This window comes from Archangium sp., from assembly GCF_036389735.1.
GTDB lineage: Bacteria > Myxococcota > Myxococcia > Myxococcales > Myxococcaceae > Archangium.
On record NZ_DASVWK010000806.1, the window covers coordinates 1 to 57,671 of the forward strand.

Consider the following 57,671-nt stretch of genomic DNA (forward strand, 5'->3'; position numbering starts at 1 on the left):
GACTCAGTCGTCATTGGAGCTGGCCTTGTCGAGGTCCAGGATCTGCTGCGACCCCATGTAGGCTTTGGTCTCGAAGCGGGTGATGCGGCCTATCTTGCGGACGATCTCCGCCATGCGCTCCGCCTCGCGATAGATGATGTCCACCGGCTTGTAGGAGGTGTCCTCCTCCTTGAGCCTGCGCTTGAGCAGCTCCGCGTACCCCATGACCGAGGTGAGCGGCTGGTTGAGCTCGTGGGCCGCGGTGCCGGCGAGCGCGACGATGACGGCGTTCTTCTCGCTCTCCTCCAGCCGCGTCTCCACGTCCGACAGCTTGCGCTCCAGCTCCATCCGGTCGCGCAGGTCCGTGAAGATGCCCACGCTGGCCACCTCGCGGCCGCCCTCGTAGATGATGGAGGCCGTCATGTTCACCGGGACGACCTGCCCGGAGCGGTGGACGACGTCCTGCCGGCTCAACGCCAGCCGGCCCCGCCCCCCCTGCTCCGGGGAGCGCAGCTGCCGCATGATGCGGGCGGCCACCCCGGGCGGGTAGAGCTGTTTGACGTGCATGCCACTCAACGCCTCCTGGGCGGTGTAGCCACTGAGCGCCTCGGCCCCCTTGTTGAAGAGGACGATGCGGCCCTGCATGTCCGCGGCGACGATGGCATCCACCGAGGAGTCGATGAGCCGCTCGAGGAAGTCCTTGGTGTGGCGAAGCTCGTCCGCCAGCACGCGCGCCAACGTCACGTCGCGGAAGGAGAGGATGATGGCCCGGCGGCCGTCCTCCAGCGGGGCCGCGGAGAAGCTCAGCGTGAGGCGCCGGCCCCCGGGCGTGCGTATCATCAGGTCCACGTCCGAGCGGGACTCGCCCCGCCGGGCCGCCGTCACCAGCTCCATCAGCACCGACTCGTCCAGCGGCTGCGACACCTCCATCAGGTGGCGCCCATAGGCCAGCTCGGAGGACGTCTCCAGGAGGCTCTCGCCCGCCGGGTTGAGGCTGAGCACGCACGCCCGGTCGTCGAGGATGGCCACGCCCTCGCGCACGTTGGCGAAGAAGAGGTGGTACGTCTCCAGGGACGCGGCCTTGGCCTCGGCGGCGATGCGCGCCGACATCTCGCGCTCGGTCTGCCCGCGCACCGTCTGCAGCAGCGAGGCGTTGCGCAGCGCCACCGCCGTCGCGTGCGCCACCGTGGTCAGGAACTCGATCTCATGCGGCGCGAAGGTGCGCCGGTCCGCCCCCGAGGCGCGCAGCAGCAGCACCCCGCGCACCTCGCCCCGGATGGGCAGCGGCAAGGCCGCGATGGTGTGGATGCCCCGCGAGGCCACCTCGTTCTGCACGCCCTCCAGCAGCGGGTGGTGGGAGGCGTCCTCCACGATGACGGGCTTGCCCGTGCGCACCGCCTCGCGGATCTCCGGGTAGCGCTCCAGGTCGATGCGCACGTCCTCGAGCGCGGGCTCGTCGCTCGCGGCCACCACGCGGGCCCCATTCCCGGTGCCCGGATCCACCATCACCAGCGCCGCCCGGCCGATGCCAAGCCGCTCCGCCAGCCGGCGGGTGACGTCGTGGAGCAGCGCCTCCACGTTGAGGCTCTCGGCGTAGTCCGCGGTGAGCTCGAGCAGCAGCGCCAGATCCTCCTGCCGCCGCACGTGCTCCGTGTGCTCGCGGTGGCGCTCGGCCACGCGCTTCAGCCGCCAGGCGAGCTCATGGGGATGCCCCCCGGCGCACATCACCTCCGCGGGCTGGAGCGACTCCAGGGTGGCGAAGGCCGTGTTCCCTGGCTCCAACAGGGCGACCAGGGAGAGCCGGGCCCCCGCGGTCGTGGCGCGCATGGCCGTCAGGGCGGCGCCCCCCTCCGGCGCGGTGAGGTCCACCAGCCCGATGGTGGCCTGCTCCGGCTGCTCCACCACCCGCAGTCCGGCCTCGGCCGCGGCACGCGCCAGCAACTCGCGAGCGGCCGAGGCCGCGGGCACCAGGAGGACACCGAGGGTGGACGGGATGGGAGACACGCCAGGCCAGTCTACCCCGACTCCCGCCTCATGGGCAGTTCAGGGCCGGTTTCGAGGGGCGACTACCAGCGGCCGTGGCCGCGACGCACGGAGACCCAGACCCACTCCTGCACCGGCTGGTAATAGCCCTCCACCCAGCGCTGCTCGTAGTAGCCGCCCTGGCACTTCGTCACGTGGCGGCGCGGCTTGTACTTGCAGGTCTGCTCGACCCAGACCTGCTCATAGTGGCCCGGCACGAACTTCTGCACCGTCTGGAGCTCGTAGTGGCCCGACTGGCGCGGCCACCGCGAGCGCGGCGGCTGGGCCGGAGGAGGCGTCGGCGCCGGGTGGTAGCACCCGCCCGTGTGGATGTGGTGCTCGGCGCGGAAGTCTTCGCCCACCGGGGCAGCCTCGTGTCCACTGCCCCAGCCCAGGTCCTCGGCCCGCGCCGCGGGAGCCAGGAGCAGAGCGGAAAGAGCCAGGGTGAACAGTCCGTGCTGAAGTTGGAGCGCCATCGTCATGTCCTCCGTCGTTCTTGCCCCTTCAGACGGAGGACCCGCGAATTGATTCAAACCCGCGTCTAGGGGACGGCGCACGTCCCGCCCGTGTTGTCGTACACGGGACTGATGACGCTGTCCGTCGGAATGGCGGGGCAGCTCGTCACGCCGCGCAGGAGGATGCGACCCGCGGCACCACCGCCACCGCCTCCAGCGGCCTGGTTGCCTCCCGTACTCACTCCCTTGGAACCGTTGCCAGGAGTGGCGGTGCCCGCCGCTCCAGGGCCACCGTCACCGCCTCCATTCGAGCCCCCCGTCCCACCCGAAGCCGGTCCGCTCCCGGTCTCGCTCCCATCGAGCCCATCGTTTCCCGAGACGCGGTTTCCTCCCGCATCGCTGCCGCCTTCGCCGCCCGCGCCACCATTCGCGGTGAGCTTGGCACTGGACTCGATGATGAGCGCGTCGGCCTCGAGCACCAGGAGTCCGCCACTCCCACCGCCGCCACCACCGGCCGTCTTCCCGGCCACAGCCGCGCCTCCCTCGCCCGCCGCGCCACTGACGGACACCACGCTCCTCACCGTCAGCGTCCCCGCAACGGAGAGCTGAACGCTGCCACCGCCAGAGCCTTGCTTCCCGGCCGTCACGCCTCCCGTGGAACCGCCCGCGCCGCCCGCGCAGCCGCCCGCCAGCGGTGAGAAGCCGGCCGCCAGCGCATTGCCGCCGCCACCTCCCGCCCTGGAGTTGTCGTCGTTGGCGCCACCCGCGGCCCCCGTCGTCGCCAGGCCGCCACCACCACCGCCACTGCCATCTCCTCCGTTCTCATCGCCAATGGCACCCACCCGCCCGGTGCATCCCGCCCCACTGCCAGCCCCCGTCCGGGCCTCCAGATGGACCGAGTTGGCGCGAAGCTCGTCGTTCAACGTGGCATTGCCGTACACCGCGAAGATGACGGGGCGCGAGCCCACCAGCCGCAACGGGAAGTCCACGGTGAGGTTGCGCACCGGAACCACCACGACACTGCCCAACACCACGGGCGTGGGCTTGGAGAAGCCACATCCCGAATCGCTCCACGTCGGAGCCCCCGAGGTGTCCAGGGTGGCGGCACACGAAACGGTCAGGTCATTGATGGTCTGACCCGCCGCGATGTTCTCCGGATTGAAGTTGGGCGTGACGGCGTACTTGAACGTGTGGCACGTCCCCTCCGCCGAGCACGTTCCCTTCTTCCCGCCCTCGTTGCAGACCTTGCCCACCTGCGCGGTGTTCACGTCGAACACGCACGAGCCCGTCTCGTAGCAGGCCGTGGTGGAGGCCACCTTGCACTCGTTGGGCGGGGTGCAGCTCATCGTGCTGGCGCACGACCCCAGCCCGTCGCACTTGTCCGGCGTGGTGCAGGCCTTGCCGTCATTACAGCTCGTCGTGTTGGACAGCGCCGTGTAGTCGCACGCGCCCGTCGAACCATTGCAGGTGCCGTTGCTCGCGTAGCACTGACCCGGCGAGCTGTTGCACACCCTGGCCGTACCCGCGCACGCGCCGCTGCCGTTGCACTTGTCCGCGTCGGTGCACTTGTTGCCGTCGTTGCAGGTCGTCGTGTCGGGCAGGGCGGCGTACTCGCACGCGCCCGACCCGGCGTTGCAGGTGCCGCTGCTCTCGTAGCACTGGCCAGGCGGCCCGTTGCACACCTTGGCCACCCCCGTGCACGTCCCGCTGCCGTTGCACTTGTCCGAGTTGGTGCACTTGTTGCCGTCGTCGCAGAGCGTCGTGGGGGGCTGGGGCACGTACTCGCACGCGCCCGTCGACGCGTTGCAGGTACCGGTGCTCGTGTAGCAGGTGTTCGGCGCGCTGTTGCACACCTTGGCCGTGCCCCCGCACACCCCGCTGTTGTCGCACTTGTCGTTGAGGGTGCAGGTGTTCCCGTCGTTGCAGAGAACGTTGGGGGTGACCGGGTAGGTACAGGTGCCCGTGCCGCACACCCCCGTGCCCCGGCACGTCGGCGGCGAGTTGCAGGCGTTGTTGCAGCAGACGCCATCCACGCAGAAGCCCGAGCCGCACTGTGCATCGCTCGCGCACGTGGAGCCGTTGCAGTCCGCCTTGCCGTCGCAGTTGAAGTCGGTGTTGAGGCTGGCCGACCCATCGCACACGGCCACGGCGCCTGGATTCACCTTGAGGTCGCCGTCGTTGCAGTCATTGGCCTGCTGGATGGCGCTGTCGGTCGAGCGGGCGAGGTAGCCGTCCTGGTCCGCGTCCTCGGCCAGGAGCTTGAGCGTCCGGGGCTCGGTGCCCTTGGCGGGCAGCGTCACCGGCTCCAGCTTGCGCGTCTCGACGAGCGTGCCGTCACAGGCATCCTTGAAGGAGGCCACCTCGACCTGGAGCTGCTGGCTCCACTTCTCCTCGCGGTAGACGGCGATGCGCACCGTCCGGTCCGAGTCCGAGGCCAGCATGTCCCTGGCGAGGGTCTCGGAGCTGGTGTGCTCCTTCGGTGCCGCCGCGTCCGAGACGGTGACCCGGACGCATTGGGGGACATACCCCTTGTACTCCACGGACAGATCCACCGCGCTGTCCGTCACCTTCTTGGAACAGGCAGCGAGGAGGAGAACACACCCGAAAATCCATGCGCGACGCATGGGCCGGGAGACTACCCCAGCCGCGCGCACACGTCGCCCCCACGCCCTTCCGGCGCTCAGCCCTGGGGCGACGGCGTCCCGCGCTCGCCTGCCGGCTGCCGGGCGGGCTCGGACGCCGACTACCTCACCCACTGCAGGGAGTAGCCCGACGTGCCCTTGGGGAGGACCACCTCCACCAGCGGGTTCTCGGCGAGCAGCTCCGGCGACACCGGCAGGTGGAGGAGGCCGGTCGCGTCACTCACCACGTTGACGCGCCCGCGGCCCGACGAGAGCAGCACCCGCACGCCCGGAATGGGTTTACCCGACTCTGGCTCCACCACGCGCAGCATCACATCCTGCACGTCCGATCCCCTGCTGCTGTTGACGACGTCGGGCGGCAGCACCTCCCGGTAGTACGGGCGCAGCGCGCAGGCCGTCAGCAGACAGAGGGAGGACAGCAGGGCAAGGCGCATCAGGGAACGCATCGGGGACATGGGGGCTCCGTCCAGGCGGACAAGGGCACGAGGGACGCGCAGCATACCGGGCAACCTCAAGTCGCCAAGCACCGTCACGCCCGCCCGGGTGCCCGGCCTGCGGTGGAGCCACCCGCCCTGTCTCCCATGCGGGGATGTCGCATCTTCAACGCATCAGAGTCATCGGCGGAGCCTTCCGCCTCCACCCATCGGGAGAGCACGCATGTCCGAGATCATCAATGACCAGGGCCCCAAGCCGCGGACCCGCCGTGAAGTCCTCGAGGACCAGAACTGCGAGCGCGGAATCCTGGGGCGCCGGGAGATCCACACCACCGCCAGCGAGCCCCTCCCCGACTTCGAGGACACGGGCTACCACGACGTCACGGTCCGCGTGGAGACCAGCAACGGCATCCCCATCTTCAACCGGGGCCTTTTCATCGGCACGGCCACGATGATCGCCGTGAGCGCCATCCTCTTCTGGGTGCCGTTCCTCAACAGCCTGATGGCCGGCGCCTTCGGAGGCTTCTTCGCCAAGCGCTGGGGCCGCGCGTTCAAGGCGGCGGCCCTGGCCTCGGTGGCGGTGCCGGCGTTCTTCGCCTTCCTCTATGGCTGGGACACGCCGGACTTCTATTACATGTTCTACGGACTCGGCTTCTGGGGCTGGACCGCGCTCCACGTCGTCGGCCTGTTCCTCGGGGCGGCCTCCGGCGTCTACGCGCGCCCCGTGGCGGAGCGGCGCCGGTTCCGGCGCGCGGTCACGGATCGCTAGAACCCGCCATCCGGGGGCCCTCGAAGCGCCGGGGCTCGAAGCGCAGCTCCACGGAGCCGCCCTCCGGTGTCGCGCTCTGGAAGAGCCCCGTGGCCAGATTCTGGGCGGGGACGTACGCCGACAGCACCGGGTCGGCCGCGTCCCCGTCGTCCGCGTCCCAGACGCGCACCACGAGTTGCTCCGCCTGCTCCACGTGGAGGTTCACGCTCGTCGGTGACCAGGTCGAATCGGTGACGTTCGACACCACCGGGCCGCGGTAGACGACGCGGCCTCCCTGCTCGAGTTCCACATAGAGGTCCGGCGCGCCGTCCTGGGCGGCCTCGTCATTGTAGGACCCGGGGATCGCCACGGCCCGCACTCCCTTCAGGCGGAAGCCTCGCGTGCCCTCCCTCGGCACCGAGTAGTCCTGCGCCAGGTTGGTGCCGTCGCCCACCGGCCGCAGCCCGGTGAACATGCCATCCACCCGGCCCGCCACCAGCCCGGTGGCCAGCTCCAGCGACGCGATGGACTGCCTGGTGAGCTCCGACTCGCCACGCCGCACCAGCTCGCCCAGCGCGACGCTCACCGCTCCCACCTCTTCCTGGGAGGTGCCCTCGCCCTGAACCACCTGGAAGACGAGGTTGCGCTCGTCGAAGTGGTTCGTCGCGATGACGAGCTCCGGATCGTCATACACCGCGTAGAGGCTGGTGCGGCCGGGCGTCATCAGCCGCTCGCCGTCCGGCCGCGTCACGATGACCGAGAGCGTCGGGCGGTTCCGCACCGGCACCCGCTCGGCCGCGCGGATGAGGACGCGCCACGCCGCCGCGTTGTTCCCTCCGGCCACCACGTCCATGCCGCGTCCCAGCAGCCGCGCGAGCACGGGGCTGGCGGGGCCCACCCACGGGCGCCCATCCAGGCGCGTGGGCATCACCAGCACCGAGCGCAGGCGGATGGTGTACGGGCGGATCTCCACCGCCGCCAGCCGCGCCTCCGCGGACCCGTCCCGGTCCAGGCCCGAGGCCACCGCCTCCCGGTAGCCCTCCGCCGAGTCCGCGAAGTCCCGCCTGGCCAGGGCGGACTCGCCCCGCGCCATGCCCCCCGCGTAGCGCGCCAGGGGCTCCGCACGGCCACCCGACTTCATCCGCAGGGCCTCCTCGTACTTCTCCTGGGCCTCGGCCCAGCGCCGCTGCGCGAGCACCGCGTCACCCTCGGCCGTCAGGCGCTCGTACTCGGCCGACTGGAAGCGCTCGTACTCGGCCTCCACCGCCTGGAGCTTCGGCTGCCGGCTCGCGTCCACGGACACCAGCAGGCGCAGCAGCGTGAGCGAGCGCGGGTACGCCTTGAGCTGGCGCAGCCGCTCGGCCTCCGCGTCCGCGAGCCCCACCACCTCGGCCTTCGCCCGCGTCGCCTCCTGGAGTACCTGGGGGTCGTTCGACACCGTCGTGGCCCGCTTGAGCAGCCCGAGGGCCTCGGGGAACTGCTGGGTGCCCGCCACCGTCCGGGCCCGCTGAACCACGTCCAGCGCCAGCGAGCGCGCCGCGTCCGCGCGGAAGGCGGCCAGCTCCGTGTCGGAGCCATCGAGGCTCAGCGCGAAGTCCGCCTCCTCCACGGCGCACTGCCACTCCCGAGCGTTCGCGCAGGTGTGTGCCCGTTGCGAGGCGGCGACCCGTGCCTCCTGCCGGGCCCGCTCGAACTTCTCCTTGAGGGCCGGGGACTCGGGCTCCTTCAGCAGCGCCTCGCGGTAGGCCGCCAGCGCCGTCCTCCAGTCGCCCGCCGCCGCCGCCTTGTCGCCATTCTTCTCGTGAGCCACGCACGCCGTCAGACACAGCAACAGCACCACCACGGCCCGGTTCAACATTCGCATCGCACCCCTCCGGTCCATGCTGTGTACCACTGTCGGCGCGAGCCGCGTGACCCGCCCCTGGCCGCACAGGGAACGGGTCACGCGGCCCGACGGCCTACAAAAGGTCCGCCCCCCCGACGGTCCACCTCGAAGCCTCCCGCCATTCGCCTTCTGGATTCCATTCGGGAAACCCCGTACCCGCTCCCGTGACGAGTCCTGCCCCTCCACGTCACACGGCGGACTTCGTTGGCCTTCCCAGTAAATGTCCGCCTAGAATCCGAAGAGCTTGGAAAAAAAGAATTCGCAGGATCAACGGCTTCTGGGGGACCTGCGCACCCTGCTGGAGACGGTGGAGCCCGGGTCGGACGTCATCCCGAGCTTCGTGGGAGCGCTGCGGGAGGCCCTGCACGCGGAGCGCGGCCTCATGTACGGGGTGGACGTGGGCCCCGAGCGCTACCAGACGAGCTTCGCCCACAACGCGGGCTTCCCCTTGAGCACGCCACCCGCCCAGCCGGTCCTGGACCAGGTCCTCGGCTCGCTGAAGGATCCGTGGGGGTACTTCAACCCCGCCTGTCCCCAGCCCGCCCAGCGCAACCGGGTGATCCAGTTCCGCCCCGCGGGGACGGCGGAGACCCCGCCAACGCCCGCCCCACGGGACGAGCGGCTGGAGCCCTGGAGGAAGCTCGGGATGAGCGCCGAGGAGCAGGAGCAGTTGCACTCGCGGGTGCGCTCCAACCTCGGGACCTTCATGCGGCGGTATGGGGTGGACCAGATGGTGCACCTGCGCGTGCTCGTCTGCGAGGACGCCTCCCTGCTGGGATGGGTGGGCGTGATGCGCATGGAGCCCTTCGGCGCGCGGGAGCTGAACCTGCTGCACGAGCTCACCCCGGTGCTCCAGCGCCGGCTGCGGCTGGACACGCGCCTGCGCGAGGCGGGCGTGCTGCACGCCGCCCTGGAGGGAGCGCTGGAGGCCATCGGCCAACCGGCGTACGTGGTGACGGCCACCGGTCGCGTGGCGCACACCAACACCTCGGGGCGGACCCGGCTCGAAAGGGAGGGCGCGCGACCCGTGGCGGAAGCCCTCCAGCGGCACCAGCGGGGTGAGCCCCTCGGCGAGTCGCTCTCCATCACTCCCTTGCGGCTCGCGGGTCTCCCCACCCATTACCTGGCCATCCACCGGGACGACTCCGCTCGGACCGTCGCCCGCGTCCACGAGCTGGGCACGAGCTGGAAGCTGACGGCGCGCGAGACGGAGGTGCTCGACCACCTCATCCGCGGGGAGTCCAACAAGACCATCGCCGGGAAGCTGGGGTGCGCCGAGCGCACCGTGGAGGTCCATGTCACCCGCATCCTCGCCAAGGCCCGGGTGGAGAGTCGCTCGGCGCTCATCTCGAGGGTCTTCCTCCACGCCTGAGGGGGCATGCGGGCGGTGCGCCTCGGGGCCGGCGGGACTAGGATGCCCGCGTGAGCACACCCCGCATCGAGGCCGCCCTCGCCCGCGCCGCCGAGGCCGTCGCCCGTGGACCCCACTCCACGCCTCCCGACGGCCACCCCCGCTCCCGCCACCTCGCCATCGGCGATCCCCAGGCGGACTTCACCCGCTTCCTCGCCCTGCTCGACCGGCACGGGCTGCTCGGCCCGGATGGCCGGCTGCGCCCGGAGGTGCTGCTCGTCTCGGTGGGGGACCACTTCGACTGGGGCAAGGCCCCCGAGCGCGAGGAGGTCGCCACGAGCGCGTTGCGGCTGCTGGCCTGGATGGCCTCGCACCCGGCGGATCAGGCGGTGCTGCTGCTGGGCAACCACGACCTGGGCCGGGTGGGTGAGCTGGCCGACTTCACCGACGCGCGCTTCGCCGCCGCCCAGGTGGAGGCGGACGGCATCTACCAGGGCGACGACACCGACGAGGCCCGGGAGCGAGACTTCCTCACGCGCTACCCGGAGGTGCCCAACGTGGAGCTGGTGGCGCGCGACTTCGGCACCTTCCGCGAGGTGCAGCGCGACTGGGTGGCGCACCTGCTGCGGGCCCGGCGCTTCCGGGTGGCCCATGCCGCGGCGGAGGATCTGCTCGTGCTGCACGCGGGCGTCACGCGGGAGGATCTGCGCACGGTGGGACTGCCCGAGACGCATTGGACCCACGCGCCGACGGTCGCGGACGCACTCAACCGGGCGCTCGACACGGCGGTGGCGGCCTGGAAGCAGGGCGCCTTGTCCTTGCCCGGGCTGCACCAACCCGGCAGCGCCACGTACGGCGAGGGCCGCGGCATCTTCTACCAGCGCCCCAGCCTGCGCCCCGAGGACGCCGCCCACCGCGCCGCCACGCCGCGCCGCCGCTTCGACCCGCACCAACTTCCTTCCGGCCTTACCCAGGTGGTGGGCCATACGCGCGACAAGCGCAACCGCGAGCTGCTCGCCCTGCCCCACGCGCCGCCTCGGGACGGCGTGCTGCGCCACCTCGTCACCGACGGCACCACCCTCCATTATAGCGCCGGCACCCCGCCCCCGACCGGCCCCGGCGAGGCGGTGCTCGTCTTCACCGACGGCGGGATGCGCGAGTCGCCCCTGGAGCTGTTCGAGCTGCTCGACCTCGACACCCGCGCGCCCGCACGGCCGCTCGGCGTCGAGTCCCAGGCAGGGCGGTCATGACGAGGAGGACGCGAGGCCTCGTGGGGCTCGCGCTCGCGGGAGCCCTGGGGCTGAGCGGATGTGCCGGACACTCGCGCACGGCAGCCGGTGCCACTCCCGCGGAGGCGCGCGAGGCCGAGGCCCGAATCTCGGAGCACCCGGAGGAGCGGGAGCGACCCGGGGACGAGCAGGCGGAGCGGGACGCCTTCGCCCGGCGAGCCATCGCGGCCCTGCGCGCGGCCGGCGAGAAGCGGGACATCCAGTACGACGCCGAGGGCTTCCTGCTGCGCGTGGGGTCCAAGGACGAGAACCCGGGCGAGACGCTGTTCCTGGGCAACTTCTTCGACGAATACCTCGCCCTGGCGCCGGAGGAGCGCAACGAGGTCTTCACCCAGCTCGTCCGCATGCGGGACAGGCCGATGCTGCCGAAGACGTTCGCCGAGGCCCGGCCGAACCTGCTGCCGGTGGTTCGCGGGCGCACCTTCTTCGAGCAGCTCCGCATGGTGATGAAGGGAGGCGCCGACAAGCCGGTGCCCATCTCCTGGAAGCCCGTGGGCCCCTTCCTCGGCGCGGGCCTGGCCTTCGACGGGCCGGACACCCTTCAGTACCTCGGGCCCGAGGAGCTGGGGCGCTGGGGCATCTCCTTCGACGAGGCCTTCACCGTGGCCCTGGAGAACCTGCGCCAGCGCAGCACGGAGGGCCTGGAGCAGCTCGCCCCGGGCACCTGTGAGGCCCCCTGGGAGGACAACTACGCGACCTCCCGCCTGCTGCTCGACGAGGTGGTACGCCGCTGCCGGGTGCGGGGAGAGCCCGTGGTGGTGGCGCCCCACCGCGACGTGCTCCTCATCACCGGCTCCGAGGACGAGGACGGACAGCGCCGGGTGGCCGAGAAATCCCTGCGCGCGGTGATGGCCCCGCGTGCGCTGGATGGTCGCGCCCTGCGCCTCACCGCCAAGGGCTGGGTGCCCTTCATGCCCGAGCGGCTCAGCAATGCCTGGGGGGACTTCCGCAAGCTGGAGCTCTTCACCCGGGCGCGCGACTACGACGAGCAGACGCAGCGGCTGGAGAAGCTCCACGAGGAGCGGGGCGAGGACGTCTTCGTGGCCACCTACACCCCGTACCAGGACGAGCACGGACGAAGCATCAGCTACGCCGTCTGGTTGAAGGGCGTGGACACCCTCCTGCCCAAGACCGAGGTCATCTTCTTCATGGACCCGGCGCGCGGCGAGGAGGCCCCACCGGTGGGCATCGCCCGGTGGGACGAGGTGGCGAAGGTGTTGGGAGATCTGCTCGTACCGGTGGAGGGGCTCTACCCGGAGCGCTACCGGGTGAAGGGCTTCCCCACCGGGGAACAGCTCTCCGGGTGGCAGAACGACCCCGGCGAGCTGTTCGACGAGGACGGGCCCTGACTCGGGCCCGTCCCCCGCTCACTGCCTGCCCTTCACGTCCGCCAGCTTCTTCTCGAGGGCCGCCACCTGGCGCTGCGAGGCCTGCGCCTCGGAGAGCGTCTTCGCGTAGGCGAGCGCCTCCTCCAGGGTACGTACCGCCGCGTCCCGCTCGCCCCGGGCGAGGTGGATGTCCGCCCGGTCCGAGAGGACGCGCAGCCGCCGGCCTCCCCGCACCTTCGCCAGGGCCCGGGTGCTCGCCGCCAGCGCATCGTCCAGCCGGCCCAGTCGCCGGTAGAGGTTGGCCAGCCGCGCGGGCGGGTTGTAGTCGTTCAGCAGGTCCCGCTCGCTCTGCTCGATGGCCGGCACCACCCGCATCAGGTCGCCCAGCACCAGCGCGGCGCTGATGCGGTGCGAGTCGAACACCGTGCGCGCCTCCGGCGTCGGGGCCCGAGCGGCCTCGCCTTCGAGGAAGGTGAGCCACTGCTCGGCGAGTGCCTTCGTGCCGGGCTCGTCCTTCGCGGCCAGCCGGGCCTGGACGAGCACGTCGTACACGCCCGAGCGGTCATCCCCGGGCATGGCGATACCGGCGGAGAGCGCCTCGCGGGCCCTCGCCTCCAGTGACGTCCTCAGCGCCTTCACCTCCGAGGGGTCGGCATCGTCCGGCACCTCCAGCGCGCAGGACAGCCCGAGGGCCGCCGCATTGGCCCACGAGGCCGAGTGCGGCACCTTGGACAGCTCCGCCAACGCCGTGCGGGCACAGTCCTCGTACCGATGGGCCCCGTACTGCGCGACGAGGAGGGACTCCAGCGTGCGGCCACGGCGGGACCACTCCGCCGGAGCCTCGGCCAGCGCCTGGGCGAGCACGTCCGCCGCCTCGGCTGACTTGCCCTCACCATAGAGGGCGTCGCCGCGCGCCAGCAGCCCCTCGGGGCCCTGGGTCACGCCGCGCCAGGCGCGCTCCCCGTCCTCGAAGAGCTTCTCGAGCTGGGAAACGGTGGCGCTGCCCGCGAAGCGCACGAGGGCCTTCTCCTCCCTCGCATCGATGATGAAGAGGGTGGGCCAGTTTTCGACCGGGTACTTCTCCAGGAACTCCGCGTTACCAGGAACGTCCGTGTTGAGCTCGAGCCAGACGAACCGTCCGGCGTGCCGCGCGAGCGCCTCGTCCGTGAAGACGAAGGCGCGCATCGAGCGGCAGGTGTGTCACCACGGGGCCCAGGTATCAACGAAGAGGGGCAATCCCCTCGACTTCGCCTCCGACAGGGCACGCGAGTAGTCATCCTCGATGAATGGCAGGGCGGCCCGGGCATGCGCCGCCGGCGGCTCGGACACGGCCGAGGTCCGCGAGGCGGTGCAGGCCAGCAGGCCCACCACGAGCAGGCTGGAGATGGGGAGTCGCATCAGCCCGGCACCCTACTCCGCGAGCAGGCAGGGGTGAAGGCATGTCGCGTCTGAACCCACAACCGTCCCCGAGGTTCTGTATGGTATCGGCACACCCCATTCACCTCGTGCAGTGAGCCCCATGAGCGGCCGAGTCCTTCTCATCGACGATGACCCGAGCATGGTGGAGCTGCTGCAAGCGCGCCTCACGCGGCGCGGCTTCACCGTCTCCACCCTCACCGATTCCCAGGCGGCCCTGCCCCTGCTGATGGAGCAGCCCTTCGACGTGGTCCTCACGGACCTGAACATGCAGGGGCTGAGCGGCACGGAGCTGTGCGAGCGCGTGGTGGCCAACCTGCCGGACCTCCCGGTGGTGGTGGTGACGGCCTTTGGCAGCATGGAGACGGCCGTGGCGGCCATCCGCGCGGGCGCCTACGACTTCATCACCAAGCCGGTGGAGATGGACGCGCTGGTGCACACGCTCACCCGCGCCGTGCAGCACCGCCACCTCAAGGGCGAGGTGGTGCGCCTGACGAAGGTCGTCACCGAGTCGCAGCGCCTGGGAGGACTGCTCGGCTCCAGCCCGCCGATGCGCAAGGTGTACGACCTGCTCACGCGCATCGCGGACTCGGAAGCCACGGTGCTCATCAACGGCGAGAGCGGCACGGGCAAGGAGTTGGTGGCGCGGGCGCTGCACGAGAAGAGCCGGCGTGCCTCGGGGCCCTTCGTGGCCGTCAACTGCGCGGCCATGCCCGAGTCCCTGCTGGAGAGCGAGCTGTTCGGCCACGCCAAGGGCGCCTTCACGGACGCCAAGTCGGCACGCTCGGGCCTCTTCGTGCAGTCTCATGGCGGCACGCTCTTCCTCGACGAGGTGGGGGAGATGCCCCTGGGCCTCCAGCCCAAGCTGCTGCGTGCCCTCCAGGAGCGCGTGGTGCGTCCGGTGGGCGGGGACCACGAGGTGTCCTTCGACGTGCGCGTGGTGGCCGCCACCAACCGCGACCTGGAGGGCATGGTGGAGGAGAACCGCTTCCGCGAGGACCTCTACTACCGCCTCAACGTGGTGCAGATGGAGCTGCCGCCGCTGCGCGCGCGCGGTGGGGACATCCTGCTGCTGGCCCAGCACTTCATCGAGCACTTCGCCGCCCGCGCCAACAAGCGGGTGACGGGCCTCAACGAGACCGTGGCAGAACGGTTGATGAGCTACAGCTGGCCCGGCAACGTACGCGAGCTGCGCAACTGCATCGAGCGCGCGGTGGCCGTCACCGTCACCGAGCGCCTCACGGTGGAGGACCTGCCGGAGAAGATTCGCGCCTACCGCCCCTCACAGCAGGTGGTGGTAGCCAGTGGAGACCACTCGGAGCTCACCACCCTGGAGGAGGTCGAGCGCCGCTACATCCTCCGCGTCATGGAGGAGGTGAAGGGCAACAAGTCGCTGGCCGCGCAGATTCTCGGGCTGGACCGCAAGACGCTCTACCGCAAGCTGGACCGCATCAAGGGCTCGGCGGAGTAGCGCATGGCGGGGACGGCGGAGCCCTGGCTGGGGCGGGTGGTGGCCGGGCGCTACCGGGTGACGGGGAAGCTCGGCCGTGGCGGCATGGGGACGGAGTACGAGGCCGAGCACTGTCGCGGCGAGGTGCTCGACGGACGCGCGGACCTGTACGCCGTGGGGGCCTGCTGCACGAGCTGCTCGTGGGCCGGGCTCCCTTCGGGGACTCGCCCGCCGTGGAGGTGATGAGCAGCCACCTCTACCGCCCGCCTCCGCCCGTGCGCCAGCTCCTGCCGGAGCGACACCTCCCCGAGGCGCTGGAGACGCTGGTACTCGCGTGTCTCGCCAAGGCGAAGGCCCAGCGTCCGGCGAACGCCCGGGAGTTGGCCGCCCGGTTGCGAGAATCACTGGCGCCCCCGGCTCCCGCTCGCGGTGAGGGCAAGAGGCAGGAGCGCGCCCGGGTTCCGTCCGCCGCCGCACCCGCCGCGCCCTCGGCGGACGTGCTCGCTGTCGCGCGTCGTCGCCAGCGGCGTGTACGACTACGTGCCCCTCCCCGTGGACCCCACGGACCTGGGCCGGAAGGTGGCTCGCGCGCTGCGCTCGCGCCGCTGAGCCCACGGCATGTAGGACTGCGGCGGATCGCCTCAGTCCCCAAATGCCGCACCGACGCGACCGAGGCGGAACGCCACATCCGCGCCCCGCGCGCCCTGTCCCGCTCCGAGGGAGGCACGTTGGCACGTCCGTCGCAACGTGAGTCCGTCATGAATGACATCGTTGGCTACGTCTCGAACCATTCCGGTCTGAGCCCCGAGGTCGCGCGACTCGCCGTCTCCCTGATGATGGACTACGCGCGCCGCCTGTCCCCCCGAGATGGGCGAAGTGCTCGACATCGGGCTCGGCACTTCGAACCTCAAGCCGGACCAGGTGACCCGCCTCTTGAGTGGCTTCACGGGAATGCTCGGCACGTCCCCCTCGCCGGGCAGGAGTGAAGCCAGTGGGAGCCGGCCTGGGGGAGCCTCCCCCTGCCCCCAGGCCGACGTCCCGCGCATCCGTCCAGGGCCGACACACCTGACACGTCTCCCGTGGGCATCCGGCCCGGCACGTGCTGTCCTCCGGGCCACCGGATGAACGACCTCGCCCACCTGCACACCACCCTCGAATCCGCCCGCGACGCCCTCCCGCTCCCCGAGCGCTTTCCGGAGGCCGCCGACGCGGACACCGCCCGCCGACTCCTGGAGCGGCTGCGGCGCGACCTGATACCCCGACTCGGCGGCGCGGACGCCCCCCTGCTGCTGGTGGCCATCGCCGGGCCGAACAACGTGGGCAAGTCCACCCTCTTCAACGCCCTGGTGGGCACGCCCCTCTCCCCGGCCCGTCCCGAGGGAGGCCTCACCAAGCAGTGCCTCGCCGCCGCGCACCCCGACTCGTGGACGGGCTCGCTCAAGGACTTCCTCACCAGCCGCTACGACATCGTCACCGTGGCCTCGGGCGAGGCCGCGCCGGTGGACCAACCGGGCCCGTCCGGGCGCCTCTACCTCGTGCTCGCGGAGGCGGTGCCCCGGGGACTGGTGGTGATGGACACACCGGACTTCGACAGCGTCTACCGTGACAACCGCGAGCGCGCCGAGGCCCTGCTCGTCACCGTGGACGTGCTCGCCTTCGTCGTCAGCCGGCAGACGTACCAGAACGCCGCGCTGGTGGACTTCCTGCGCGCCGCCGTGGGCCACGGGCGCCCCTACCTCCTCGTCTACAACGAGTCCACCCGCGAGGAGGTGGCGCGCGGCCACCTGGAGAAGCTGGCCTCGGACGTGGGCCACCCGCCCCTGGCGCGCTACCTCGCCCCGCACCAGCCGGAGGTGGAGGCCGGGGAGAAGCCCCTCGCTACGCACCCGTTGGATGCCGCGCCCCGGCTCGCCACGCTGCTGGGTGAGGCCGAGCATGCCCGCGCCCTCAAGGCCCAGGCGCTGGCCGCCTCGCTGCGGGACGCGCGCGCGGAGATGGAGCAATTGGCCCGGGCCGCCACCAGCGCGGCCCACGGGCCCGAGCGGCTGCGCCAGCGCGTGCGGCACGAGCTGCTCACGGTGGGGGCGCACGCGGCCCTCAAGGCGGTGCCCGCGGACGTGCTCATCGAGGCCTTCCGCGATGAATTGGACGCGCGCAGCGCCTTCCACCGCTACGTGCGCCTGCCCTTCCGGGGAGTGGCCACCGCCCTCACCTTCCTCTCGCGCCAGGTGCGCCGCTCCTTCACGGGCCCCGAGCCCACCGCCGCCCCGGTGCTCCAGGTGACGGACGACACCCTCCGAGACGGGGTACGCCGGTTGGTGGAGGTGTTCGCCCCGGAGGTGGCCGCATGGCATGGGGACGCGCGGACGCGCGAGCTGCTCGCGGAGAGCTTCGGGCCCGCCAATCTTGCGCGTCTGGACGAGCCCCTGGGCTTCGACGCCCTGCACGCCCACGCGGCGGACCGGGCCAGCCTCTACGGCTTCTGCCGGGGGATGGTGGCCACCGAGCTCGAGGGCGGCATGCGCGAGGAGCTGCTCCAGGCCCTCACCACGCTCGTCTACTCCGTGCCCTCGGGGGCCGCCGCGGCGGTGACGGTGGCCACGGGCGGCTTCGGCCATGACGCCGTCATCTGGGCCGGCACGCTCCTGTCCACGCCCTTGATGGAGCGCTTCGTGGACATGCTGGGCGCGGACGTGCGCGAGCGCGTCACCCGCAGGTGGGCCGAGGCCCACGGCGCCACCCTCGCCCAGGCCCTGGAGCAGCGCTTCTTCACGGCCCTGCTCGGCCACCTCGACACGCAGGTGGCGCAGTGGGAACGCACCGCTTCCGCCCTCTCCGAGACGACCCGACGGCTCTCCCACTGAGCACCCACCGTGTCAGACCCTCCCTTCATAGTGTGTCTACCCGCAACTCGAGGGACACAGGCGGCGGGTGGGAGTGCTTCGCACATGGTTGTTGTGAGGGACGGGACGAGGTCGGCGTGGGGTGGTATGGCGTCGGGTCCGGACCCTCGCGAAGGCGGGTAGGGAACAGGGTGACTTTAGAAATAGGGTCGAAGAAGTGACCTTTACAGTCCTGTTCCGACAACCTGATGCGTCGTATTCCGGCTTGCCTACATCGTAGGGTGGGTCGAGGAATGGACAAGAAACTGGCGAAGACGATTGGGGAAGCCGCTCGGACGGCGCGTCTGCGTGCGCAGCTCACCCAGGCGGATGTGGCGGAAATGGTGGACCTGGTCACGGAGGTGTACGGACGAATCGAGCGCGGCGGCATGGTCCCGAGCGTGCCGACGCTGCTGCGGCTGTGCCGGGCACTGAGGATTTCCGCGGACGAACTGCTGGGGCTGGCGGGACCGGATGGAGCCTTGCGGCTCGCCGAGCCGGCGGGCGAGCAGGGAGAGAAGCCCGAGGTGCGCGCGGTGCTGCGAGTGCTTCGCCAGCTCGACTCCGGGCAGATCAAGCTGCTGGGTCGGGTGGCCGTGGCGTTGAAGAAGGAGTAGGCGTCGCCCGCTTGCTAGTGGCCGAGGCGGAAGCCGGGTACACTTCCGTCCTACCCCCCACAGTGTTCCCGGCGTTAACTTGACCTCCGAAGTTGGCCGGGGAATCCTCCAGGCCAGTGTCCGTGTACCTCTTCCGAAGAATGGCCGCCCTCGCGGCGGTGCTGCTGGCAGGGCTGGCCGGGATGCCCGCAGCCGGCGAGCCGTTGCCGCCTGTCGTCGTTGAGGGAGAGCCTATAGCGCCCTCGCCCGGGAACCCGGGCACCGGACTGTGCATGTCGTCCAGGGTGTCGACGAGCCCCGCGACGGATTTCCCCCAGAGCGTCGCGACCTTCAGCGGCGGCATCGACACCTTCCTGGAAACCGCTCCCAGCGCGAGCAATCCCAACGTCCGTTTCACCCAGGTACTGCGGACGCCGCTCGACCTGTCGAACAACAACAGTTCCGGCCTGCAGTCGAGCTACGGCGACTTCGTGGACGCCATGACGGCTTGGGGCTGCCAGAAGGGCGGTTGCGACCTCTTCCGCAACGACACGAGTACTTCCTTCGCCTCGCGAATGCGCGGCTACCTGAACGTGACCCCCGAGATGGTGGGGCGCCTGCTGCACTTCGGTCTCTACACCGATGACGCGGCGAGCCTCGTCATCTTCGACCGGAACGCCAGATTCTACGAGGTCGTGGTCCGGCCGCCGCAGCTTGGTGCCCCAACGTGGCGCACGACCAATAGCGTCACATTCAGGAAGTCTGGTCTCTACCCGGTCGAGTTTCTCTACGCGGAGATCACCGAGCATGCCGCGCTGGAAGTATCCGTCCTCATCGGCGACTTCGTTGACTTCGAGCGGACGGCAAACGACAGCCCCGTGAACTTGCGGTCTAGTGGCTTCACGGTGCTGGAGCCCGCGCGCTTCTTCCAGACGGAGAGCGGGCGCCAGTCGTATCCAGACCCGAGTCAGTGCCAGCAGTGCAAGCGCCAGTTCACAAACAGCGCCGGCAACAACGGGTGCGACCCGAGCTACTACTGCAACGGCGCCGCGCTGTGTGCCCCCTGTGACTCCGCCGCATTCTGCGGCCCGAGCTGCTCGCCCTGCGGTGCCTCCACGCCGCTGTGTCTCAACCGCAACGGCACGTTCACCTGTGTCCAGTGCTCGGAAGACTCGCAGTGCCCCAACGGCCGCTGCGACCTGAACACCAATGAGTGCCGCGGTTGCAGGACCGACGCGAACTGCCCCAAGGGCGAGTACTGCGGCGCCGACAACGAGTGTCACGAGTGCACCACGAACGACCATTGTCCCCGTGGTCAGGTCTGCGCCGACAACTCCTGCCAGCCTTGCTCCACCAACGACAGCTGCGCGGGCTCCTCCTGCAACTGCTGCCCCGGCGGCCTCAAGTGCGGCTCGCCCGCTCCCGGCGCCTCGCCCTCCTGCGTCGAGTGCACTAACGACACCGAGTGCTCCGACGGCAAGCGCTGCGACATCGCCAACGGTCGCTGCGTGGAGAAGGTCGCCGAGTGCAACACCTCCGAGCGCTGCGGCTCCCAATGCGCCAAGTGCCCCTCGGACCGCCCCTTCTGCCTCGACGGCCAGGTGTGCGTCGAGTGCCGCTCCGACCTCGAGTGCGGTGACGGCAAGTTCTGCCTCAGTGGCGAGTGCGCCTCCTGCACCACCGACAAGCGCTGCGGCGAGCGCTGCGAGGCCTGCCCCGGAGAGACGCCCTTCTGCCTCACCGATGGCACCACCGCGGGCAGCTCCTGCGTGGGCTGCCGCCAGAACGAGGACTGCGGCCCGGGTGGCGCCTGCGACCCCACCACGCGCACGTGCAGTGCCTCCACCTGCTCGGTGACCTGCACCGAGGGCACCGTGTGCCACGGCGACGCCTGCGTGCAGTGCTTCGCCGATGCCCACTGCCCCTGCGGCGGCACCTGCGACACCGCCACCAACATCTGCTCCACCTCCTGCGACGCCAGCGACGACTGCCTCGGCGTCCAGCACTGCTCCGCCTCCACCCAGCAGTGTGAGCGCGGCCGCCGCAAGCCCGGCACCGAGCCCCAGGGTGGCTCCTTCTGCTGTGGCACCACCTCGGGCAGCACTCCCGGCGGCCTCACCCTGCTGCTCCTCGTCGCCGCCTTCCTCGCCCTCCGCCCCCGACGCGCCGCATGAAGCGCTCCGCCTCCATCGCCCTCGGCCTCGCGCTGGGGCTCTTCACCACTGGGCTCGCCTCCGCCCAGGACGCCCGTTTCGACGTCCAGGCCTTCCGTCCCCTCGGAGCGCCCCAGGACCTCGTCGTCGTCGGCCAGTCGCGCCCCGTTGGAAACCTGGCCGTCACTGGCGGTGCCTTCCTCAACTTCGCCCTGGACCCGCTCGTGCTCGTCGCCGCGGGCACCCACTCCAAGGCCCTCAGCGTGGTGGGCAACCGCCTTCAGCTCGACATCATGGCTTCCGTGGGGCTGCTCGATTGGGTGGAGCTCGGCGTGGACATGCCCCTGGTGCTCGCCCAGGGTTCGGACAACCTGGAGGCCATTGGCACCGAGGGCTTCGTCCAGTCCTTCGTCCCGGGTGACCTGCGTCTCACCGCCAAGGTCGCCCTCCCCGGCCTTCGCCGCACCGCCGGGGGCTCTGGCCTGGGCGCCTCCCTTACCTTCGGCCTTGGCCTGCCCACCGGCATCCAGGAGGCCTTCACCAGCGATGGAGAGGTCACCTACACGCCCGGCCTCGTGGTGGACTACCGCTTCGGCTCGGGCATGCTCCTGGCCCTCAACACCGGCTTCTGGCTACGCCCGGAGCGCCAGTTCGCTGGCGTCCAGTGGGGCAACTCCGCCACCTTCGGACTCGGCGCCGAGGTGCCCATCCTGCGCAGTCGCGGCATCTTCGCCGTGGGCATGCTCTCTGGCAGCACCCCGCTCGACAAGCTCCCCACCAGCACCCAGCAGATTCCCGCCGAGCTCCTCCTCGGCTTGCGCTGGTACAACACCGCCACCGGCCTTACCTTCACCGTCGGAGGCGGCGGGGGTTGTGGCTGCTCGCTGACAGCTCCCACCCTGCGCCTCTTCAGCTCCGTCATCTGGGGAGATCGTTCCAAGCTCAAGGACTTCGAGCGCCCTCCGGAGCCTCCCGTGGACCCGGATTTCGACTCCGTCATCGGCAAGGGCGACCGCTGCCCGTCCGTGGCCGGCCTCGTGGAGAACGGCGGCTGCCCCGACACGGACTCGGATGGGGATACCGTGGTGGACCGTCTCGACCAATGCCCTGTCCAGGCCGGTTCGGCGCAATTCGGCGGCTGTCCGGACCCGGACGAGGACGGCGATGCCCTGGTGGACCGGCTCGATCGCTGCCCCACCGTCGCTCAAGGCCCGCGGGGCCAGGACGGCTGCCCGTTCGCGCACATCAAGGGCAACAAGATCCTCATCCTGGACCAGGTCCACTTCGCTACCGACCAGGACATCATCCTCCCCGAGTCCTTCCCCATCCTCGAGGAGGTGGCCGAGGTGATGCTGGATCACTCGGAGATCCAGCGCGTGCTCGTCGAGGCCCACACGGACGCGCGGGCCAGCGATGCGTACAACTACGACCTGTCGCGCCGCCGCGCCGCCAGCGTGATGAACTTCCTCCTCGATAGCGGCATCGCCGTGGAGCGCCTGTGTTCCGCCGGCTTCGGTCGCAGCCGCCCCGTGGCGGGCAACGAGAACCGGAACGAGAGTGAGATGGCGGCGAACCGGCGCATCGAGTTCACCATCCAGCCGCCCGTCAAGGGACCGCCGCCGCCCTGCCCGCCGGACCCGGCCGCCGGGTTTGTCCCGCCCGTGGGGAGCAAGGCCAAGCGCTCGCTGCCCTCGGAGCGCAAGGCCACCGTGACGCCTCCCTAGAGGAGAGCGCCTCGGCGGCCAGGGGTGAAGCGAAGCGCGGGCCTTAGCGGCCCGCCGTCTTGACCTCGAAGACGACCTCGGCGGCCGCCTTGCGCCGACCCGCGGTGGCCGTCACCACCGTGCGACCCGGCCCCACCGCCGTCACCTGCCCGGTGGGGGACACCGTCGCCACCGTCCAGTCCGAGCTGAACCAGGACACGGGCACGTCGCTCAAGGCAATGCCCCGGCCGTTGAACGTCTTGGCGCGCAGCTGAAGCTGCTGCCCCGGCTTGGCGAAGACGAGGTGCGTGGGCTCCACCTCCACCCGCGCGAAGTCCGAGCGCACCACCTGTACCTGGAGGTTGCGGCTCAGCGGCGGCACGGTCGCGGTGACGGTGGCCCGCCCGGGCGCCACGCCCACCAGCCGCCCGTTCTCCACCTTCGCCACGGACTCGTCGCTGGACTTCCACGCCGGCGGCACGTCCACCAGCGGCTTGCCCAGCTCGTTCTTCACCACCGCGGAGATGGGGATGGAGTTGCCCGCCAACAGGAAGTCCGCCCCGTCCACCCGGATGTCCACCACGCTCGGGATGGACACCTGCACCTCCAGCTGCGCCCGGGCCTTGCCCGCCGCCGCGGCGATGGTCGCCTTGCCGGACCGGCGCGCCACCACCACGCCGTCCTCCACCGACGCGACATCCGGCGCCGAGCTCACCCAGCGCAGCTTCGGGTTCTCCACCGGCTGGCCCTTCGCATCGAGCGCCACGGCCCGCACCACCACCGACTCACCGGAGGCGTGCAGGGGCCGCGTCTCCGGAATGGAGAGCGTGAGCGAGTCCGGAGCCGAGCGGCAGGCGCCCAGCACCAGGGCGGACGCGAGGAGCAACGAGCGGGAGGAAGGGAAGCGAGTCACGGCGGTAGGGGGACCAGACGGGCAAACGAGGGTGCCTGCCCAACAGAGGCGCGAGAAACTCTATTTCGTTACGGCCCACGCGCCACCATTCGCCCGCCCGCCGCTCCCACCCGAGCCTGGAGGGCGGGCGGGCGGCCCTCGGACAAGTCCCTCCGGGCGAGGCTGGACGCGGGGCCCGGGCCTGCTCACGGTGAGAGGCAGGACCCGACCTTGATTCACAACGCCTTCACACTCCTGTCCCTCCTGCCGCCGCGCCCCCGCCGGGCCGCCGTGCGCAAGCTGATGGACACCGTCTGGGACTTCCGCACCACCCAGGAGGTCCTCGGCAAGGAGCACCTCCCGGACGAGCCCTGCCTCTTCATCTGCAACCACCTCTCCAACGCGGATGGCTTCACGCTCGCCCGGGCCCTGCGGCCCCGGCGGGTGTTCTTCCTCGCCGGCATCAAGCTCCAGGACACCGTGATGACCCGGCTCGGCACCGAGGCGGTGGACACCATCTTCATCCGCCCCAACTCGGCGGACACCGAGCCCCTCAAGCGCGCGGTGGAAATGCTCAAGTCGGGCCAGTCCGTCCTCATCTTCCCCGAGGGTGGCCGCAGCCGAACGGGCGCGCTCATCCAGGCCAAGAAGGGCGCCTCGCTCATCGCCCGGCGGGCGGGCGTCCCCATCGTCCCCGTCGCCCTCACCGGTACCGAGCGCTTCATGCCCATCGATGACCGGAACATGGGCCGGGAGAAGGTACGTCGGGCCCACCTCACCGTCCGCTTCGGCCGGCCCTTTCGCATCGAGGAGCTCGAGGCGGAGATCTCCGGCGCCGAGGACCCGCGCCAGGCCCTCACCGATGCGATGATGCGGCGCGTGGCGGAGCTGCTGCCCCCGGAGTACCGCGGCGCCTACGCCAGCCCCGACGAGCCCGCCTCCCACGAGGACTCTCCGGCGTTTTCGGGGGCGGAGCTTCCCTCCGAGCCCGCCCGCTGAGCCCTCACTCCCCGGCGTGCCACTGGAGGAGGCTGCGCGAGCCACTCGGCGCGAAGCTCAACGGCGGGAGGTAGAGCCCCAACCGCTCGCGCTTCCACCAGGCCCCCGTGCGCCGGTACGTCTCCAGGTCCGTCATCCGGTAGTCATGGAGGACGGCGCGCATGTAGCGCGGCGGGTGCTCCGGGAAGGGATTGCGCGCGAAGAGCTTCAGCACTTCCGGCGAGCCCTCCAACAGCCGCACCACCAGCGCCAGCATCCAGCTCGGCGGCGAGCCCAGCGCGGCGAACCACATCTGCCAGTCCAATCGGGGCTGGTGCGGCGCCACCTGCCTCGGCGCCCGGTGGGGATCGCTCACCTTGTAGCGGAAGGTGTACTCCCGCCACGTCTCGCCATCGTCGGAGCCCTCGAGGGAGATTTCCGGCCGGCGCACCGTCATCACCGCGAAGAGGCCATAGGGATTCACGATGCGCAGCGGGCGGACCCGCATCTCCAGCCAGCTCAGCCAGCGTGGCGTGAGGGAGCGGTCCAAGCGGGAGACAAGCTCGTTCACCCCGAGGGCCAGGAGCGGCGCGGCGGGCAACCACGCCCCCACCGTGCGCCACACGGGCCGGGGCTCGGTGGGCGGCGGGCGCGAGCGCGGCAGGACGCGCCCGAGGGCCTCGTCATCCAGCAGCCACAGGCCCAGCACCAGTGACTGCACATTGAAGAAGCCGTAGTTGCCCGTGGCGATGATGAGCCCCTGGAGCCCGGAGAAGAACCCGAAGGCCGCGAGCCGCAGCCGTCTCGGGGCGAAGGCGAGGAAGGGGCCCACCGTCTCCAGCACCAGCACCGAGAGCGTGGAGAGCTTCTGAAGCCGCTGGGGCAGGTGGTGCGCGTACCAGCCCCCGCGCGTGGGGAGCGGTGCCGTCTCGTAGTAGTGGGTGCAGGCAGTGAGCTGGCGCCACGTCTTGTCGCCGGACTTCAGCTTGGCCACGCCAGCGCCGAAATAGAGGCGGAAGACGAGCGCGCGCCACAGCGCCACCTGGGCCGCGGAGGGCTCGTGCCGCCCCGCCCCCGGCCGCAGTCCCGCCGGCGCGGTGAGGATGCCGAGCAGCCCCATCTCCGTCAGCAGCACGTCCCACTGGAAGGAGAGGAACTCGCGCCCCGCCGCCGTATAGGAGAGGTAGAGGGCCCACAGCGCCGTCAGCGAGGCCTGGGGCGCGATGCCCGACATCACCGCCACGGACAGCACCTGGCCCGCGCGGATGCCACGCACCAGCGTCTCGTCCGACGCGTCCACCCAGAAGAGCGAGGGCACCAACTGGAAGCGCTCGCGCCCCAGCGCGGCCAGCCGCTTCGAGGAGAAGAGCTCGTTCATCGGCAGCACGCCGCGCGAGCCGTAGAGCCCCTTCACCTGCTTTCCCAGCGAGGTGAAGGCGATGAGATAGACGCCACCCAGCGCGCGGAGGAACACCTGGCGCACGAGCCGGTGGTGCGGAGGCTCCACCGAGCGCTCCCGGAGGAACCGGGCCACGTTCCGCACCCGCGTCCGCCTCGGGGCGAGGACGAGGGACGCCACCCGCGCCGCCTGCAGCAGGGCCCGGACCCGGAATCGCCTCCGCCGCACCAGCCGTCGGGGAACTCGAGCAGACAAGTAACCGAGCACCCGGATGGCCGCCTGGGCTCCCTTCGAGCGGATACCGCGCATGAGGCTCCTCCTGACCCTGGAAACTGGGCGCACCCGGAGCGGGGTGCCGTTGAGGGCCCGTCCCTCGGCCTGGAAGCGCCCGAGCAACCGGGCCCCCACACCTCCTCACAACCGGTGCCTAATTTTCCTCCATGAGCGAGCCCAAGGAACGAGCCGACCGTACGGTGCAGGTGCTTCCCGGCATCCACCGATGGAGCGTCCGGGATGACCGCATCGGCGGCGTGGACAGCGAGGCCTATGCCGTGGTGGCCGAGGACGGCGCCGTCACCCTCATCGACCCCCTCCCCATTGACGAGAAAGCGCTGCGGAAGCTGGGCCGGGTGGAGGCCATCGTGCTCACCTCCGGCAACCACCAACGAGCGGCCTGGCACTTCCGCAAGCTGTTCGGCGCTCCCGTCTGGGTCCCGCAGCAGGCGTACGGCCTGGAGGACAACCCCGACGCCACCTACGGCGCCGGTGACAACCTCCCCGGCGGCCTCGTGGCCTACCACACGCCCGGCCCCGCCATCGCCATGTACGCCCTCTGGCTGGAGCGGCCCCGGAGGGTCATCTTCCTCTCCGACCTCCTCACCCACCTCGACGAGGGCACCCCGCGCTTCGTGGACAGCCAATACCAGGACGACCCCGCGCGCACCCGGATGAGCATCCAGCGCATCCTCGACCACCTGCCCCTCGAGGTGCTCTGCTTCGCGCACGGCAGCCCCATCCTCAGCGATGGCGCCACCGCGCTCCGGCGCGCCCTGGACGAGGACACCGAGGCCCCCGCCCCCGCCGAGCCCATCTAACCGCCCGACTTCATCCCCGCGTCCAGGCGGCAGCTCACGGACAGGGACAGCACCACCTCGTCCACCGACACCGCCTGCTGCGTCACCGGGCCGGGCGGCTCGCAGTTGACGACTTGAAGCGGAGCGCGCTCGGACTGGGCCAGGGACATGAACGACCGGGCGCGCTCCACCCAGCGCTTCGAGGTGGGCCTCACGCTCAACGTGCTCTGCCGCCTCGATGTGGTGCGAGCCCCCTGACCCTCTCCCGGCCCGTCAGTCCACCCGGAGCACGGCGACGTCGGGCTCGACCTTCCTCGCCGGCCCCGGCACCACGGCCAGCTCCCCCTGCTTCACCGCGCACGTGGCCTCCTGGGGGTGCACCACGCGCACGGAGTTGAGCGTCTCGGGCCGGCCGAACTTCACCAGACTGGTGGCGAGCATCAGCTCCTGCTTCTTGCCGCTGTCACTATCGCTGTAGACGACGCTGATGCCCTTGAAGGGCATGGGCAGCTTCACCTTCACCTGGTAGCCCTTCTTGCCGGGCAGCTCGGCGCGCTCGACACCCAGCGGCTGCTTCGGCGAGCCGAAGGCGGGGAACACCTTCCCGTCCACGAGGCGGATGCCCCACTGCACCGGCAACTGCTCCTTCGCGGGCTTGCCGCAGCCGGTGAGATCCTCGGGCGCATGCGGGGCCAGCCACAGCTCCAGGTGGTCATCGTTGAGCCACTTCGCGCTCGGGCCCGTCCACTTGTCGTCGCGGACCTCGACGAGCAGCGTGTCCGATGCCACCAGCAGCGCCTTCAGCGCCGCGTCCTTCGGATCATCCTGGTTGCCCAGCAGGAAGTGGCCCGACTCGAGGGCACACGTGCCGAGCCCGGCCTGCTTCCACCCCTCCTGGAGGAAGCCCCTCTCCACCTGCACCTGGGGCAGGTACGGCAGGGTCCGCTCGCCAGGCGAGGACTCCCCCGACTCGCAGTCGGGAGCGGCGCGGATCACCTCGCCGCGCAGCCCGTCGAAGTCCCAGAAGTCACCGTCCTCCTTCACCTCGCCGCTCGCGGAGGCGGAGGAGGTGCGCTGGCTTTCGTTCATCAACTGGAGGGGCGAGAGCCGCAGCGTGCGCGTGGTGCTCCACTTCTCGCGGCTGCCGCCCGTCCGCTCGTGGGTGAACTGGTTGTCGCTCACCGTCACCGTGTCCTCGCCCACGCCCGCGGCGCCATAGCCGTCGTTGCACACGGACAGCAGGAGCTGGGCGGGCCGCGGCGGGGCCACCAGCCACCACTCGGAGGCCTCGCACTCGCCCTCCGCCCGCGAGCCCGTCGCCTTGCGGCCTCCCGGGCCGAACTTGCGTCCCAGCGACTGGCCCGCTGTGTCAATGCCCACCCAGCCGAGGTTCAGGTGCTTCACTTGAAGCGCCTGACCCCGCGCGTCCTTGCCCGCATCGAGCGTTTCCACGACGCGACAGGGCTCGCGCTTCGCGCAGAGCGGATCCGAGGAAGAGGCGGGCGGAGCACCCAGGAGGCAGAGCAGCAACACGGCGGGGGTCACGTTCATGGCGCGACAGCTTGCACCAGCCGGTAGGCCGGATTGAATCTTCTGTCGTGCCCGCCCCTCTGGGTAATTGACGGGCGAGCGGCCGCTCTCGAAGAAACTGGCTCTTGTAGGGAGTTGAAACAGACGCCATCCCCCCGACGTCAGGAGAAGTCATTGATGGAGACAGCCCTCCCGCTGGACCAATACCGGCTCCTGGTCGAGCACTCGCCGACGATGGTCTGGCGCTCGGGGTTGGACACGCTGTGCAACTACTTCAACCCCACCTGGCTGCGCTTCACGGGACGCCCCCTGGAGCAAGAGGTGGGTGAGGGGTGGGTAGAGGGCGTCCACCCGGATGACATGCGCCGCTGCGTGGACACCTACCTCTCGCACTTCGAGCGGCGCGAGTCCTTCGAGATGGAGTACCGGCTGCGGCGCCATGACGGCGTCCACCGCTACCTCTTCGACCGGGGCGTGCCCTACACCGACGAGCAGGGGCGCTTCGCCGGCTTCATCGGCAGCTGCGTGGACGTCCACGAGCGCCGCGAGGCGGACCGGGCCAAGGCGACGTTCCTCGCGCTCGCCGCTCACGAGCTGCGCACGCCGCTCACCTCGGTGACGATGTACCTGGAGGCGCTGCGCCGCCAGCTCGCGCGTGGGGACGCGTCCTCGGGAGGCACGGCGTTGGACCGGATGAGCGCGCAGCTCGACCGGGTCACCCTGCTGGTGCGGGACCTGGAGGACACCGGGCGCATGAACGCGGACATGCCGCTCGTCTTGAGCAAGGAGGAGCTGGATCTGGCCGAGCTGGTCCAGGTCGTCGTGGCCCACCACCGCGACGCCGAGACGCACCGCGCCCGGGGGCCGCGGTCCCATGCTTTCGAGCTGTCCATCGCCCCGGGCTCCTACCGCCTCCTGGCGGACCGCCAGCGCCTGGAGCAGGTGGTGAACAACCTGCTCGGCAACGCGGTGAAGTTCTCGCCCAGGGGAGGTCCCATCCGGATCGCCCTGGCGCCCGAGGGGAGCGACTTCACGCTGTCCATCTCCGACCGGGGCATTGGCATTCCCGCCGCCGACCTCCCCTCGCTGACCCGGCGCTACTTCCGCGCGAGCAACGTGTCCGCCGAGAACTTCCCGGGGCTCGGGCTCGGACTGTCGCTCGTGCAGGAACTCCTGGCGGTGCACGGCGGACGGCTCCACTTCCAGAGCGAGCTGGACCAGGGAACGACCGTCACCTTCGTCCTCCCCTTGGCCCCGGCCGAGGTGCGGACATGAAGCGCGTGCTCCTGGTGGATGACGATCCGGACATCCGGGACTCGCTCACCCTGCTGCTGGACCTGAACTACGTGGTCACCCCCGCGGAGGATGGCGCCGTCGCGCTGGAGTTGATGAAGGCCCAGCGGTTCGACGCCGTGGTGCTCGACCTGATGATGCCCGTGCTCGACGGCACCCGCTTCCTGGAGGAGCTCCACCAGCTCGGCATCCAGGTGCCCGTCATCCTCATCTCCGCGCACCGCGACCTCGAGGAGCGGCACCGCCGGCTGGGCGTCTTCTCCTACCTGCGCAAGCCCTTCAACATCGTGGAGCTGGAGAAGCGGCTCGCGCAGGCCCTCCGCCCTGGAGGCACGGGCGGGCCCCTGGGCTCCGGAGGGACGGGGGACACCGCCCTCCGGGGCTCACGAGAACCGGATCAGGGCACCAGCGCCGGCGGCTGGCCATCCAGCACGCACAGGTTGGTGGTCTCCTCGCAGGCGATGGCGTAGGCGGGATCCAACGACAGGCCCGGGCGTGGCAGCTTGCACACGCTCGGATCGCGCACCGTCACCGTCTTGGTGGGATCATTGGGATCCTGGGCCTGCTTCTCGCACTTGATGGCGGGGAAGACGCCCACCGCCTCGTAGGTGGCCGTGCAGTCCCCCTCCGTGTAGGCCAGCTCCGCCGTCCACTGTGTGCCCGGAATCGCCGCCGTGCCCTGCATGCGCACGCTGCTCCACCGGTAGCTCAAGTCCTTGTTTTCCGATTGAACGACCTGCCGGGCCTCGGACAGCTCGGCGACCGCGCACACGCTGTCCGCATCCGGGTACTCGGTGGCGAACGCCCCCGAGGCCGTAACGGAGTGCGCCGGATCCTTCCCCTCCAGCGCGGCCAGCGGCGCTGGCTTCAGCATCAGGGTGGGCGGCACGTCCGAGCCGGGCACCCGGAAGGCCTGGGCCCCGACGATCTCCGCCTTCTTCTGCGCGCATGCGCCCGTGCCCGTCTTCAACGTGTAGCGCACGGCATGGTTGCCGCGCCCCACCGTGCACTGCGGCGCGGGCTGCTCCGCGCCAGCGCACGCGCCCAACCAGGCCGCGCACCCCAGCGACCCCACCCATGCGAGAACTCGAGATGTCTTCATGATGTCTGGCTCCGTTGGCTCTAGAAGGCCAGACGCGCGCCGATGCGGATGCTGCGGGGCGCCTGGTAGGAGGTGGGCTTCTCGAAGTTGGGATTGAGAGCCGGCGAGGCACCGGCCCGGTTCTTCACGTTCGCGAGGTCGGCCTGCGTGCCGCCCACCACCGCGTCGATGTTGTCGAAGGTGTAGTTCTGGTCCACCGACGTGACGGCCTGGAAGTTGAACAGGTTGAAGGTGTCCATCGTCACCGAGCCCAGCAGGCCCCGGCCCAGCTTGTAGTTGACGCCCACGTGGGCATCCACGTTGTGCACCCAGGGCAGCTCACCGCCGCTACCACGCGGCAGGATGAAGGTGTTGCCCGCGCCGTAGAGGTAGTGCGAGCCCATCACGTTGATGGGCGCGCCCGAGGTGCCCCGGTACGACAGGCCCACGTTGAAGCTCGCCGAGGAGGAGAGCACGAACTCGCGAGCGCCGAACACCTTGAGGGCGTGCGTGTGGTTGAGGGGCAGCGGCCCTTCCTTGTTCTGCATCATCTCGATGAGATCGAAGTCCGAGGTGACGTTGGGGGCGAGCTGGTTGGTGTCCGGACGGTAGAGGCCGGAGTAGTTGCCGCGCAGGTAGGACCACGTGTAGCTGGCCTGGGCGAGCCACAGGTCCGAGAACGTCTTGTTGAAGTAGACGCTGACGGCATCGTAGTCACGCACGGGCTTGGGGAACGCGGCGCCGATGCCCCGGCCCGGGTTGCCGATGAAGTAGTTGGTGGTCTCGTTGACCGACATGTCCTCGATGATGTCGTTCATCTTGCGGTGGGTGTACGTGGTGCCCACGTTGGCGCGCGGGAGCACCTCGTACTCACCGCCCACGAGGAACTCGTCCGAGGACTGCGGCTTGAGCTCCGGGTCCACCGGGCTGTTGATGGCGAACGTCTGGGTGAAGCGGCGGCTGATGTCGGTGCTGGGGCCACCAGGCACCGGCACGTTGCGCGCGTCCTGGCACTCCGCGTAGGGCTCGGCCTGGTGGAGCGGGTCACACCCCGGGCCGCCAGCGGAGGTGGGGGTGCTGCTGCGCGTGGCCCGGATGCGGGTGATGTTGGAGAACTGCGAGTTCACCATGGCCAGCACGGCGTTCTGATAGTAGCGCGCGTAGCTGGCGAAGAGCTTGGAGCGGCCCTGCTGGGTGAAGTCGTAGACGAGCCCCACGCGCGGCGAGAGCTGATCCGGCAGCGCGAAGGCCAGGTCGCCTCCGGTACCGTAGATGGCCTGGGTGTCGTAGCGCACGCCCGCGTTGAGGATGACGCGGTCCAGGATGCTCCAGCTGTCCTGCACGAAGACGCCCACGGCGTCGGCGCGGGTGGAGGTATTCACCTGGCGCTGGAGCTGCACCTGGTCCGGGCCGGTGAGGTAGCCGAACGCGCGGAAGTCCGTGAAGCTCGCCCCGTTGACCGCCTCGGTGTAGAGGACCTGGCCCGAGTAGGCGCGCGCGTCGCGGTTGGTCATCACCTCCACGTCGGCGCCAGCCTTGATGACGTGGTGGCCGAGCGCGTTGAGCAGCAGGGTGCCCACGACGTTGGCCTGATAGCGGTCCACCGTGCGGTCCAGCAGGAAGCCGGGGCCGCCCAGGAAGTAGCTGGACACCGGGCAGAGCGAGGCACCGGCCGTCCCGGCGGGGTCGCACACCGAGGGGTCCTCGAGCTGCTCGAGGTCATTGAGGGAGCGGAAGGGATTGCGGCGCAGCTCGAACTGCGGCACGCCGGAGTAGCCCGAGCCATTGCCGATGCCGCTGCCATCCACTGGCAGGGTGGTGTCCGTCTGGTGGTGCCAGCCCGCGTTGACGTCCAGCAGCACGCGCTTGTCGAGGAAGGCCGAGGACAGCTTGAGGGAGAGGTCGCGCGCATCCGACGTATAGAGGTGGGCGAGCGCCTCGTAGCGGCCATTCAGGTTCTCCACCTCGACGGCGCCGCTGTCCAGGTTGTAGCCGAAGCGGTTCTCGCCACCGGAGCTGGACGGAGTGCCGTACACCGACAGGGTGAGGCTGTGGTCCGGGTGCGCCTGCCAGGTGAGCTTGCCGAGGTACTGCACGGAGCGCTGGTCGGCGAAGAAGTTCCGGGTGGTGTTGGGGATGCGCTCGGTGCGGGTGAAGCCGTTCGCGTCCTTGTCGCCCGCCACGAGGGTGTTGAAGTTGCGCTCGAGCTGCCGGCGCGTGAAGGAGGGCGCCACGCCCGCGTAGAACCAGACCTTGTCCTTGACGATGGGGCCACCGAGGGCGGCGCCGAAGTCACCCAGGTTCCACAGCCGCTGGTCCGTGCTGATGACGGTGCCCTCGCGCGCCACGCGGGTGGCCGGGCCCTCGAAGAGGCCCGGGGTGAGGTTGCCGAAGACGGCGCCGTGGAACTCGTTGGAGCCGGACTTGGTGACGGCCGTCATCACCCCGCCCGTGGAGCGGCCGAACTCGGGCATGAAGCCACCGGTGATGACGTTCACCTCCTGGATGAACTCCACCGACAGCGGCGTGCCGAGGATGCCCAGCGCCGGGTTGCCCGTGGACAGGCCGTCCACCAGGAAGCCGTTCTCCGGCGAGGTGGTGCCGTTGAGCGACACGCCGTAGGCATCCGAGCTGGCACCGGGGGCGAGCTCGGCGAGGCTCTCGAAGGAGCGGCCGGCGGAGCCCTTCGAGCCAGGGCGCACCACGGCGAGCCTGCTCACCATCTCGTTGTCCACGCTCACGCCCGTGCGAGTGGAGCCCACGTCCACGGCGGGCGGAGCGGCCACCACGTTCATCGTCGTCTCGAAGCCCTCCGGGAGGAGCTCGGCGTTGAGGCGGATGGTGCGGTTGAGGCGCAGGGTGATCTCCCCGCGCGCGTAGGGCTGGAAGGCCTCCTTCTCGAAGCGCAGGGTGTACACCCCCGGAGGAAGCTGCGGCAGCCGGTAGAGACCCGTGGCGTCGGTGACGGCCACCTGCTCTCCCTGGAGGCTGGGAGAGGTGGCGGTCACCACCACGTCCGGAACGGGTTTCTTGCTGTTGGCGTCCAGCACCGTGCCGGTCAGCACGGAGGTATTCTGCTGCGCCAGCGCGGCTGGCATCCACATGCACACGCCGAGCGCCAGCGCGGCCGCGAGGACGCGCGCTTGCTGATTCTGAAGACGTCGATCCAAAGGAAGGCCCTCTGTCGGGCGCCCGCCCGCTCCATGCCGGCCGGCGCCATTGAGCCCCCTGCTACACTGTAATTCCCTGGAAAAACAAGGGAGCCCCCGCTCTACCAGCGCCGGACGAAGAGAAGACTCGCGGCCACCTTCAACGCGGGGCCCGTCACCTGCCCGCGCAGCTCGCTCGCGCCCTCGGCGAAACGCAGCTCCATGCCGCTCAAGGTGAGTCGCGAGTCCGTGCCCAGACTCCAGCGTCTACCGCCCACGGCCTCCGCGGCCCGCGCGAGGGCGGTGTCGAAATCGGTACCCGAGGGCAGGAAGCGGAGCTGCTCGACGATCCACGGCACCTCGACGCGCCCGGGGATGAGAGGGGATTCCGGGCCAGCCAGGGCGCGCAGGATGCCCGGGCCCGTCGCCTCGGGCAGGAAGACGAGGGAGCCAGGACGGAGGACCGCGTGCCCCATCTGCTCGGCGCCACTCGGCTCTCGGAACGCCGCCATGAAACAGGCCACCGGGGACAGGCGCGCGTGGTCGGCTCCGCTGACGAGTCCGGGCAGCCGGCGGCGAAGCTCCAGCGCCCCGGTGAGGTGCGCGGCGCGCTCCGCCTCCACCCGCTCCATCTCCTCGCCGAGTTCGTGGCTCCACTTGCTCCACTCGTGGCGCCTGGCTCCCAACAGCAGGGGCAGCAAGCCGCCCACCTTCTGGAGTTCATGGGGCCCAGGCACCGGCCTCGGGCCCAGCTCGACGAGCCCCTGTGCGAGCAGCGCGAGTCGCTCCAGGTCCTCCACGAGCGACGGAGCCCCGGAGGTCCGGACGTACCAGCCGAGCCGCTCGTGGACGAGCGCCTCCAGCCGGGCCCGACGGGCTCGCACGTCCCGGAGGAAGGCGGGGCCCGGTGCGCTCTCCGGCCAGCCCTCGGACTCCGCGCGCCGCAGGACGCGCTCCAGGGCCTCCGTATACGTGGACTCGCAGTCCAGGACGGACCGGACGAGCTCGGGCTCTCGCCGCAGGCGGCACTCCCAGCCCCACCACCAGGAGAGGGCCCGCTGGAGCCGGACATGGTGCCCGCTGGCGGCCTCCAACACCTCGAGGCGCCCCTCGAGCTGGCGCCTTACGTCCTCGACCGAGGGGCCTCGCATGCGCTCATCTAATCACGGACTCCGGGCCCGGCGCCGCAGGGCGTCACCCATCTCCCCAAGGGGCAGGACTTCACCCACCGCGCCCCGCTCGATGGCCGCTCGGGGCATGCCGAATACCACGCAGCTCGCCTCGTCCTGCGCCAGCGTCGCGGCTCCCGCCCGCTTCATCGCCAGCAGCCCGTCCGCGCCGTCGTCCCCCATCCCCGTCAGCAGCACCCCCACCGCGTTCGGCCCCGCTGCCCTCGCCACCGAGTGGAACAGCACGTCCACGCTCGGCTTGTGCCCCGACACCCGCGCCCCATCCAGCACATCCACCTCGTAGTGCCCGCCGCTGCGCCGCACCCGCAGGTGCCGGTTGCCTGGGGCGATCAACGCCCTGCCCCGCATCACCCGGTCCCCCTGCGCCGCCTCCTTCACCTCGATGCGGCAGACCTGCTGCAACCGTCTGGCGAAGGCCGCGGTGAACAGCTCCGGCATGTGCTGCACGATGACCAGGCCCAGGCAGTCCGGCGGCATCGACACCAGCAGTTGCCGCAGCGCCTCCGTGCCCCCCGTGGAGGCCCCCACCGCCACCACCTTGTCCGTCGTCACCGTCAGCAGCGAGGGCGAGGACGGCCGCTCCAGCACCGCCACGGAGGTCCGCCTCACCAGCCGGGGACGCGACCGCGCCGCGTTGCGGAGGGACTCCACGAAGCGCGCCCGCGACTCACGCAGGAAGTCTCCCACCCCCAACATGGGCTTGGAGATGATCTCCACCGCGCCCTCCTGGAGCAGACGCACCGCCGTCTCCGAGCCCGGTCCCGCCAGCCCGGTGCACACCACCACCGGCACCGGAGCCTCCTCGCGCATGAGCTGGCGCAGGAACGTCAGCCCGTCCATGCGCGGCATCTCCAGGTCCAGGAGGACCACGTCCGGCCGTTGGCTCTTCATCTTCTGCTGGGCGATGAGCGGATCCGACGCCACCTCCACCACCATGTCCGGCACGTGCTCCAGCAGCAGCAGCACGCCCTGGCGCACCACCGCCGAGTCATCCACCACCAGCACCCGCAGCACCGGAGCCATGCCCTACCCGCGAGGAGCGGGTCCTCCCACCGGGGAGCGCAACGCATAGACGGTGGGCATCAACGTGCGCACGCGCCCCCCGAGCCCCGCCATGCTCTCGGAGTGGCCGAGGAAGAGGAGCCCGTGGGGCGACAGGTGGCTCAGCAGCCGCTCCACCGCCCGGGCCTTCGAGGCCGCGTCGAAGTAGATGAGGACGTTGCGGCAGAAGACGAGGTCGAAGCGCCCCATCAGCCCCTGGCCATCGTTCAGGTTCACCCGCTGGAAGCGCACCAGCGAGCGCAGCTCGGGGCCCGCCTTCATCTTCCCCTCCTGGCTGCCCGTGCCCTTGAGCATGTACGCCCGGAGGTAGTGCCTTGGAATCTCCCCGGCCTTGTCCACCGGCCAGAGCGCCTGACGCGCCCGCTCCAGCACGCGCGTGGACAGGTCCGTCGCCAGGATGTCGATGTCCCAGCCCTCCTCCGCCGGCAGGTGGTGGCGCAGCACCATGGCCAGGGTGAAGGGCTCCTCGCCCGAGGAGCACCCCGCGCTCCACACCCGCACCCGTCGCCCCTCGCCGCTCCCGGTGTCCCCGTGAGCACGCCAGCGCGGCAACACCTCGCGCTCCAGGAACTCGAAATGCTTCGGCTCGCGGAAGAAGCGTGTCTCGTGCGTGCAGATGGCGTCCAGCATCCGCACCCGCTCGGCCGCGTCGTCCCCCACCCGCGACAGGTAGGCGCCGAACGAGAGGCCCCCCAGCTCGCGCAGCCGGCGCGAGAGCCGGCCCACCAGCAGCGCCTTCTTGGCGGGCGACAGCCAGATGCCCGCCTCCTGGTAGACGAGCCGCTGGTAGCCGGTGAACTCCCGATCGCTGACCGCGAAGGCCTCGTGGTGCCCGTCACCCTTCCGCGGCTCGCCCCTCGCCTCGATCATGGCGCTCACGAACCGGTGGAGGTGGCGGGCGGGGACTCGAGCGTACTGGCCGTCAGCACCTCCTGGCTGCTGAGCACCTTGTCGATGTCCAGCAGCAGGACGAACTTCCGGCCCGCGCCCGTCCGACCCATGCCCACCAGGTAGTCCACGGGCACCGGCGTGCCAAAGGAGGGCGGCGGCAGCACGTCTCCGGGCTCCAGGTCCATGACCTGGCCGATCGAGTCCGCCAGCAGCCCCAGCACGAGGCGCTCGCCGCCCAGCTTCACCTCCACCACCACGATGCAGCTCCACCGGGTAAGGGTGGCCGGGGGCATGCCCAGCTTCACCGGCAGGTCCACCACCGGCACCACGCTGCCTCGCAGGTTGAACACCCCTCGCACCCACACGGGCGCGCCGGGGATGCGCGTCACCGTGTCGTACTCGATGATCTCCTTCACCTGGAGGATGCCGAGCGCGTACTCCTCTCCGGCGAGGATGAAGCTGAGGTACTGCATGGACGTGGCGGAGGTCTGTTCGCTCATGGCCGACACCTAGAAACGCTTGAACTCGCGGTCCTCATCCTGGAGCACCACGGGGACGGAGGCCCGGGGGGCCACCGGAGTCACGGCGGCGAGCCCCTTGGCCGCGGCCTTCAGCCCCTGCGCGGCGGAGGGCGCCTGTACCCCCGGCGACCCACCCGGAGCGGACCGGGACACCGGGCGTGAGAAGAAGCGCTCGGCGCCACCTTCCACGTGGAAGAAGGACACGAGCTGACTGAGCGCCTCGGCCTGGGCCGACATCTCCTCGGCGGTGGACGCCAGCTCCTCGGACGCCGAGGCGTTGCGCTGCGTCACCTGATCCACGTGCAGCATGGCCTTGTTCATCTGCGCGACGCCGCTGGCCTGCTCGGTGGAGGCGGCCACCACCTCCTGCACCAGATCCGTCGTCTTGCGGATGGAGGGCACCAGATCCTCCAGCAACTGCCCCGAGCGCGTCGCCACCTTCACGCTGGTGGAGGCCAGCCCCGAAATCTCCCGGGCCGCCGTCCGGCTGCGCTCGGCCAGCTTGCGCACCTCGGTGGCCACCACCGCGAAGCCCTTGCCATGCTCCCCCGCGCGCGCCGCTTCGATCGCCGCGTTGAGCGCCAGCAGGTTCGTCTGGTAGGCGATCTCCTCGATGATGGAGATCTTCTCCGCGATGGAGCTCATCGCCTCCACCGTCTCCTTCACCGCCTTGCCGCTCTCGTCGGCATCCTTGACGCCCTGCACCGCCATCCGCTCCATCTGCCGGCTGTGATCCCTGTTCTGGGTGATGCTGGCCGTCATCTGCTCCAGGCTGGAGGTCGTCTCCTCCACGCTGCTGGCCTGCTCGCTGGTGCCCTGCGCCAGGCTCTGCGAGGAGGCGGACACCTGGGCGGAGGCCGAGGCCAGCGCGCCGGCGCCCTCGCGCACCTCGCCGATGACCTGACCGAGCTTGCGCACCATGCGCTGCATGGCCATCAGCAACCGGCCCGTCTCGTCCTCCGTCTCGGAGGAGATGTGCACGGTGAGGTCTCCCTCCGCGATGCGGTCCGCCACCGTCACCGCACGAACCAGCGGCCGGGAGATGAGCCGGGCGAGGAGCAGGCACAGCACGAGACCGAAGGCCGAGCTGCCCAGCAGCACGCCGATGATCCACGCCCGCGCCGACGCGTACGTCTGGGTCGCGCGCGAAGCCGCCTGATCCGAGCCCTCGCGGTTGACGATGACCAGCTCATCGAGCTTGTCGCTCAAGGCGTTGAAGTCGGCGTGCATGGGACCGAGCACCAGCGCCAGGGCCTCCTCGTCCTGGTTCTGCTGCGACAACCGCAGCAGTCTGGAGTGGTCGCGCAGGTAGGCCTCCCACAGCCGCTTGAACTCCTCATGGAGCTTGCGCTCGCGCTCCGAGGTGACGAGCGGCTCGTACCTGACGAACGTTTCGCGGAGGCTCTGGAGTTCGCTCTCCAGGTCCTTTTCCGCGTCACCCATCTGCTGGGGTGTGGTCGCGAGGATGTGCTCGAGTTGGGCGATGCGGAAGTCCGAGGTGTCGGTGTTCATGCGTCCGAGCACCTCCACGCTGGGCAGCCAATTGGTGGCGATTTCATTCGAGGCCTCGCGCACATCGGACAACTGGAGGAGCGCGAAGACGCCGAGGAAGGCGGTGAGGCCCAGCAGGCCCAGGAAGACGAGGAAGAGCTTGGAGGCGATCTTCAGGTTGTGGAACCAGGTCATGAGGTTTCCAGAGGGGAAAGGAGGACTCGGGCAGCGGCGGGAGGAGCCGTCTTCAGCGCCTGGAGGAGGAGCGTGGGTACGTCGAGGATGAGGGCCACCCGCCCATCACCCAGCAGGGTGGAGCCGGCCAGCCCGGGCAGTCCCTGACAGGGCTTGCCCAGGGGCTTGATGACCGTCTGGCCCTGGCCGAGCAGCGTGTCCACGGCGAGGCCCGCCTGACCGCGGCCGTGGCCGATGACGACGATGTTCTCGCGCGGAGGCGGCTCCCCCTCGAGCCGCAGGTGCTCGCGCAGGCGGAGGTAGGGCAGCGGTGCACCGCGCAGGTTGAAGACGCCGGTGCGGCCAGGGCGGCGCTCGTCGCGCGGCAGCTCCACGCACTCCAACACGTTTTCCAACGGAATCACGTACGTCTCGTCCCCCACTCCCACGGAGAAGCCCTCGATGATGGAGAGGGTGAGGGGCAGGCGCAGGCTGAAGGTGGTGCCCTGGCCGGGCGCGGTGTCCACGAGGATGGTGCCGCGCAGCGCCTCCACGTTGCGCTTCACCACGTCCATGCCCACGCCGCGGCCGGACAGCTCGGTGACACGCTCGGCGGTGGAGAAGCCCGGCTCGAAGATGAGGCGGAAGAGGTCCGCGTCGGCGCGCTCCTCCTCGGGGCCCAGCAGCCCGCGCTCACGTGCCCGCGCGGCGATGCGCGCCCGGTCCAGCCCGGCCCCGTCATCGATGATCTGGATGACGATGCTGCCCGCCTCGTGGAAGGCCCGCAGAGTCAGCGTGCCGGTGGGCTCCTTGCCCCGCGCCTGACGCACCTCGGGCGCCTCCAGCCCGTGGTCCATCGCGTTGCGCACCAGGTGGGTGAGGGGGTCTCGAATGAGCTCGGCGATGGTGGTGTCCACCTCCACGTCCTCGCCGCTCACCTCCAGCCGCACCCACTTGCCAGTGCTCAAGTTCAGGTCGCGCACCATGCGAGTGAAGGGCTGGAAGGTGCGGCCGATGGGCACCATCCGCACCTTCATCACCAGCTCCTGGAGGTCCAGGCAGAGCCTGTCCGCCTCGCGGTGTGCCTCCAGCAGCTGCTGGGACGTATAGAGGTGCGCCTGTGCGAGCATGGAGGTGAGGCGCCCACGTGCGATGGCGATCTCCCCGGTGAGGTCCATCATCCGGTCCAGCCGGTTCAGCCCTACCCGGAGGGTGCGCTCGCGGGCCGGGAAAGCCTCGCCGTGCTCGGTGGACCCCTCCCCGAGCCCGGGCCGCTGCGTGTCACCCGCCCCCGAGCGCCCCTCGATGGGCCGAGCGGCCTGGACGGTGGAGGCGAGGAGCTGGTGCACATCTTTCGCCGGCAGGCGTAAATCCGGCTCGGTCACGGGCCGCAGGCCCACCAACTCCCGGAGCGCGTCCACCGACTGAAGCAGCAGCGTGCCCAGCCCCGAGTGCAGCACGAGCACCCCGGCCTCCAGCCGGGTGAGCAGGTCCTCCAGGGTATGGGCCAGTTCCACCGCCTCGGTGAAGCCCATCACGGAGGTGCCACCCTTCAGGGTGTGCACCGTGCGGAAGACCGCTCGCAGGGTCTCCGCCCCGGGAGACACCTCCAGGGCGAGCAACTCCTGCTCCAGGCTGACGAGCTGCTCCTCGGTCTCGGTGAGGAAGACAGCGTAGACCTTCTCCAACTCGGGCTTCATCTCCCCGTGTCAAGAGCAAATCCCAAGCCAATGTCCGACCGTCAACAACTCCCCGGAATCGCGACAGCGCGCCGTGACATCCACGGACGGTGTCTGAAACCTGGATTCTGGATTCTAGATTCTGGACGAGAGGCCCAGTCGCTTGAGCTTCTGGTACAGCGAGCTGCGCGGAATACCGAGCCGTCTGGCCGCCCGCTCCACGTGCCCGCCCTCCGCGGCGAGCACCCGCTCGATGTGGCGGCGCTCCAGCTCTTGCAGGGTCAGATCCAGGTCCGAGCCCTCGGACGGAGGGCCCCTGGGCTCCGCCGGTAAGGGAGAGAGGGCCCGCGCGAGGACATGGTTGAACTGGAGGTCGTCTGACGTCAGGGCGGGCGTCGAGGAGAGGAGCACGGCGCGCTCCAGCACGTTGCGCAGCTCGCGGAGGTTGCCGGGCCATGCGTAGGCCCCCAGGGCCGCCTCGGCCGCGGGCGTCAGCTCCAACCCGGGGCGTCCGAGTTCGCGGGAGAGCCGCGCGAGCAGGTCCCGGGCGATGACGGGGATGTCGCCAGGCCGCTCGCGCAGCGCGGGCAGGCGCAGGGGCAGGGTGCTGATGCGGAAGTACAGGTCCCCGCGGAAGCGCTGCGCCCGCACGGCCTCGGACAGGTCCTGGTGGGTGGCGGCCAGGAGGCGCACGTCCACCGAGCGATCCTCCACCTCGCCCAGGCGGCGGAAGCGCTTCTCCTCGAGCACCTTGAGGAGCTTGGGCTGCACCTGGAGGTCCATGTCACCAATCTCGTCGAGGAACACGGTGCCGCGGTGGGCCACCTCCAACAGGCCCTGCTTGCGGGTGACGGCGCTGGTGAAGGCCCCGCGCTCGTGGCCGAAGAGTTCCGTCTCGAGGAACTGGGGCATCAACCCCGCGCAGTTGAGCTGCACCAGGGGGCCTCCGGCGCGCGAGCCGTGCATGTGCAGCCAATGGGCGAGCACGCCCTTGCCAGTGCCCGTCTCCCCTTGGATGAGGACGGGGCTGTCGCTGTCCAGCAGACGGCGCGCGGTGGCCTCCAGGTCGCGGATGGCCCGGCTGTCGCCGAGGAAGGGGTTGAGCTCGTCGGCATGGCTCGCGGCCTGTGCCTGCTGACGGCGGCGGGTCTGCTGCGCCTCCAGCAACCGCTCCACCATCACCAGCAGGGTGGGCAGCTCCACCGGCTTGGGCAGGAAGTGCTCCGCGCCCTGTTTGATGACCTGGATGGCGGTGTCGATGGAGACATGCGCGGTGAGCACCAGCACGGGGATGGAGGGGTCCACCGCCCTCATCTCCGGGAGCAGGTCCAGCGCGGTGCCATCACCCAGTCTGTAGTCGAGCAGCACCAGGTCCGGCCGGGAGGTGCGGAAGAGCTCGCGGGCCGCACGGCAGTCCTCCGCCTCCAGGACCTCCAGGCCGTGCGCCTCGAGGAAGTGACGGATGCCGAAGCGGACCGCTGGCTCGTCATCGACCACCAGAATCCGGCGCTGCATTCACTCCTCCCTCCGCTGGGAGGAAGACCCGGACCTCGGCGCCTCCCTCGGGCCCGTTGCCCACGGAGACCGAGCCGTGATGTTCCTCGACGATACGTTGCACGATGGCGAGGCCCAAGCCCACCCCCCCGGCGCGATGGGAGAAGAAGGGCTCGAAGACGCGGGGGAGCTCCTCGGGTGAGAAGCCCGGCCCCTGATCCATCACCAGACACTCGACCCGGGGGCCAGCCTCGTCCGCGAGTCCCCGCGCGGTGAGCCGCACGGTGGTGCCGCGCGGGGAGTGCTGAAGCGCGTTGGCCAGCAGGTTCTGGAATACCTGGACGAGCCGGCTCGGATCCATGGGGACGCGAGGCAGGCCCGGCTCCGCCCGCACCTCGACCTGGACCTCGCGCTCGCGGGCGAGGGCGGCGGTGAGGTCCACGGACTCGTGGAGCACGCTGGAGAGCGTACAGGGATGGAGCTCGGTGGACGGCGGGCGGCCGTAGGTGAGCAGCCCGTGCATGAGCTGGTGCAGGCGCGACACCTCGCGCCGGAGCATGGAGACATAGGGCGCGTGCTCCGGCGAGTGGCCGAAGCGCGCATCGAAGGCCTCCAGGGTGGCGGAGATGCCGAAGAGGGGATTGCGCACCTCGTGGGCCACGCCGGCCACCAGCGCGCCCATCCGCGACAGCAGCTCGTTGCGGCGCAGAGCCTCCTGCGCCTCGCGCAACCGGGCCTCGGTCTCGCGGCGGGCGGTGATGTCACGCGTCACTCCGGCGAAGCCACGAAGCCGGCCATCCGGGTGCCACAGCGCCGTGTAGAGGGTACGGGAGTAGAAGCGCGAGCCATCCTTGCGCACCCGCCAGCCCTCGGTCCGCGCCTGTCCCTGTTGCTCCGCCTCGTCCAACACCCGCTGGGGCAGGCCCGAGGCGAGGTCCTCCTCGAGGTAGACGTGCGAGAGGTGTTTCCCGAGGGCCTCCGTGGCGCAATAGCCCGTGACGCGCTCGCCCCCCGTGTTCCAGCACACGACGCGCCCATCCGGCCCGAGCATGAAGACGGCGGCATCCTCCACGGTATCGACCAGGAGGCGGAAGACCTCATCATGGCCCGGGTCGTCGGGACTCATGAGCGAACAGGGGCATGTGCCGTCGGTGGCCCCGGGAACGCCGGTTTGGAGTGAGGGAGGAGGCATGGCGCAAAGAAACCCCCGAGAGCGGAGCGTCATTGCTCGGAGGAGAAACAAATGGGAGGCCCTGGGTACCCCGCTCGGCGGGCGGGGCGAGCCGACACGCCTCCTGGCCTTCAACCGCCCGCCCCCCTGCCCCCTCCCCTCTCCCTGGATGGAGAAGTCCGGGAGGCCGGATTGCTCGGAGAGGACCGCCCGTGACATGAAGGAGGCCATGTCCTTCTTGCACCAGGCGGTGATCTTCCTGGCGGCCGCGGTCGTGTCCGTCCCCATCTTCAAGCGGCTCGGGCTGGGCTCGGTGCTCGGCTACCTCGCGGCGGGCATGGTCATCGGCCCCTGGGGCGTGGGGCTCATCTCCGACGTGGAGGCCATCCTCCACTTCGCCGAGCTGGGCGTGGTGCTGCTGCTCTTCCTCATCGGCCTGGAGCTCCAGCCCTCGCGCCTGTGGGAGATGCGCCGCTCGGTGTTCGGCCTCGGCGGCGCGCAGGTGCTCGGGACAGGGGCGCTGCTGGCCGGGGTGGGGCTGCTGCTCGGGCTGCGGCTGCCCACGGCGCTCATCGCCGGGCTGGGGCTGTCGCTGTCCTCCACGGCCTTCGCGCTCCAGTTGCTCGCGGAGAAGAACGAGCTGACCACCGAGCACGGGCGGGCCTCCTTCGGCATCCTGCTGTTCCAGGACCTGGCCGTCATCCCGCTGCTGGCGCTGCTGCCCTTCCTCGGGGAGAGCACCACCCCGTCGACGGAGCCCGGGTGGCTGTCGGTCCTCAAGGTGGTGGCGGTGCTGGCGGGCGTCGTCCTGGGAGGCCGCTACGTGCTGCGGCCCGTCTTCCGCATCGTGGCCTCGGTGCACAGCCAGGAGCTCTTCACCGCCACCGCGCTGCTGCTGGTGGTGGGCACCGCGCTGCTGATGGGCCAGGTGGGGCTGTCCATGGCGCTCGGCGCCTTCCTCGCCGGCGTGCTGCTGGCGGACTCGGAGTACCGCCACGAGCTGGAGGCCGACATCGAGCCCTTCAAGGGCCTGTTGCTGGGCCTCTTCTTCATCGCCGTGGGCATGTCGGTGAACATCGGCCTGCTGGCCAGCGGCCCGGTGCGGGTGGTGGGCCTGGTGCTCGGGCTGGTGCTGCTCAAGGGGCTGGTGCTCTACGCGCTGGGCAAGTGGGTCTTCAAGAATCACGAGCCCGCCTTGAGCCTGGCGGTGGTCATCTCCCAGGGCGGCGAGTTCGCCTTCGTGCTCTTCGGGCTCGCGGTGGGCTTCCGGGTGATGGAGCGCGAGCTGGCGGACCTGCTGGTGGTGGTGGTCAGCCTCTCCATGGCCGTCAGCCCGGTGCTCTTCGCCGCCTACGACAAGCTCGTGCGGCCCCGCTTCCGCAAGAAGGTCCAGCGGGAGTTCGACGTGGCCCCCGAGGAGGATCACCCCGTCATCGTCGCGGGCTTCGGGCGCGTGGGGCAGGTGGTGGGACGTCTGCTGCGCGCCAAGCACATCGGCTTCACCGCCCTGGACGCCAGCCCCGAGCACATCGACTTCCTCAAGAACTTCGGCAACACGAAGCTCCACTACGGCGACGCCTCGCGGTTGGACCTGCTGCGGGCGGCGCGCGCGGACAAGGCGAAGGTGTTCGTGCTGGCCATCGACGACGTGGAGGCCTCGATGCGCACGGCGGAGACGGTGAAGCAGCACTTCCCCCACCTCACCATCTTCGCGCGCGCCCGCAACCGGCAGCACGCCTACCGGCTGCTCAACCTGGGCATCACCCACGTCATGCGCGAGACGTACGCCGGCAGCATCGAGATGACGGGCGACATCCTCCAGGAGCTGGGGCTCACGTGGTCGGAGACCAAGAGCGCGCTGGTGCGCTTCCGGGAACACGACGAGGCCCTCATCCAGGCCACCTACAAGCACCACGGGGACCAGAAGAAGCTCATCGAGCTGGCGGCCAAGGCGCGCGCGGAGCTGGAGGAGCTGTTCAAGCAGGACGAGGAGAAGAAGTCCGCCTGAGGCGACGCCTCACTCCTGCATCTGCTCGCCGAAGAGGAGCTGGACGAGCGGCAGCTCCTGCGCTTTGCAGAAGATGTAGACGTGGTCGCCCGGCAGGAGCGTCGTGCCCCCCTTGGGCGTCACCAGATCGTTGCCGCGCACGATGAGCGACACCACGGCGGAGCCGGGCAGGGGCAGATCGGCGATGGTGGCCCCCGCCACGGCGGAGGCCGGGTCCAGGTAGAAGGGCACCAGCTCGCCGTTGAGCAGCAGGGTGGACGTCAGCTCCAGCATGGCCGTGGGCGGAGGCGGCGCGAGCGAGACGAGCCCCAGCCGGCGCGTCACCCACCCCACCGTGGCACCGGGGACGAGCGCGTTCACCACCACGATGAAGAACACCACGTTGAAGATGGGCAGCGAGCCCGGGGCCTCGGCCAGCACGGGGAAGGTGGCGAGGATGACGGGCACCGCGCCGCGCAGGCCCACCCAGCCCACGTAGAGGGCCTCGCGCCAGGCGAAGCGGAAGGGCAGCAGGCAGAGCACCACCACCAGGGGCCGCGCGACGAAGGCCAGCACCAGCCCCAGCCCGAGCCCCGTCCACGCCACGTCCACCAGCGCCGAGGGGAAGGCGAGCAGCCCGAGCATGAGGAACATGCCCACCTGCGCCAGCCAGGCGATGGCGTCGTGCACGCGCAGCAGGCCGCTGCGGTAGCGGATGGCCTCGTTGCCCAGCAACATGGCGCAGAGGTACACGGACAGGAAGCCGCTGCCGTGGAAGAGCGTGGGCAGCCCGAAGGCGACGAAGGCCATCGCGAGGGTGAGGACGGGGTAGAGGCCACCGGCCGGCAGGCGCACGTGCTTGAGGATGTACCGGCCCGCGTAGCCAATCCCCACGCCCAGGACCGCGCCCACGAACATCTCGCTGGCGGCCTCGAGCAGGATGCCCCAGCCGATGGGGACCCCACTCACGAGCGCCCCGGTGAGCCCGATGGTGAGGATGACGGCCATGGGGTCGTTGAGGCCCGACTCCAGCTCCAGCGTCACCCCCACGCGGCGCTTGAGGTGCAGGCCGCTGCCGCGCAGCACGGAGAAGACGGCCGCCGCGTCCGTGGAGGACACGATGGCCCCGAGCAGGAAGGCCTGCTTCCACTCGAAGCCGAAGAGGTGGGCGGCCACGCCCATGACGGCGGCCGTGCCCATGACGCCCAGCGTGGCGAGCACCCCCGCGGGCCGGATGCCCTCGCGCACGGCGGCCAGTGGGGTGTTGAGGCCACCGTCGAAGAGGATGAGCACGAGCGCGACGGTACCGAGCCGGAAGGTGAAGCCGTAGTCCTCGAACTCGATGCCGCCGAAGCCCTCGGAGCCGCCCAGTACGCCCAGGAGGATGAAGAGCAGCGCCACCGGAATGCCGAACCGTCCGGCGGCCCGGCTGAAGAGCGCGCACACCCCCATCAGGACGCCGAGCGCCGTCAGGAGGAACGCCGTGGCCATGGGCTCGTTGAGCTGCATCCGCCCAAGGCCTCTACCACGGAGTGGGACCCGGCAAAGGCCCTCCGTCCAGCGGGGCCGCACGGAATGCCCGGTGGCGGAAGCTGTCCTCACTCGGGGCTGGGCACGGGCCCGCTCCTTGGCGAGGCTGGGGCCCGTGGACACCCTGCCCGCTCCCGACGAGCTCGAGCCCCTTCTCTCCGCCGCGCTGGCCCTGCCCGCGCTCAAGCCCCATGCCGCCCGCCTCGAGCGGCTGCGCCGCGACTACGCGCGTGGTCTCGAGCGGAAGGACGCCCCGCTCGCCGTGGCCCTCGTCGGCGCCACCGGCGCGGGCAAGTCCACCCTCCTCAACGCGCTGTCGGGGCAGGCCCTCGCGCGTGAAGGCGAGGACCGGCCCACCAGCACCGCCGCCACCCTCTTCGCCCCCGAGGGCGCGGGCCTGGAGGAACTGGCCCAGGTGGGTGCCAAGGTGCTGCGCTACACGCCCGGCCCCCAGGGGCTGTGGAGCGGTCAGGTGTTCATCGACACGCCGGACCTCAACAGCGTGGCCACCGTCCACCGTGAGGTGGCCCGCGCCGCGCTGGAGCGCGCGGACATGGCCCTGGTGGTCATGCACCGCGGCAGCGTGGCCGAGGCCACCCAGGTGGAGTTCCTCGCCGAGTTCGCGCGGCGCCGCGCACTCGTGTTCCTCGTCAACTTCGCGGACGAGCTGTCGCCCGAATCGCGCGAGGCCCTCAAGTCCCAGGCGCGCCGGCTGGCCGCGGAGCAGTTCGGCCTGCCGCTGGAGTCCGTGCCCGTCTTCGCCATCAGCGCCCGGGCAGCCAAGGAGGGAAAGGATCCCTCGGGCGAGTTCGGCGCCCTCCTCTTCCACCTCAAGTCCCTGGCCACCCAGGCGGTGGCCGAGCGGGTCCGGCGCTCGAATGCCCGGGGGGCGTTGGAGGAACTCATCTCCCTGGCCGAGGGCGCGCTGAAGCAGACGGAGGACACGCTGGCCCGGACGCGTGGGGCGCTGGAGTCGGGGCTCTCGCGGGCCTCGGCGGGGCTGCGGGCGGACTTCGACGCGCGACTCGCGCTGGCGCAGGGCTTCCTGGCCTCGGAGGTGCGGCACCAGGCGGCGGGGCGCTTCTGGGGCCCGGCGGCGTGGGGCATGCGGCTGTCCTATGTGGGGGCCGGGGGACTGGGAGCGGCGACGCTGGTGGCACGGCGCAGCCTGCCGGTGGGGCTGGCCGTGGCCGCCACCTCCACCGTGCTGGACGCGGTGCGGGACAGGACGCGCGCCCGGGCGGCGGAATCGGCGGTGGTGGAGCCCTTCGAGGATGACCTCTCCGTGGAGGGCGCCGCGCGCGCCGCGCTGACCGAGGCACGCGGTCTGGCCCACGCGAGCGGGCTGTCCCCCGAGGTGCTGGGGCTGCCGGACGTGGAGATGCTGCTGGCGGAGCTGAAGTCCGCGCGCGCGAGCGCCTGGCGCTACACCGTCACCACGGCGGTGGCCGAGGCGGTGGCGGGCTGGTGGCGCACGGCCCGCTGGCTGGTGCTGCCACTCATCAACCTGCCCCTGCTGGCGCTGCTGGGACACGTGGGCTACCGCGTGGTGCGCGCGTACGTGGAGGGCCCGCTGCTGGGCCTGGACTACTTCGTCAACGCGGGGGCCCTCTTCGCGCTGCTGGCCGCGGCCGGGGCGCTCCTCGCGTCGGCGAGCCTCGCGGGCACCACCCGCGCCGTCCGCCGCTCGGGGCAGGCGCGCTTCGTCGCGCTCCTGGAGACACTCGGGGGCCGCATGGGAGAGACCATCCAGGACAGCCTCCGCTCCGGTCGGGAGGCCGCCCGCGCCCTGCTCCGGCTACGCTGAGCGGGTCACCCTGCGCCGCAGCCGCTCGTAGAGGTCGAGCACCAGCCGGAGTTCCTCCTCGGTGCGTCGCTCGATGCCGGCGTGGTCCCCGCTCTCGTAGAGGTCCCACACCCCCTTGCTGGAGCCCTTCTGCTCCTTCAGCCCCAGACGCCCCGCCATCTCCCGGGTCGTCTTGGGGTAGAGGATGGGCTCCTCGGGGAAGAGGAAGCTGGCCTCGTTGGAGAGCTCGATGGGCCGGGCCTTGAAGAAGACCTCGAAGAGCTCGGCCGGGTCGGCGATCTCATTGAAGAGCGAGCGGCAGTAGAGCGCCGGCAGGTCGAACTTGGCGATGCCCGCGCCACAGACGACCAGGTCCTTCGCCGGCTTGCCGAGCACGCGCACGCCCTCGTCCCGCTGCCGCTGCCACTCCAGCTCGAAGCGCGCCTTGATGGCCCGGAGCAGGGCGGCCTCGGACTCGAAGTTCCACAGCCACAACCCGTCGAACCGGGGCGCCTCCGGGATGGGCTCGTCGAAGCGCTTGCTGAAGAAGCAGCCACCCAGCAGCAGGTGGCTCGGCCTCGCGGGATTCACGACGAGCGAGCTCAAGCTCGTGGCGCGGTCGCTCGGAGGCGCATAGGCCTCCAGGTCGAAGAACAACATGGCCACCTCGTCGGGGGTTCACCGCCGAGGCGCAGGCTACCACGGGGTCTCCGGGCAGCCCGCCGCCCCGTGAGGCACTACTCGGTGCGGACCGCCTGGCGCGAGCCACCGGCGGCGTCCGACTCGCGAGCCGCGGAGGAGGCCTCACGCCGCTGCGCGTTCTCGAGGATGGCCTTGGCCCCGGCGGGGATACCACCCGCGGCCTGCTCCCCCTCGGGAGGCGGGGCCCCGGCGGGAGACAGCGGCTCGTTGCCACGCGCCGCGTCATGGGCGGCCATCACCGGCATGTCGCCGGTATTGCCACACGCGGGAGCGGCGATGAGGGTGTCACGCACCGGGTCGCCATAGCCGGCGATGAGGGCGGGGGTGGACGGGTTGTTCCACCCGGAGCCCACCGTGCGGGCCACCTTGAAGTGCAGGTGGGGGCCGCAGGACCAGCCGGTGTTGCCCGAGTAGCCGAGCAGCTGTCCCTTGCGCACCGTGTCACCGGGCTTCACCACCACGGCGCTGAAGTGCAGGTACTGGGTCTCGACGCCGCCCGCGTGGGCGACGACGACGTAGTTGGCGTACTGCGCCATCTTCGGGTCGCACGCGCCCTGGGTGCTGTCGCCGCGCGCCAGGCGCACCACGCCCTCCTGGGCGGACACGATGGGCGTGCCCACGGGCATGCGGAAATCCCAGGCGTAGGTGTCGTTCTGCAGGTGGCTGCCCGTGTCGTGACCCTGGCTCACCGGGAACACACGGCCACAGGCGAAGGGGACGCCCATTTCAGGCGCCACCGTGTTGCGGGGGGAGGGGACTGCCGGAGCGGATGCGAGAAGAAAGAGCGTGGGCAGGATCATGGGTAGGCCGCGCGAAAACGACGGAATACCCTCCCAGTATTCCAAATCATTTTCGGCCCTGCTGCTCGCCCGCTGGTCTCGGGAACAACCAGCCAGGCAGCACGGTTGGCCGCGCCGCCCGGGGACACCGGGTCGTCAGAGGGGGGAAGAACACGACATGCGGCGAGAAACATGGTGGCCTCGGTGGATGGCCTTGAGCCTGGCGCTCTGGATGACGGCCTGCCGGACGACGTCCGCGGCACCGGCTGAGAAGGAGCTCTCCAGGCAGACGGTGGCCTTCGTGGACGTGAACGTGGTGCCCATGGACTCCGAGCGCCTGCTCGCACACCAGACAGTGGTGGTGCGTGAAGGTCGCATCCTCGCGCTGGGGCCGGTGGACTCCACGCGGGTGCCCTGGGGCGCGGTGCGCGTCGAGGGCCAGGGCCGCTACCTCATGCCGGGGCTGGTGGACATGCACCTGCACCTCGTGCCGGGACGAGGACAACCGGAGGACCCCGCGGGCCAGGTGCTCGCGCTGCTGCTCGCCAACGGCGTCACCTCGGCGCGGGCGCTGGGCGGCCCCAAGGATACCGCGCTCCTCGTGCGCGACCGGGTGGCACGGGGCGAGGTGCTCGGACCCACGCTGCGCGTGGCGGCCCCCTCGCTCCACGGCAAGTCGGTGCAGGGCCCCGAGCAGGCGCGCCAGCGGGTGCGCGAGTACAAGGCGGCGGGCTATGACGGGCTGAAGACGCACGGCTTCCTCGGCCGCGAGACGTACGACGCGATGGTGGCCGAGGCACGGGCCCAGGGCCTCGCGGTGAGCGGCCACGTGACGCCGGACGTGGGCCTCTTCCACGCGCTGGAGTCCGGGCAGCAGATTGAACACCTGGACGGCTACCTCAACGAGCTGCTGCCGGAGAACGACCCGGCGCGGGCGGAGGTGGGACAGGTGGAGGTGGGCGACGCGCTGGACCGGATGGACGCGGCGCGCATCCCCGTGCTGGCGGAGGCCACGCGGAAGGCGGGCGTGTGGAGCTCGCCCACGCTGGCGCTCTTCGAGACGGTGACGAGCCCCGAGGGCGTGGAGGCGCTGCGCGAGCGCCCGGAGCTGCGCTACGCACCTGGGGCGTCCGTGAAGACGTGGACGAAGATGGTGAAGGATGACGCGCAGCTGGCCCGGGTACCCGCCGAGCGCAAGCACAGGTTCGCCGAGCTGCGGCGGCAGGTGACGCACGGGCTGTACACGGCGGGGGCGAAGCTGCTGGTGGGCTCGGACTCGCCCCAGCTCTTCATGGTGGCGGGCTTCGCGGTGCACCGGGAGATGGAAGCGCTGGCGGCGGCGGGGATTCCCCCCTACGGGGTGTTGGAGGCGGCCACGCGCAACCCGGCGGAGTACCTGGGCGAGGCGGCCACCTGGGGCACGGTGGCCGAGGGCCAGCGTGCGGACCTGCTGTTGCTGAACGCCAACCCGCTGGAGGACGTGAAGCACACGCGGGAGCTCGCCGGGGTGATGGTGCGCGGGCACTGGCTGCCCCGGAGCGAGCTGGACGCCCTGCTGGAGCGCACGGCCCGGGCCGCGAACGCGCCACCTCTGGAGAAGAAGAGCATGGCCAGCCCCGCGGCCCCGGCTCCATGATGGGATGAAAGGAGGAAACCATGGCGCGCATGGACAGCTACGTGGAGTACACGCTGGAGCTGCTGGAGCCACTCGGCCCCGTGCAACCACGTGCCATGTTCGGCGGGTGGGGCCTGTACTACGGCGGCAGGATGTTCGGCCTCATCATCGAGGACCGGCTCTACCTGAAGACGGACGACACCACGCGCTCCACCTTCGAGTCGGCCGGCGGAGAGCCTTTCGTCTACGACGCGGGCAAGGGCCGCAAGCCCGTCACCATGTCGTACTGGACGCCTCCGCCGGACGCGAGCGACGACGCCCACGCGCTGCTGCCATGGGCACGGCGAGCGGTCGAGGCCGCCTCGCGGGCCGCCCAGAAGAAGCCCGCCGCGAAGAAGAAGTCCGCTCCGGCGAAAAAAACCGCCGCGAAAAAGAAGGCGAGCCGCTGACGCGCGGACGGCGGTACCTCGTGGCAGGCTGCGGGCCCTCAACCCCACACACCGAGGGATTCCGTGCAACGAAGCCTGAAGTCGGCGCTCGCCGTGCTGCCGCTGCTGCTACCGATGACGTCACTGGCCGGTGCCAAGGGCGCCGCCGTGCCCCCGCCGCCCGTCGCGGCGAAGAAGTCCGTGGTGGACACCTACCACGGCGTGAAGGTCGACGACCCGTACCAGTGGCTCGAGAAGAAGATCGACGACCCCGAGGTCCGCCAGTGGGTGGACGGGCAGACCGCGCACATGCGCGCGGTGCTCGACAAGCTGCCCTCGCGCGAGGCCATCCGCGCTCGCCTCAGCGCGCTGCTCAATCACGAGTCGGCGGCCCACTTCGCCATGGTGCAGCGGGGCGGCGTCCTCTTCTCCCTGAAGTTCCAGCCGCCCCGGCAGCAGTTCATGCTGGTGGTGCTGCCCTCGGTGGATGACCCCTCCACGGCCCGCGTGCTGTTGGACCCGATGGAGCTCGACCCGAGTGGCCACACCGCCATCGACTTCTTCGTGCCCTCGCTCGATGGCAAGAAGGTGGCCGTGTCGCTGTCCAAGGACGGCACCGAGAGCGGTGACGTCACCGTCTACGACGTGGCCACCGGCAAGCCGCTGCCCGGCGAGGTGGTGCCCCGGGTGAACGGCGGCACCGCGGGCGGCGACCTCACCTGGAACGCGGACGGCACGGGCTTCTTCTACACCCGCTACCCGCGCGGCGAGGAGCGCCCCGCCGCGGACCGCGACTTCTTCCAGCAGGTGTACTTCCACAAGCTCGGCACGCCCACGGACAAGGACACCTACGAGCTGGGCAAGGACGCCCCGCGCATCGCCAACTACCAGCTCAAGACGTCCGAGGATGGCACCCACGTGCTCGCCATCCTGGGCAACGGCGACGGCGGCGAGTACGCCGTCTACCTGCGCGGGCCCCAGGGCACCTGGACACAGCTCTCGAAGTTCGAGGACAAGGTCATCTACGCCTCCTTCGGCCAGGACGGCGCCCTCTACATGCTGTCGCGCAAGGACGCGCCGCGAGGCAAGGTGCTGCGCCTGCCGCTCGCCACGCCCTCGCTGGAGAAGGCCACCGTCCTCATCCCCGAGGGCCAGGCCTCCATCGCCGGCTTCCGCCCCACCGCCACCCGCCTCTACGTGAACGAGCAGCTTGGCGGCCCCAGCCAGGTGCGCATGGTGGGCCTGGACGGCAAGGACCTCGGCCTGGTGCCCACTCCCCCCGTCTCTTCCGTGGGCGGCGTGGTGTACCTGGGCGGTGACGACGTCCTCGTCTCCAGCGGCAGCTACACCGAGCCCTCCAGCGTGTACCGCTACGGGGCGAAGGACGGGAAGCTGGCGAAGACGGCGCTGGGCCGCACCTCTCCCATGGACACCAGCAACGTGGTGGTGGACCGCGTCATGTGCACCTCCAAGGACGGCACCCAGGTGCCGCTCAACATCCTGCACGCCAAGGGCGCCAGGCTGAACGGCAACAACCCCACGCTGCTCACCGGCTACGGCGGCTTCGGCCTCTCCCTCTCTCCAGGCTTCAGCCCCCTCAACTTCGCCTTCATCGAGCAGGGCGGCGTGGTGGCCATCGCCAACCTGCGCGGCGGCTCCGAGTTCGGCGAGGAGTGGCACACCCAGGGCTCGCTCACCCAGAAGCAGAACGTCTTCGATGACTTCCACGCCTGCGCGAAGCTGCTGGTGGACAAGAAGTGGACGAAGCCCCAGCGCCTGGCCATCCAGGGCGGCAGCAACGGCGGCCTGCTCATGGGCGCCGCGCTCACCCAGCATCCGGAGCTGTACCGCACCGTGCTCGCGCACGTGGGCATCTACGACATGCTCCGGGTGGAGCTCACCCCCAACGGCCAGTTCAACACCACCGAGTACGGCACGGTGAAGGACCCCGCGCAGTTCCAGGCGATGTATGACTACTCGCCCTACCACCACGTGAAGGACGGGGTGAAGTACCCCTCGGTGCTCTTCACCTCGGGCGAGAATGACCCGCGTGTGGACCCGTTCCACTCGCGCAAGATGGTGGCCCGGCTCCAGGCGGCCACCGGCTCCAAGCGCCCGGTGCTGCTGCGCACCAACAACATGGGCCACGGCATGGGCACGCCCCTGTCCGAGGCCATCGAGGAGGAGGTGGACGTGTACGCCTTCCTCTTCAATGAGCTGGGCATGAAGTACCGGCCGGTGTCGGGCAAGGTGGCCTCGCCCACGCCGAAGTAACCCCGCGCCCCGTCAGCGTTGCGCGTCCAACAGGGCGCGCGATTCGCTGAACCGTTCCACGCCTCCTTGCTGTACGACTGCGCGCCCCAGCGTCCCCCCACGCCCCGGGAGTCCCCAGGGCCTGGCGCTGTTACGTGGTGCCGATGACCCCTCCCGTGATTCCTCCCGGGGACGACGAGCAGCGTCTCACCCACCTGCTCGCGAGCCATGCGGCCGAGGCCCTCTACCTGCTGGACGCCCAGGGCCGCGTCACCTTCGCCAACCCGGCCGCCGAGCGCATGTTCGGCTGGAGCCGGGCGGAGATGCTTGGCCGGAAGCTGCACGAACTCATCCACCACGAGCGTCCCGATGGAACGCCCTTCCCCATGGAGGCCTGTCCGCTCGGGAATGTGCTGAGCACCGGGCAGGCGACGCTGGACCACGAGGACCACTTCATCCACCGGGACGGCTCCTTCATCCCCGTCCACTGCTCCAACGCCCCCATCATCTCCCAGGGCGCCGTCGTGGGAGCGGTGCTGGTGGTGCGCGACATCACCGCGCGCAAGTCCGCCGAGGAGGCCCGCGCGGAGTACTGGCGTCACGTCCAGTTGCTGATCGACACCCTCCCCCACCTCGCCTGGGTGTCCCGGTCCGACGGCACCTGCTCGTACGTCAACCGGCGCTGGCTCGAGTACACCGGCCTCTCCTTGGAGCAGTCCATCGGCTTCGGCTGGGTCCACGCCATCCATCCGGAGGAGCGCTCGCACACCCAGGAGCGCTGGCGGCGGGCGCTGGACACCGGCGAGCCCTTCGAGGCGGAAGTCCGGATGCGCCGTGCCAGCGACGGGGCCTGGCGGTGGTTCATCAACCGGGCCCACCCGGCGCGAGCCGCGGACGGCCAGGTGATCCGCTGGGTCGGCACGTGCACGGACGTCGACGAGCGGCGGCGCGACGCACAGGAGCGGCTGGAGCTGCTGCGGCGCGTCCAGGCGGCCCACGCGGCGGCCGAGGAGGCCAACCGGCTCAAGGATGACTTCCTCGCCACCGTGTCCCACGAGCTGCGCACGCCGCTGACGGCGATGCTCGGCTGGCTCCAGTTGCTGCGCTCCGGGCGCCTGCCCGAGGAGAAGCGCGCCAAGGCCCTGGAGACGGTGGAGCGCAACGCCCGTGCCCAGGCGCAGGTCATCGAGGACCTGCTGGACATCTCGCGCATCATCAACGGCAAGCTGCGCCTGGATCCCGGGCCACTGGACATGAGGGCCGTGGTGGAGGCGGCACTCGAGTCCACCCGGCTCGCCGCCGACGCCAAGGGCGTGACGCTGCGACTGGAGGCGCGCGCCGAGCCCGTCCCCATGCGGGGCGATGCCGGCCGGCTCCAGCAGGTGGTGTGGAACCTGCTGAGCAACGCCATCAAGTTCACCCCGAGCGGGGGCCGCGTCACCGTGGAGCTCGAGCGGCACGACGACGAGGTGGAGCTGCGGGTGACCGACACCGGCATCGGCATCTCGCCGAGCTTCGTGCCCCACATCTTCGAGCGCTTCCGCCAGGAGGACGGCAGCACCCGCCGGACCCATGGCGGGCTCGGGCTGGGGCTGGCCATCGTGCACCAGCTCGTCACGCTGCACGGGGGCCACGTGTCGGCGCGCAGCCCGGGCGAGGGGCTCGGGGCCACCTTCATCCTGCGCCTGCCCCGGGAGCCTCGCGTCGCGACTCCCGCCCCCCTTCCTCCCCAGGCCCCGCCCCAGGCGGCGGAAACGGTGCCCCCGGGTCCTCCCGGGCTCGCCGGCCTGCGCGTGCTGGTGGTGGAGGACGAGGACGACGCGCGGGACATGCTGCGCGTCCTGCTGGAGAGCTGGGGGGCCCACGTCCAGGCGGTGCCCACGGCGAGCGAGGCCCTCACGCGGCTGCGGCAGTGGCGACCGGAGCTCCTCCTGTCGGACATCGGCCTGCCGGGGGAGAACGGCTACGAGTTCCTCCGGCGCGTCCGGGCCCTGCCCCCCGAGGAGGGCGGGCTCACGCCGGCCATCGCCCTCACCGCGTACGCACGGCCCGAGGACCGGCAGCGCGCCCTGCAAGCGGGCTTCGACATGCACGTGCCGAAGCCCGTGGAGAGCGCGGAGCTGCTCGCCGTCATCGCCGCCGCGATGGAACGTTCTCGCGGCGGCTGAGCGACGTCAGGCTGTCGGCTTCTTCTGCTTGCGCAGCTCGTCGTAGAGCGAGACGCGGCCGGCCACCGTGCCCGCCACGGCCTGCTCCAGCGGACGCAGCACCTCGGGCAGGGGAAGCACCGTCCGCATCCTCCGCCGCACCTCGTCCTCCACCAGGCCGCGCAGCACCTCGGACTGCACCCGCGCCATCGGCGGCGGCCACCACGAGGGGGACGTCTCCACGGGCGCGTCCTCCGGCCTCACCACCCGCATGTGGTGCACCGCCAGGTCGTAGAAGCTCCGCCGCGCGAACTCGCTGTCCTCGAAGGGGAACTCCCCTCCGAGCGCCTTGCCCACGGCCAGTCCCGAGGTGAAGGCCATCTCGTGCCCGGAGATGATGCCCGTGTACTCGCCGCAGAAGTACGTGCGCCGCTTGCCCTGGATGCGGTGCAGCGCCGCCGAGCGCACCGGGTGCATCCCGTCGCACACCAGGTGCTGCCAGCGCATCGTCTTCACCACCTTGGCCGGGTCGATCAGCCCCTCGGGCGGCTCGCACGTGGCGAACAGGTCCGCGCCCACCCACTCCTGGAGCGCCGGCAGGTAGTAGTTGTAGTACGAGCGCGTGAAGGGCCCTCCCGCCTCCGGCGTCATGTACGTGAACGCCGCCCACCGGCTCCGGTCCTCCGGCATCACCCGCGCGTCCGTGTGCAGCACGCTGGTGGCCGGCTCGTACTCCACCTCGCCCAGCAGGATCGCCTCGTCCGACGTGGCGTCCTCCAGCAGCTTCAGCGCCACGCCCGCCTCGGTGGCCAGCACCACCTGGTCGAAGCGGTGCACCTGGCCGTCCTCGCTCGTCAGCGTCACCCCGTCCCGCTCGCGACGGATGGAGCGCACCGCCAGACCCGTGCGCACGCTCGGCGCGAAGCACGCGGACAGGCGGCGCACGTACTCGCGCGAGCCCTGCTTCACCGTGCGCCACGGCGTGGCCCCCACCAGCGAGTAGCCACTCACCGGCCCGAAGGTGGCCGCCACCATGAACATCG

At 70.7% G+C, this 57,671-nt stretch carries 45 protein-coding genes (1 of these 45 running past the window's edge); 20 read left to right on the forward strand and 25 right to left on the reverse strand.

Going from position 1 to position 57,671, the window contains the following annotated elements:
• Positions 1-3: 3 nt before the first annotated feature.
• The 4 genes from VF794_RS28445 to VF794_RS28460 form a co-directional block, all read right to left on the reverse strand.
• Positions 4-1,983, reverse strand: a complete 1,980-nt coding sequence (locus VF794_RS28445; RefSeq protein WP_331115769.1) for a PAS domain S-box protein — start codon at positions 1,981-1,983, stop codon at positions 4-6.
• A gap of 62 nt (positions 1,984-2,045) precedes the next feature.
• Complete coding sequence (locus VF794_RS28450; RefSeq protein ID WP_331115770.1) at positions 2,046-2,483, reverse strand: hypothetical protein; 438 nt, start codon at positions 2,481-2,483, stop codon at positions 2,046-2,048.
• Positions 2,484-2,542: 59 nt separating this feature from the next.
• Positions 2,543-5,023 (reverse strand): hypothetical protein, encoded by a 2,481-nt coding sequence (locus VF794_RS28455; protein ID WP_331115771.1) that lies wholly within the window; start codon positions 5,021-5,023, stop codon positions 2,543-2,545.
• Positions 5,024-5,199: 176 nt separating this feature from the next.
• Positions 5,200-5,553: a hypothetical protein gene (locus VF794_RS28460; RefSeq protein ID WP_331115772.1), complete on the reverse strand. Its 354-nt coding sequence runs from the start codon at positions 5,551-5,553 to the stop codon at positions 5,200-5,202.
• 202 nt (positions 5,554-5,755) lie between these two features.
• Between VF794_RS28460 and VF794_RS28465 the strand changes: the two genes are divergently transcribed.
• On the forward strand, positions 5,756-6,301 hold the full coding sequence (locus VF794_RS28465) for a hypothetical protein (protein WP_331115773.1): 546 nt from the start codon (positions 5,756-5,758) through the stop codon (positions 6,299-6,301).
• Here VF794_RS28465 and VF794_RS28470 read toward each other — a convergent pair.
• Positions 6,288-8,144: a hypothetical protein gene (locus VF794_RS28470; protein ID WP_331115774.1), complete on the reverse strand. Its 1,857-nt coding sequence runs from the start codon at positions 8,142-8,144 to the stop codon at positions 6,288-6,290. The genes VF794_RS28465 and VF794_RS28470 overlap by 14 nt on opposite strands.
• A gap of 265 nt (positions 8,145-8,409) precedes the next feature.
• On the opposite strand from VF794_RS28470, the gene VF794_RS28475 reads away from it, so the two are divergent.
• From VF794_RS28475 to VF794_RS28485, 3 genes are read left to right on the forward strand one after another with little or no spacing between them, the layout of a single operon-like run.
• Positions 8,410-9,537 carry a LuxR family transcriptional regulator gene (locus VF794_RS28475; protein ID WP_331115775.1) on the forward strand — a complete coding sequence of 376 codons (1,128 nt, stop codon included), beginning with the start codon at positions 8,410-8,412 and terminating at the stop codon, positions 9,535-9,537.
• Between the two features lie 50 nt (positions 9,538-9,587).
• Positions 9,588-10,766 carry a metallophosphoesterase gene (locus tag VF794_RS28480; protein ID WP_331115776.1) on the forward strand — a complete coding sequence of 393 codons (1,179 nt, stop codon included), beginning with the start codon at positions 9,588-9,590 and terminating at the stop codon, positions 10,764-10,766.
• Positions 10,763-12,154, forward strand: a complete 1,392-nt coding sequence (locus tag VF794_RS28485) for a hypothetical protein (RefSeq protein ID WP_331115778.1) — start codon at positions 10,763-10,765, stop codon at positions 12,152-12,154. The genes VF794_RS28480 and VF794_RS28485 overlap by 4 nt, the downstream gene beginning before the upstream one ends.
• An 18-nt stretch (positions 12,155-12,172) precedes the next feature.
• Here VF794_RS28485 and VF794_RS28490 read toward each other — a convergent pair whose 3' ends face one another.
• Together VF794_RS28490 and VF794_RS28495 are read right to left on the reverse strand one after the other, a co-directional pair.
• Positions 12,173-13,318, reverse strand: a complete 1,146-nt coding sequence (locus VF794_RS28490; protein ID WP_331115780.1) for a tetratricopeptide repeat protein — start codon at positions 13,316-13,318, stop codon at positions 12,173-12,175.
• 15 nt (positions 13,319-13,333) lie between these two features.
• Complete coding sequence (locus tag VF794_RS28495; RefSeq protein ID WP_331115781.1) at positions 13,334-13,531, reverse strand: hypothetical protein; 198 nt, start codon at positions 13,529-13,531, stop codon at positions 13,334-13,336.
• A 121-nt stretch (positions 13,532-13,652) separates the two neighbouring features.
• Here VF794_RS28495 and VF794_RS28500 point away from each other — a divergent pair, with 121 nt between their 5' ends.
• The 6 genes from VF794_RS28500 to VF794_RS28525 all read left to right on the forward strand — a co-directional run bounded on the left by VF794_RS28500 (position 13,653) and on the right by VF794_RS28525 (position 22,354).
• On the forward strand, positions 13,653-15,020 hold the full coding sequence (locus tag VF794_RS28500; protein WP_331115783.1) for a sigma-54 dependent transcriptional regulator: 1,368 nt from the start codon (positions 13,653-13,655) through the stop codon (positions 15,018-15,020).
• Positions 15,021-15,023: 3 nt separating this feature from the next.
• Entirely contained in the window at positions 15,024-15,242 is a 219-nt protein-coding gene (locus tag VF794_RS28505; RefSeq protein WP_331115785.1) for a hypothetical protein, read from the forward strand.
• A gap of 878 nt (positions 15,243-16,120) precedes the next feature.
• The gene (locus VF794_RS28510; RefSeq protein ID WP_331115787.1) at positions 16,121-17,863 is read left to right on the forward strand and encodes a GTPase domain-containing protein; all 1,743 of its coding nucleotides are present in this window, start codon (positions 16,121-16,123) and stop codon (positions 17,861-17,863) included.
• A 272-nt stretch (positions 17,864-18,135) separates the two neighbouring features.
• A complete protein-coding gene (locus VF794_RS28515; RefSeq protein ID WP_331115789.1) occupies positions 18,136-18,498 on the forward strand; it encodes a helix-turn-helix transcriptional regulator in 363 nt (120 codons plus the stop codon).
• A gap of 182 nt (positions 18,499-18,680) precedes the next feature.
• A complete protein-coding gene (traA, locus tag VF794_RS28520; RefSeq protein ID WP_331115860.1) occupies positions 18,681-20,651 on the forward strand; it encodes an outer membrane exchange protein TraA in 1,971 nt (656 codons plus the stop codon).
• Complete coding sequence (locus VF794_RS28525) at positions 20,648-22,354, forward strand: OmpA family protein (protein WP_331115791.1); 1,707 nt, start codon at positions 20,648-20,650, stop codon at positions 22,352-22,354. The genes traA and VF794_RS28525 overlap by 4 nt, the downstream gene beginning before the upstream one ends.
• Before the next feature lie 43 nt (positions 22,355-22,397).
• On the opposite strand, the gene VF794_RS28530 is transcribed toward VF794_RS28525, so the two are convergent.
• The gene (locus VF794_RS28530) at positions 22,398-23,246 is read right to left on the reverse strand and encodes an Ig-like domain-containing protein (RefSeq protein ID WP_331115792.1); all 849 of its coding nucleotides are present in this window, start codon (positions 23,244-23,246) and stop codon (positions 22,398-22,400) included.
• 210 nt (positions 23,247-23,456) lie between these two features.
• Between VF794_RS28530 and VF794_RS28535 the strand changes: the two genes are divergently transcribed.
• Complete coding sequence (locus tag VF794_RS28535; protein WP_331115794.1) at positions 23,457-24,224, forward strand: lysophospholipid acyltransferase family protein; 768 nt, start codon at positions 23,457-23,459, stop codon at positions 24,222-24,224.
• A gap of 4 nt (positions 24,225-24,228) precedes the next feature.
• Here the strand turns inward: VF794_RS28535 and VF794_RS28540 are convergent, their stop codons facing one another.
• Positions 24,229-25,911: a lipase maturation factor family protein gene (locus VF794_RS28540; RefSeq protein ID WP_331115796.1), complete on the reverse strand. Its 1,683-nt coding sequence runs from the start codon at positions 25,909-25,911 to the stop codon at positions 24,229-24,231.
• A gap of 131 nt (positions 25,912-26,042) precedes the next feature.
• On the opposite strand from VF794_RS28540, the gene VF794_RS28545 reads away from it, so the two are divergent.
• Positions 26,043-26,696, forward strand: a complete 654-nt coding sequence (locus VF794_RS28545; RefSeq protein WP_331115798.1) for an MBL fold metallo-hydrolase — start codon at positions 26,043-26,045, stop codon at positions 26,694-26,696.
• On the opposite strand, the gene VF794_RS28550 is transcribed toward VF794_RS28545, so the two are convergent.
• Both VF794_RS28550 and VF794_RS28555 read right to left on the reverse strand, forming a co-directional pair.
• The gene (locus VF794_RS28550; protein ID WP_331115800.1) at positions 26,693-26,845 is read right to left on the reverse strand and encodes a hypothetical protein; all 153 of its coding nucleotides are present in this window, start codon (positions 26,843-26,845) and stop codon (positions 26,693-26,695) included. The genes VF794_RS28545 and VF794_RS28550 overlap by 4 nt on opposite strands.
• 103 nt (positions 26,846-26,948) lie before the next feature.
• On the reverse strand, positions 26,949-28,226 hold the full coding sequence (locus tag VF794_RS28555) for a hypothetical protein (RefSeq protein WP_331115802.1): 1,278 nt from the start codon (positions 28,224-28,226) through the stop codon (positions 26,949-26,951).
• A 156-nt stretch (positions 28,227-28,382) separates the two neighbouring features.
• On the opposite strand from VF794_RS28555, the gene VF794_RS28560 reads away from it, so the two are divergent.
• Together VF794_RS28560 and VF794_RS28565 are read left to right on the forward strand one after the other, a co-directional pair.
• On the forward strand, positions 28,383-29,480 hold the full coding sequence (locus VF794_RS28560; protein ID WP_331115804.1) for a PAS domain-containing sensor histidine kinase: 1,098 nt from the start codon (positions 28,383-28,385) through the stop codon (positions 29,478-29,480).
• Positions 29,477-29,968, forward strand: a complete 492-nt coding sequence (locus VF794_RS28565; protein ID WP_331115806.1) for a response regulator — start codon at positions 29,477-29,479, stop codon at positions 29,966-29,968. The genes VF794_RS28560 and VF794_RS28565 overlap by 4 nt, the downstream gene beginning before the upstream one ends.
• Here VF794_RS28565 and VF794_RS28570 read toward each other — a convergent pair.
• The 10 genes from VF794_RS28570 to VF794_RS28615 form a co-directional block, all read right to left on the reverse strand.
• Positions 29,896-30,600: a hypothetical protein gene (locus VF794_RS28570; protein WP_331115808.1), complete on the reverse strand. Its 705-nt coding sequence runs from the start codon at positions 30,598-30,600 to the stop codon at positions 29,896-29,898. The two genes, VF794_RS28565 and VF794_RS28570, sit on opposite strands and share 73 nt — an antisense overlap.
• A 20-nt stretch (positions 30,601-30,620) precedes the next feature.
• Entirely contained in the window at positions 30,621-33,749 is a 3,129-nt protein-coding gene (locus tag VF794_RS28575; protein WP_331115810.1) for a TonB-dependent receptor, read from the reverse strand.
• Positions 33,750-33,850: 101 nt separating this feature from the next.
• On the reverse strand, positions 33,851-34,879 hold the full coding sequence (locus VF794_RS28580; RefSeq protein WP_331115812.1) for a hypothetical protein: 1,029 nt from the start codon (positions 34,877-34,879) through the stop codon (positions 33,851-33,853).
• Between the two features lie 12 nt (positions 34,880-34,891).
• Complete coding sequence (locus VF794_RS28585; RefSeq protein WP_331115814.1) at positions 34,892-35,941, reverse strand: chemotaxis response regulator protein-glutamate methylesterase; 1,050 nt, start codon at positions 35,939-35,941, stop codon at positions 34,892-34,894.
• A 3-nt stretch (positions 35,942-35,944) separates the two neighbouring features.
• Positions 35,945-36,850 carry a protein-glutamate O-methyltransferase CheR gene (locus VF794_RS28590; RefSeq protein ID WP_331115816.1) on the reverse strand — a complete coding sequence of 302 codons (906 nt, stop codon included), beginning with the start codon at positions 36,848-36,850 and terminating at the stop codon, positions 35,945-35,947.
• Between the two features lie 5 nt (positions 36,851-36,855).
• Entirely contained in the window at positions 36,856-37,371 is a 516-nt protein-coding gene (locus tag VF794_RS28595) for a chemotaxis protein CheW (protein WP_331115818.1), read from the reverse strand.
• A 9-nt stretch (positions 37,372-37,380) separates the two neighbouring features.
• Positions 37,381-39,078 (reverse strand): methyl-accepting chemotaxis protein, encoded by a 1,698-nt coding sequence (locus tag VF794_RS28600; protein ID WP_331115820.1) that lies wholly within the window; start codon positions 39,076-39,078, stop codon positions 37,381-37,383.
• Entirely contained in the window at positions 39,075-40,757 is a 1,683-nt protein-coding gene (locus tag VF794_RS28605; RefSeq protein ID WP_331115822.1) for a chemotaxis protein CheA, read from the reverse strand. Before VF794_RS28605 ends, VF794_RS28600 begins: the two co-directional genes overlap by 4 nt.
• A gap of 114 nt (positions 40,758-40,871) precedes the next feature.
• Positions 40,872-42,251, reverse strand: a complete 1,380-nt coding sequence (locus tag VF794_RS28610; RefSeq protein ID WP_331115824.1) for a sigma-54 dependent transcriptional regulator — start codon at positions 42,249-42,251, stop codon at positions 40,872-40,874.
• The gene (locus VF794_RS28615; protein ID WP_331115826.1) at positions 42,223-43,356 is read right to left on the reverse strand and encodes a two-component system sensor histidine kinase NtrB; all 1,134 of its coding nucleotides are present in this window, start codon (positions 43,354-43,356) and stop codon (positions 42,223-42,225) included. The genes VF794_RS28610 and VF794_RS28615 overlap by 29 nt, the downstream gene beginning before the upstream one ends.
• 274 nt (positions 43,357-43,630) lie before the next feature.
• On the opposite strand from VF794_RS28615, the gene VF794_RS28620 reads away from it, so the two are divergent.
• On the forward strand, positions 43,631-45,409 hold the full coding sequence (locus VF794_RS28620; RefSeq protein WP_331115828.1) for a monovalent cation:proton antiporter-2 (CPA2) family protein: 1,779 nt from the start codon (positions 43,631-43,633) through the stop codon (positions 45,407-45,409).
• A gap of 9 nt (positions 45,410-45,418) precedes the next feature.
• Here the strand turns inward: VF794_RS28620 and VF794_RS28625 are convergent, their stop codons facing one another.
• Positions 45,419-46,897, reverse strand: coding sequence for a potassium/proton antiporter (locus VF794_RS28625; RefSeq protein ID WP_331115830.1), 1,479 nt, complete (start codon positions 46,895-46,897; stop codon positions 45,419-45,421).
• A gap of 136 nt (positions 46,898-47,033) precedes the next feature.
• Here VF794_RS28625 and VF794_RS28630 point away from each other — a divergent pair, with 136 nt between their 5' ends.
• Positions 47,034-48,725 (forward strand): GTPase, encoded by a 1,692-nt coding sequence (locus VF794_RS28630; protein WP_331115832.1) that lies wholly within the window; start codon positions 47,034-47,036, stop codon positions 48,723-48,725.
• Here the strand turns inward: VF794_RS28630 and VF794_RS28635 are convergent.
• Positions 48,717-49,364, reverse strand: coding sequence for a hypothetical protein (locus VF794_RS28635; protein WP_331115834.1), 648 nt, complete (start codon positions 49,362-49,364; stop codon positions 48,717-48,719). The genes VF794_RS28630 and VF794_RS28635 overlap by 9 nt on opposite strands.
• Before the next feature lie 77 nt (positions 49,365-49,441).
• Complete coding sequence (locus tag VF794_RS28640) at positions 49,442-50,131, reverse strand: M23 family metallopeptidase (protein ID WP_331115836.1); 690 nt, start codon at positions 50,129-50,131, stop codon at positions 49,442-49,444.
• 262 nt (positions 50,132-50,393) lie between these two features.
• Here VF794_RS28640 and VF794_RS28645 point away from each other — a divergent pair, with 262 nt between their 5' ends.
• From VF794_RS28645 to VF794_RS28660, 4 genes are all read left to right on the forward strand, one after another.
• The gene (locus VF794_RS28645; RefSeq protein WP_331115838.1) at positions 50,394-51,821 is read left to right on the forward strand and encodes an amidohydrolase family protein; all 1,428 of its coding nucleotides are present in this window, start codon (positions 50,394-50,396) and stop codon (positions 51,819-51,821) included.
• A gap of 20 nt (positions 51,822-51,841) precedes the next feature.
• A complete protein-coding gene (locus tag VF794_RS28650; protein WP_331115840.1) occupies positions 51,842-52,249 on the forward strand; it encodes a TfoX/Sxy family protein in 408 nt (135 codons plus the stop codon).
• Positions 52,250-52,363: 114 nt separating this feature from the next.
• Positions 52,364-54,502: a prolyl oligopeptidase family serine peptidase gene (locus tag VF794_RS28655; RefSeq protein WP_331115861.1), complete on the forward strand. Its 2,139-nt coding sequence runs from the start codon at positions 52,364-52,366 to the stop codon at positions 54,500-54,502.
• A 143-nt stretch (positions 54,503-54,645) separates the two neighbouring features.
• The gene (locus VF794_RS28660) at positions 54,646-56,649 is read left to right on the forward strand and encodes a PAS domain S-box protein (protein ID WP_331115842.1); all 2,004 of its coding nucleotides are present in this window, start codon (positions 54,646-54,648) and stop codon (positions 56,647-56,649) included.
• 6 nt (positions 56,650-56,655) lie between these two features.
• Here VF794_RS28660 and VF794_RS28665 read toward each other — a convergent pair whose 3' ends face one another.
• Positions 56,656-57,671: the 3' portion of an FAD-dependent oxidoreductase gene (locus VF794_RS28665; RefSeq protein ID WP_331115844.1), read on the reverse strand. It continues 508 nt past the right edge of the window; only the last 1,016 of its 1,524 coding nucleotides appear in the window; the start codon falls outside the window, past its right edge; it ends in the stop codon at positions 56,656-56,658.

Excerpts from the sequence above, each read along its gene's own strand:
- VF794_RS28505 (WP_331115785.1), top strand. The coding sequence starts at position 15,024 with ATGGCGGGGACGGCGGAGCCCTGGCTGGGGCGGGTGGTGGCCGGGCGC.
- traA (WP_331115860.1), top strand. The coding sequence starts at position 18,681 with ATGCCCGCAGCCGGCGAGCCGTTGCCGCCTGTCGTCGTTGAGGGAGAG.
- VF794_RS28625 (WP_331115830.1), bottom strand. The coding sequence starts at position 46,897 with ATGCAGCTCAACGAGCCCATGGCCACGGCGTTCCTCCTGACGGCGCTC.
- VF794_RS28525 (WP_331115791.1), top strand. The coding sequence starts at position 20,648 with ATGAAGCGCTCCGCCTCCATCGCCCTCGGCCTCGCGCTGGGGCTCTTC.
- VF794_RS28540 (WP_331115796.1), bottom strand. The coding sequence starts at position 25,911 with ATGCGCGGTATCCGCTCGAAGGGAGCCCAGGCGGCCATCCGGGTGCTC.
- VF794_RS28510 (WP_331115787.1), top strand. The coding sequence starts at position 16,121 with ATGAACGACCTCGCCCACCTGCACACCACCCTCGAATCCGCCCGCGAC.
- VF794_RS28450 (WP_331115770.1), bottom strand. The coding sequence starts at position 2,483 with ATGACGATGGCGCTCCAACTTCAGCACGGACTGTTCACCCTGGCTCTT.
- VF794_RS28485 (WP_331115778.1), top strand. The coding sequence starts at position 10,763 with ATGACGAGGAGGACGCGAGGCCTCGTGGGGCTCGCGCTCGCGGGAGCC.
- VF794_RS28650 (WP_331115840.1), top strand. The coding sequence starts at position 51,842 with ATGGCGCGCATGGACAGCTACGTGGAGTACACGCTGGAGCTGCTGGAG.
- VF794_RS28585 (WP_331115814.1), bottom strand. The coding sequence starts at position 35,941 with ATGGCTCCGGTGCTGCGGGTGCTGGTGGTGGATGACTCGGCGGTGGTG.
- VF794_RS28550 (WP_331115800.1), bottom strand. The coding sequence starts at position 26,845 with ATGTCCCTGGCCCAGTCCGAGCGCGCTCCGCTTCAAGTCGTCAACTGC.
- VF794_RS28595 (WP_331115818.1), bottom strand. The coding sequence starts at position 37,371 with ATGAGCGAACAGACCTCCGCCACGTCCATGCAGTACCTCAGCTTCATC.
- VF794_RS28545 (WP_331115798.1), top strand. The coding sequence starts at position 26,043 with ATGAGCGAGCCCAAGGAACGAGCCGACCGTACGGTGCAGGTGCTTCCC.
- VF794_RS28560 (WP_331115804.1), top strand. The coding sequence starts at position 28,383 with ATGGAGACAGCCCTCCCGCTGGACCAATACCGGCTCCTGGTCGAGCAC.
- VF794_RS28620 (WP_331115828.1), top strand. The coding sequence starts at position 43,631 with ATGTCCTTCTTGCACCAGGCGGTGATCTTCCTGGCGGCCGCGGTCGTG.
- VF794_RS28645 (WP_331115838.1), top strand. The coding sequence starts at position 50,394 with ATGGCCTTGAGCCTGGCGCTCTGGATGACGGCCTGCCGGACGACGTCC.
- VF794_RS28555 (WP_331115802.1), bottom strand. The coding sequence starts at position 28,226 with ATGAACGTGACCCCCGCCGTGTTGCTGCTCTGCCTCCTGGGTGCTCCG.
- VF794_RS28615 (WP_331115826.1), bottom strand. The coding sequence starts at position 43,356 with ATGAGTCCCGACGACCCGGGCCATGATGAGGTCTTCCGCCTCCTGGTC.
- VF794_RS28495 (WP_331115781.1), bottom strand. The coding sequence starts at position 13,531 with ATGCGACTCCCCATCTCCAGCCTGCTCGTGGTGGGCCTGCTGGCCTGC.
- VF794_RS28655 (WP_331115861.1), top strand. The coding sequence starts at position 52,364 with ATGACGTCACTGGCCGGTGCCAAGGGCGCCGCCGTGCCCCCGCCGCCC.
- VF794_RS28490 (WP_331115780.1), bottom strand. The coding sequence starts at position 13,318 with ATGCGCGCCTTCGTCTTCACGGACGAGGCGCTCGCGCGGCACGCCGGA.
- VF794_RS28600 (WP_331115820.1), bottom strand. The coding sequence starts at position 39,078 with ATGACCTGGTTCCACAACCTGAAGATCGCCTCCAAGCTCTTCCTCGTC.
- VF794_RS28635 (WP_331115834.1), bottom strand. The coding sequence starts at position 49,364 with ATGTTGTTCTTCGACCTGGAGGCCTATGCGCCTCCGAGCGACCGCGCC.
- VF794_RS28465 (WP_331115773.1), top strand. The coding sequence starts at position 5,756 with ATGTCCGAGATCATCAATGACCAGGGCCCCAAGCCGCGGACCCGCCGT.
- VF794_RS28660 (WP_331115842.1), top strand. The coding sequence starts at position 54,646 with ATGACCCCTCCCGTGATTCCTCCCGGGGACGACGAGCAGCGTCTCACC.
- VF794_RS28580 (WP_331115812.1), bottom strand. The coding sequence starts at position 34,879 with ATGCGAGGCCCCTCGGTCGAGGACGTAAGGCGCCAGCTCGAGGGGCGC.
- VF794_RS28500 (WP_331115783.1), top strand. The coding sequence starts at position 13,653 with ATGAGCGGCCGAGTCCTTCTCATCGACGATGACCCGAGCATGGTGGAG.
- VF794_RS28565 (WP_331115806.1), top strand. The coding sequence starts at position 29,477 with ATGAAGCGCGTGCTCCTGGTGGATGACGATCCGGACATCCGGGACTCG.
- VF794_RS28590 (WP_331115816.1), bottom strand. The coding sequence starts at position 36,850 with ATGATCGAGGCGAGGGGCGAGCCGCGGAAGGGTGACGGGCACCACGAG.
- VF794_RS28460 (WP_331115772.1), bottom strand. The coding sequence starts at position 5,553 with ATGTCCCCGATGCGTTCCCTGATGCGCCTTGCCCTGCTGTCCTCCCTC.
- VF794_RS28570 (WP_331115808.1), bottom strand. The coding sequence starts at position 30,600 with ATGAAGACATCTCGAGTTCTCGCATGGGTGGGGTCGCTGGGGTGCGCG.
- VF794_RS28640 (WP_331115836.1), bottom strand. The coding sequence starts at position 50,131 with ATGGGCGTCCCCTTCGCCTGTGGCCGTGTGTTCCCGGTGAGCCAGGGT.
- VF794_RS28470 (WP_331115774.1), bottom strand. The coding sequence starts at position 8,144 with ATGCGAATGTTGAACCGGGCCGTGGTGGTGCTGTTGCTGTGTCTGACG.
- VF794_RS28515 (WP_331115789.1), top strand. The coding sequence starts at position 18,136 with ATGGACAAGAAACTGGCGAAGACGATTGGGGAAGCCGCTCGGACGGCG.
- VF794_RS28610 (WP_331115824.1), bottom strand. The coding sequence starts at position 42,251 with ATGCAGCGCCGGATTCTGGTGGTCGATGACGAGCCAGCGGTCCGCTTC.
- VF794_RS28605 (WP_331115822.1), bottom strand. The coding sequence starts at position 40,757 with ATGAAGCCCGAGTTGGAGAAGGTCTACGCTGTCTTCCTCACCGAGACC.